General features: G+C 64.4%; 60 protein-coding genes and 3 pseudogenes (1 of these 63 only partly in view). 32 read left to right on the plus strand and 31 right to left on the minus strand.

Annotated elements, in window-relative coordinates; genetic code table 11:
- A protein-coding gene (gene rnk, locus MAA8898_RS20205; protein WP_094022842.1) for a nucleoside diphosphate kinase regulator crosses the window boundary here: on the minus strand, positions 1-8 show its 5' end (the start). The gene continues 439 nt to the left of window position 1, outside the view; only the first 8 of its 447 coding nucleotides appear in the window; it begins with the start codon at positions 6-8; the stop codon falls past the left edge of the window.
- A gap of 82 nt (positions 9-90) precedes the next feature.
- The gene (locus MAA8898_RS20210; protein WP_094022843.1) at positions 91-543 is read right to left on the minus strand and encodes a hypothetical protein; all 453 of its coding nucleotides are present in this window, start codon (positions 541-543) and stop codon (positions 91-93) included.
- Positions 544-1,120: 577 nt separating this feature from the next.
- On the opposite strand from MAA8898_RS20210, the gene MAA8898_RS20215 reads away from it, so the two are divergent.
- The 4 genes from MAA8898_RS20215 (at position 1,121) to MAA8898_RS20230 (ending at position 3,386) form a co-directional block, all read left to right on the plus strand.
- Positions 1,121-1,435 carry a YjiS-like domain-containing protein gene (locus MAA8898_RS20215; RefSeq protein ID WP_141194900.1) on the plus strand — a complete coding sequence of 105 codons (315 nt, stop codon included), beginning with the start codon at positions 1,121-1,123 and terminating at the stop codon, positions 1,433-1,435.
- A gap of 97 nt (positions 1,436-1,532) precedes the next feature.
- A complete protein-coding gene (locus MAA8898_RS20220) occupies positions 1,533-1,904 on the plus strand; it encodes a hypothetical protein (protein WP_094022845.1) in 372 nt (123 codons plus the stop codon).
- A 42-nt stretch (positions 1,905-1,946) separates the two neighbouring features.
- Entirely contained in the window at positions 1,947-2,897 is a 951-nt protein-coding gene (locus tag MAA8898_RS20225) for a universal stress protein (protein WP_094022846.1), read from the plus strand.
- A gap of 9 nt (positions 2,898-2,906) precedes the next feature.
- Positions 2,907-3,386: a Dps family protein gene (locus MAA8898_RS20230; RefSeq protein ID WP_094022847.1), complete on the plus strand. Its 480-nt coding sequence runs from the start codon at positions 2,907-2,909 to the stop codon at positions 3,384-3,386.
- A gap of 192 nt (positions 3,387-3,578) precedes the next feature.
- Here the strand turns inward: MAA8898_RS20230 and mgtE are convergent, their stop codons facing one another.
- Positions 3,579-4,904 carry a magnesium transporter gene (gene mgtE, locus MAA8898_RS20235; protein ID WP_094022848.1) on the minus strand — a complete coding sequence of 442 codons (1,326 nt, stop codon included), beginning with the start codon at positions 4,902-4,904 and terminating at the stop codon, positions 3,579-3,581.
- Positions 4,905-5,148: 244 nt separating this feature from the next.
- On the opposite strand from mgtE, the gene MAA8898_RS20240 reads away from it, so the two are divergent.
- Positions 5,149-6,693 (plus strand): phospholipase D family protein, encoded by a 1,545-nt coding sequence (locus tag MAA8898_RS20240; protein WP_094022849.1) that lies wholly within the window; start codon positions 5,149-5,151, stop codon positions 6,691-6,693.
- A 274-nt stretch (positions 6,694-6,967) separates the two neighbouring features.
- On the opposite strand, the gene MAA8898_RS20245 is transcribed toward MAA8898_RS20240, so the two are convergent.
- From MAA8898_RS20245 to MAA8898_RS20285, 10 genes are read right to left on the minus strand one after another with little or no spacing between them, the layout of a single operon-like run.
- Positions 6,968-7,219 carry a DUF6522 family protein gene (locus tag MAA8898_RS20245; protein WP_094022850.1) on the minus strand — a complete coding sequence of 84 codons (252 nt, stop codon included), beginning with the start codon at positions 7,217-7,219 and terminating at the stop codon, positions 6,968-6,970.
- Positions 7,220-7,262: 43 nt separating this feature from the next.
- The gene (locus MAA8898_RS20250) at positions 7,263-7,496 is read right to left on the minus strand and encodes a hexameric tyrosine-coordinated heme protein (RefSeq protein WP_094022851.1); all 234 of its coding nucleotides are present in this window, start codon (positions 7,494-7,496) and stop codon (positions 7,263-7,265) included.
- Positions 7,489-7,668 (minus strand): cbb3-type cytochrome oxidase assembly protein CcoS, encoded by a 180-nt coding sequence (ccoS, locus tag MAA8898_RS20255; protein ID WP_094022852.1) that lies wholly within the window; start codon positions 7,666-7,668, stop codon positions 7,489-7,491. The genes MAA8898_RS20250 and ccoS overlap by 8 nt, the downstream gene beginning before the upstream one ends.
- A complete protein-coding gene (locus tag MAA8898_RS20260; protein WP_094022853.1) occupies positions 7,665-8,489 on the minus strand; it encodes a DUF2189 domain-containing protein in 825 nt (274 codons plus the stop codon). The genes ccoS and MAA8898_RS20260 overlap by 4 nt, the downstream gene beginning before the upstream one ends.
- An 11-nt stretch (positions 8,490-8,500) precedes the next feature.
- Positions 8,501-8,665, minus strand: coding sequence for a hypothetical protein (locus tag MAA8898_RS26395; RefSeq protein WP_176445252.1), 165 nt, complete (start codon positions 8,663-8,665; stop codon positions 8,501-8,503).
- Positions 8,662-9,528: a cytochrome-c oxidase, cbb3-type subunit III gene (ccoP, locus tag MAA8898_RS20265; protein ID WP_094022854.1), complete on the minus strand. Its 867-nt coding sequence runs from the start codon at positions 9,526-9,528 to the stop codon at positions 8,662-8,664. Before ccoP ends, MAA8898_RS26395 begins: the two co-directional genes overlap by 4 nt.
- Positions 9,519-9,683: a cbb3-type cytochrome oxidase subunit 3 gene (locus MAA8898_RS20270; RefSeq protein ID WP_094022855.1), complete on the minus strand. Its 165-nt coding sequence runs from the start codon at positions 9,681-9,683 to the stop codon at positions 9,519-9,521. Before MAA8898_RS20270 ends, ccoP begins: the two co-directional genes overlap by 10 nt.
- Positions 9,680-10,414 (minus strand): cytochrome-c oxidase, cbb3-type subunit II, encoded by a 735-nt coding sequence (gene ccoO / locus MAA8898_RS20275; RefSeq protein ID WP_094022856.1) that lies wholly within the window; start codon positions 10,412-10,414, stop codon positions 9,680-9,682. Before ccoO ends, MAA8898_RS20270 begins: the two co-directional genes overlap by 4 nt.
- A gap of 4 nt (positions 10,415-10,418) precedes the next feature.
- Positions 10,419-12,044: a cytochrome-c oxidase, cbb3-type subunit I gene (gene ccoN / locus MAA8898_RS20280; RefSeq protein WP_094022857.1), complete on the minus strand. Its 1,626-nt coding sequence runs from the start codon at positions 12,042-12,044 to the stop codon at positions 10,419-10,421.
- Positions 12,041-12,463: an Rrf2 family transcriptional regulator gene (locus tag MAA8898_RS20285; protein ID WP_094022858.1), complete on the minus strand. Its 423-nt coding sequence runs from the start codon at positions 12,461-12,463 to the stop codon at positions 12,041-12,043. The genes ccoN and MAA8898_RS20285 overlap by 4 nt, the downstream gene beginning before the upstream one ends.
- Positions 12,464-12,550: 87 nt before the next feature.
- Here MAA8898_RS20285 and MAA8898_RS20290 point away from each other — a divergent pair, with 87 nt between their 5' ends.
- Positions 12,551-12,994 (plus strand): group III truncated hemoglobin, encoded by a 444-nt coding sequence (locus tag MAA8898_RS20290; protein ID WP_094022859.1) that lies wholly within the window; start codon positions 12,551-12,553, stop codon positions 12,992-12,994.
- A 183-nt stretch (positions 12,995-13,177) separates the two neighbouring features.
- Here the strand turns inward: MAA8898_RS20290 and MAA8898_RS20295 are convergent, their stop codons facing one another.
- The 3 genes from MAA8898_RS20295 to MAA8898_RS20305 form a co-directional block, all read right to left on the minus strand.
- Positions 13,178-13,537, minus strand: a complete 360-nt coding sequence (locus MAA8898_RS20295) for an MliC family protein (RefSeq protein WP_094022860.1) — start codon at positions 13,535-13,537, stop codon at positions 13,178-13,180.
- A 308-nt stretch (positions 13,538-13,845) separates the two neighbouring features.
- Positions 13,846-14,337 (minus strand): peroxiredoxin family protein, encoded by a 492-nt coding sequence (locus MAA8898_RS20300; protein ID WP_094022861.1) that lies wholly within the window; start codon positions 14,335-14,337, stop codon positions 13,846-13,848.
- Positions 14,338-14,397: 60 nt separating this feature from the next.
- Positions 14,398-15,162 carry a hypothetical protein gene (locus MAA8898_RS20305; RefSeq protein ID WP_094022862.1) on the minus strand — a complete coding sequence of 255 codons (765 nt, stop codon included), beginning with the start codon at positions 15,160-15,162 and terminating at the stop codon, positions 14,398-14,400.
- An 86-nt stretch (positions 15,163-15,248) separates the two neighbouring features.
- Here MAA8898_RS20305 and MAA8898_RS20310 point away from each other — a divergent pair, with 86 nt between their 5' ends.
- Complete coding sequence (locus MAA8898_RS20310; RefSeq protein WP_094022921.1) at positions 15,249-15,791, plus strand: MarR family winged helix-turn-helix transcriptional regulator; 543 nt, start codon at positions 15,249-15,251, stop codon at positions 15,789-15,791.
- A gap of 93 nt (positions 15,792-15,884) precedes the next feature.
- Here the strand turns inward: MAA8898_RS20310 and MAA8898_RS20315 are convergent, their stop codons facing one another.
- On the minus strand, positions 15,885-17,150 hold the full coding sequence (locus MAA8898_RS20315) for an MFS transporter (protein ID WP_245853504.1): 1,266 nt from the start codon (positions 17,148-17,150) through the stop codon (positions 15,885-15,887).
- 525 nt (positions 17,151-17,675) lie between these two features.
- On the opposite strand from MAA8898_RS20315, the gene MAA8898_RS20320 reads away from it, so the two are divergent.
- Complete coding sequence (locus MAA8898_RS20320; protein WP_094022863.1) at positions 17,676-17,933, plus strand: DUF6522 family protein; 258 nt, start codon at positions 17,676-17,678, stop codon at positions 17,931-17,933.
- A 118-nt stretch (positions 17,934-18,051) separates the two neighbouring features.
- Here the strand turns inward: MAA8898_RS20320 and MAA8898_RS20325 are convergent, their stop codons facing one another.
- The 6 genes from MAA8898_RS20325 to MAA8898_RS20350 all read right to left on the minus strand — a co-directional run bounded on the left by MAA8898_RS20325 (position 18,052) and on the right by MAA8898_RS20350 (position 22,157).
- Positions 18,052-19,332: a hemolysin family protein gene (locus tag MAA8898_RS20325; protein ID WP_094022864.1), complete on the minus strand. Its 1,281-nt coding sequence runs from the start codon at positions 19,330-19,332 to the stop codon at positions 18,052-18,054.
- 238 nt (positions 19,333-19,570) lie between these two features.
- Complete coding sequence (locus tag MAA8898_RS20330; RefSeq protein WP_217900524.1) at positions 19,571-20,014, minus strand: gamma-glutamyltransferase; 444 nt, start codon at positions 20,012-20,014, stop codon at positions 19,571-19,573.
- Positions 20,015-20,395: 381 nt separating this feature from the next.
- Positions 20,396-20,758 (minus strand): phasin family protein, encoded by a 363-nt coding sequence (locus tag MAA8898_RS20335; RefSeq protein WP_094022865.1) that lies wholly within the window; start codon positions 20,756-20,758, stop codon positions 20,396-20,398.
- Between the two features lie 88 nt (positions 20,759-20,846).
- The gene (locus MAA8898_RS20340; protein WP_094022866.1) at positions 20,847-21,242 is read right to left on the minus strand and encodes a cupin domain-containing protein; all 396 of its coding nucleotides are present in this window, start codon (positions 21,240-21,242) and stop codon (positions 20,847-20,849) included.
- 124 nt (positions 21,243-21,366) lie between these two features.
- On the minus strand, positions 21,367-21,798 hold the full coding sequence (locus tag MAA8898_RS20345) for a hypothetical protein (RefSeq protein WP_094022867.1): 432 nt from the start codon (positions 21,796-21,798) through the stop codon (positions 21,367-21,369).
- Positions 21,799-21,806: 8 nt separating this feature from the next.
- Positions 21,807-22,157: a hypothetical protein gene (locus MAA8898_RS20350; RefSeq protein WP_094022868.1), complete on the minus strand. Its 351-nt coding sequence runs from the start codon at positions 22,155-22,157 to the stop codon at positions 21,807-21,809.
- Between the two features lie 207 nt (positions 22,158-22,364).
- Between MAA8898_RS20350 and MAA8898_RS20355 the strand changes: the two genes are divergently transcribed.
- Together MAA8898_RS20355 and ftsH are read left to right on the plus strand one after the other, a co-directional pair.
- Entirely contained in the window at positions 22,365-23,948 is a 1,584-nt protein-coding gene (locus tag MAA8898_RS20355; RefSeq protein ID WP_094022869.1) for a bifunctional aminoglycoside phosphotransferase/ATP-binding protein, read from the plus strand.
- 216 nt (positions 23,949-24,164) lie between these two features.
- Positions 24,165-26,015, plus strand: a pseudogene (ftsH, locus tag MAA8898_RS20360) (ATP-dependent zinc metalloprotease FtsH).
- A 52-nt stretch (positions 26,016-26,067) separates the two neighbouring features.
- On the opposite strand, the gene MAA8898_RS20365 reads toward ftsH, so the two are convergent.
- A complete protein-coding gene (locus MAA8898_RS20365) occupies positions 26,068-26,355 on the minus strand; it encodes a sll1863 family stress response protein (protein ID WP_094022870.1) in 288 nt (95 codons plus the stop codon).
- Positions 26,356-26,379: 24 nt separating this feature from the next.
- Complete coding sequence (locus MAA8898_RS20370) at positions 26,380-26,811, minus strand: hypothetical protein (RefSeq protein WP_094022871.1); 432 nt, start codon at positions 26,809-26,811, stop codon at positions 26,380-26,382.
- Between the two features lie 229 nt (positions 26,812-27,040).
- On the opposite strand from MAA8898_RS20370, the gene MAA8898_RS20375 reads away from it, so the two are divergent.
- The 17 genes from MAA8898_RS20375 (at position 27,041) to MAA8898_RS20455 (ending at position 41,427) form a co-directional block, all read left to right on the plus strand.
- The gene (locus MAA8898_RS20375; protein WP_094022872.1) at positions 27,041-28,489 is read left to right on the plus strand and encodes a YfcC family protein; all 1,449 of its coding nucleotides are present in this window, start codon (positions 27,041-27,043) and stop codon (positions 28,487-28,489) included.
- Positions 28,490-28,501: 12 nt separating this feature from the next.
- Positions 28,502-29,731 carry an arginine deiminase gene (locus MAA8898_RS20380; RefSeq protein ID WP_094022873.1) on the plus strand — a complete coding sequence of 410 codons (1,230 nt, stop codon included), beginning with the start codon at positions 28,502-28,504 and terminating at the stop codon, positions 29,729-29,731.
- Between the two features lie 12 nt (positions 29,732-29,743).
- Positions 29,744-30,745: an ornithine carbamoyltransferase gene (gene argF / locus MAA8898_RS20385; protein ID WP_094022874.1), complete on the plus strand. Its 1,002-nt coding sequence runs from the start codon at positions 29,744-29,746 to the stop codon at positions 30,743-30,745.
- Between the two features lie 3 nt (positions 30,746-30,748).
- On the plus strand, positions 30,749-31,675 hold the full coding sequence (gene arcC / locus MAA8898_RS20390) for a carbamate kinase (protein WP_094022875.1): 927 nt from the start codon (positions 30,749-30,751) through the stop codon (positions 31,673-31,675).
- Between the two features lie 4 nt (positions 31,676-31,679).
- Positions 31,680-32,243 (plus strand): HdeD family acid-resistance protein, encoded by a 564-nt coding sequence (locus MAA8898_RS20395; protein WP_217900521.1) that lies wholly within the window; start codon positions 31,680-31,682, stop codon positions 32,241-32,243.
- A 48-nt stretch (positions 32,244-32,291) separates the two neighbouring features.
- Positions 32,292-33,062 (plus strand): SDR family NAD(P)-dependent oxidoreductase, encoded by a 771-nt coding sequence (locus MAA8898_RS20400; RefSeq protein WP_094022876.1) that lies wholly within the window; start codon positions 32,292-32,294, stop codon positions 33,060-33,062.
- Positions 33,063-33,087: 25 nt separating this feature from the next.
- Positions 33,088-34,482, plus strand: coding sequence for a F0F1 ATP synthase subunit beta (atpD, locus tag MAA8898_RS20405; RefSeq protein WP_094022877.1), 1,395 nt, complete (start codon positions 33,088-33,090; stop codon positions 34,480-34,482).
- Complete coding sequence (locus tag MAA8898_RS20410; RefSeq protein WP_094022878.1) at positions 34,479-34,889, plus strand: ATPase; 411 nt, start codon at positions 34,479-34,481, stop codon at positions 34,887-34,889. The genes atpD and MAA8898_RS20410 overlap by 4 nt, the downstream gene beginning before the upstream one ends.
- The gene (locus MAA8898_RS20415) at positions 34,886-35,173 is read left to right on the plus strand and encodes an AtpZ/AtpI family protein (RefSeq protein WP_094022879.1); all 288 of its coding nucleotides are present in this window, start codon (positions 34,886-34,888) and stop codon (positions 35,171-35,173) included. Before MAA8898_RS20410 ends, MAA8898_RS20415 begins: the two co-directional genes overlap by 4 nt.
- On the plus strand, positions 35,170-35,472 hold the full coding sequence (locus MAA8898_RS20420; RefSeq protein ID WP_217900522.1) for an ATP synthase subunit I: 303 nt from the start codon (positions 35,170-35,172) through the stop codon (positions 35,470-35,472). The genes MAA8898_RS20415 and MAA8898_RS20420 overlap by 4 nt, the downstream gene beginning before the upstream one ends.
- The gene (locus MAA8898_RS20425; RefSeq protein WP_094022880.1) at positions 35,463-36,164 is read left to right on the plus strand and encodes a F0F1 ATP synthase subunit A; all 702 of its coding nucleotides are present in this window, start codon (positions 35,463-35,465) and stop codon (positions 36,162-36,164) included. Before MAA8898_RS20420 ends, MAA8898_RS20425 begins: the two co-directional genes overlap by 10 nt.
- Positions 36,161-36,451 (plus strand): F0F1 ATP synthase subunit C, encoded by a 291-nt coding sequence (locus tag MAA8898_RS20430; protein ID WP_094022881.1) that lies wholly within the window; start codon positions 36,161-36,163, stop codon positions 36,449-36,451. The genes MAA8898_RS20425 and MAA8898_RS20430 overlap by 4 nt, the downstream gene beginning before the upstream one ends.
- Positions 36,452-36,455: 4 nt before the next feature.
- Positions 36,456-37,223 (plus strand): F0F1 ATP synthase subunit B family protein, encoded by a 768-nt coding sequence (locus tag MAA8898_RS20435; protein WP_094022882.1) that lies wholly within the window; start codon positions 36,456-36,458, stop codon positions 37,221-37,223.
- A 10-nt stretch (positions 37,224-37,233) separates the two neighbouring features.
- The gene (locus MAA8898_RS20440) at positions 37,234-38,742 is read left to right on the plus strand and encodes a F0F1 ATP synthase subunit alpha (RefSeq protein ID WP_245853509.1); all 1,509 of its coding nucleotides are present in this window, start codon (positions 37,234-37,236) and stop codon (positions 38,740-38,742) included.
- Positions 38,723-39,628, plus strand: a complete 906-nt coding sequence (locus MAA8898_RS20445) for a F0F1 ATP synthase subunit gamma (protein ID WP_245853511.1) — start codon at positions 38,723-38,725, stop codon at positions 39,626-39,628. Before MAA8898_RS20440 ends, MAA8898_RS20445 begins: the two co-directional genes overlap by 20 nt.
- A 122-nt stretch (positions 39,629-39,750) precedes the next feature.
- On the plus strand, positions 39,751-40,875 hold the full coding sequence (locus MAA8898_RS20450; protein WP_094022885.1) for a baeRF11 domain-containing protein: 1,125 nt from the start codon (positions 39,751-39,753) through the stop codon (positions 40,873-40,875).
- Between the two features lie 141 nt (positions 40,876-41,016).
- Positions 41,017-41,427 carry a CBS domain-containing protein gene (locus MAA8898_RS20455; RefSeq protein WP_094022886.1) on the plus strand — a complete coding sequence of 137 codons (411 nt, stop codon included), beginning with the start codon at positions 41,017-41,019 and terminating at the stop codon, positions 41,425-41,427.
- A 2-nt stretch (positions 41,428-41,429) separates the two neighbouring features.
- Here the strand turns inward: MAA8898_RS20455 and MAA8898_RS20460 are convergent, their stop codons facing one another.
- Positions 41,430-42,167, minus strand: a complete 738-nt coding sequence (locus tag MAA8898_RS20460; RefSeq protein ID WP_094022887.1) for a Crp/Fnr family transcriptional regulator — start codon at positions 42,165-42,167, stop codon at positions 41,430-41,432.
- A gap of 495 nt (positions 42,168-42,662) precedes the next feature.
- Between MAA8898_RS20460 and MAA8898_RS20465 the strand changes: the two genes are divergently transcribed.
- Both MAA8898_RS20465 and MAA8898_RS20470 read left to right on the plus strand, forming a co-directional pair.
- Positions 42,663-43,967 (plus strand): NAD(P)/FAD-dependent oxidoreductase, encoded by a 1,305-nt coding sequence (locus tag MAA8898_RS20465; RefSeq protein WP_217900523.1) that lies wholly within the window; start codon positions 42,663-42,665, stop codon positions 43,965-43,967.
- A gap of 13 nt (positions 43,968-43,980) precedes the next feature.
- Positions 43,981-44,334 carry a DUF5368 domain-containing protein gene (locus MAA8898_RS20470; RefSeq protein ID WP_094022889.1) on the plus strand — a complete coding sequence of 118 codons (354 nt, stop codon included), beginning with the start codon at positions 43,981-43,983 and terminating at the stop codon, positions 44,332-44,334.
- A 43-nt stretch (positions 44,335-44,377) separates the two neighbouring features.
- Here MAA8898_RS20470 and MAA8898_RS20475 read toward each other — a convergent pair whose 3' ends face one another.
- The 4 genes from MAA8898_RS20475 to MAA8898_RS20490 are packed head-to-tail and all read right to left on the minus strand — an operon-like array spanning position 44,378 to position 49,959.
- Positions 44,378-45,502 (minus strand): ABC transporter permease, encoded by a 1,125-nt coding sequence (locus MAA8898_RS20475; protein WP_094022890.1) that lies wholly within the window; start codon positions 45,500-45,502, stop codon positions 44,378-44,380.
- 3 nt (positions 45,503-45,505) lie between these two features.
- Positions 45,506-48,280 carry a ribosome-associated ATPase/putative transporter RbbA gene (gene rbbA / locus MAA8898_RS20480; RefSeq protein ID WP_094022891.1) on the minus strand — a complete coding sequence of 925 codons (2,775 nt, stop codon included), beginning with the start codon at positions 48,278-48,280 and terminating at the stop codon, positions 45,506-45,508.
- On the minus strand, positions 48,277-49,311 hold the full coding sequence (locus MAA8898_RS20485) for an HlyD family secretion protein (RefSeq protein ID WP_094022892.1): 1,035 nt from the start codon (positions 49,309-49,311) through the stop codon (positions 48,277-48,279). Before MAA8898_RS20485 ends, rbbA begins: the two co-directional genes overlap by 4 nt.
- Positions 49,312-49,335: 24 nt before the next feature.
- On the minus strand, positions 49,336-49,959 hold the full coding sequence (locus MAA8898_RS20490) for a TetR/AcrR family transcriptional regulator (protein WP_094022893.1): 624 nt from the start codon (positions 49,957-49,959) through the stop codon (positions 49,336-49,338).
- 167 nt (positions 49,960-50,126) lie between these two features.
- Here MAA8898_RS20490 and MAA8898_RS20495 point away from each other — a divergent pair, with 167 nt between their 5' ends.
- The 3 genes and pseudogenes from MAA8898_RS20495 to MAA8898_RS26860 form a co-directional block, all read left to right on the plus strand.
- Positions 50,127-52,055: a PHA/PHB synthase family protein gene (locus MAA8898_RS20495; RefSeq protein ID WP_245853515.1), complete on the plus strand. Its 1,929-nt coding sequence runs from the start codon at positions 50,127-50,129 to the stop codon at positions 52,053-52,055.
- Between the two features lie 43 nt (positions 52,056-52,098).
- Positions 52,099-52,506 carry a hypothetical protein gene (locus MAA8898_RS20500; protein WP_094022895.1) on the plus strand — a complete coding sequence of 136 codons (408 nt, stop codon included), beginning with the start codon at positions 52,099-52,101 and terminating at the stop codon, positions 52,504-52,506.
- A gap of 246 nt (positions 52,507-52,752) precedes the next feature.
- Positions 52,753-52,908: pseudogene (locus MAA8898_RS26860) on the plus strand (IS110 family transposase); the annotation flags it as partial.
- Between the two features lie 44 nt (positions 52,909-52,952).
- Here MAA8898_RS26860 and MAA8898_RS20505 read toward each other — a convergent pair.
- A pseudogene (locus MAA8898_RS20505) lies at positions 52,953-53,617 on the minus strand (ATPase, T2SS/T4P/T4SS family); the annotation flags it as partial.
- Positions 53,618-53,792: the final 175 nt, after the last annotated feature.

Here is a 53,792-nt window from a genome sequence, read left to right on the forward strand (position 1 = left end):
GTCATCATTTCATGGTCTCCTTCAAGTGATTTGGTAGCCATCGAACCTCGTGTTCGCCGTCGGCTGCCGGAATGGCATTGCGGCGACGCTTCAGTTCGGCGGCGTTACGTCCAGAACCGACAGCGACAATATCTCGCCATCCTCACGCAGTAGCGGGGCACGTTGCCCGACCCGCATGCCGATCAGCGTGGCACCCAGCAGCGAGGCGACCGGTATGACGCCGCCGCCAAACCCCGATCTCGTCCGATGCGACATCAGACCCTTCTGGCCGGGTCCGCCGTTCACCGAATAGGAAACCTCGCATCCGCCGGTCACGAGATCTCCGGCATGGAAGTCGGCGACAGGTTCCGTGTTCATGATCTTGTGGTGCAATACATAGGCAAGCAGCGTCCAACCGGGCAGCCGCAACTGTTCGCACTGTTCCAGATGCCGTTGCAGCAGCTGGTGATCGGTCTCGGGCAGAACCGCCCGGATGCGGGGCCTTGTCCGCGGGCCGGATTGGTTCAGGGTGGCGGCGGTATCGGTTTCGTGAATCCTGGTCATCACTTCTCCTCGGACGACAGTGTCGCCGCTCGCTAAACTTCTGGGTTACGATGAGGAGGCCCCGGGAGGCTGGGTAGGCGCGATAGCGCCTAGACCGCCCGGGGAGACGGGCGGTTCAGCAGAAGAAACCGGAAATGATCTGCATGTACCAACATGTCATCAGAGCTAGGCATCCGGTGTTGAATAGTCAATCGCCAGCCGCGGGTCCCTGACCATGGACGCGGCGCAAAGCCGCAAACAGCACGGCAATCGGCGCTTTCGTGCCGAAAGGTCGCACCCCGGGGCGACAGCATTGAAAGCCCGGTCAGCTATGGCCATATCACTACCATGATGATGTTCAGCTTCCATATGAGGTTCCTGCCCAAGGCAGGAAAGCTACTGAACCGCCGGTAACCCCGGGCGGGGCGGGCTGGTGCCTGTCTGACGCCTCGGGGATTTTCCTGATCTCTCAATGATCACATGAAACAGACGGCGGCGTATGCGCCGCCCGGGCAGGATTGCGGTTTGCCGCAGTCCGATCTCCGGGCAATGCGTCACCCGCGTCATGGCATCAGCAGCTTTGAACCAGGAGGATGACATGCATCCCTATCTCTCTCATCGCGACAACCTCTCGCAATCCCTGCCCTACGAGCGCGCCTTTCGCAAACGTGCCAAAGCGGGCGAAGTTCTCCGCCGGTGGCTCAGTGCCGCGACCCGCGATTGGCAGCGGCGCAAGATGATTGCGGCACTCAGCGCCATGGATGACCGGCTTCTGCGGGACATCGGCATCTACCGCAACGACATCGCGCGCGTCGTCGACGGATTCATCGATCGTGAACTCAGGATGACGCCTGTTGCCGAAAACGCACGTCGGAACGAGACGGCATACGAGCCATTCCGCAAAGCCGCCTGAGCGCCGTTCCAAGCAGACCGTCGCGTCACCGGGTTACGGTGGCGCGACCATGCCCGAGCCCGGGAGTCCAAACCGCCGATCAGAGGGAGTCAAAACGATGATGATTTGCAAAGCCGACTTCGAGGAACTGTTTCCTCACCTGTTCCAACCCGATCCCGCCCCGGCTCCGGCCCCGGCCCCGGCTCTGGCCCCCGCCTCGCGCAGGATGGCGCGGTCAGCGAGCGTGGAGTGCCTCGCCCGCTGGGAGAATGAAGGCGGCACCGTCCAGCCCGCCACCGGGCAGCCCCGAACGGCAGCCGGACGCAGACCGCAATACGGCTCCGACATGTCGGCGTTGGCGAGAATGCCGGCGCTGGCGAGGGCCAGCGCCATGGCCGCGACGATGCCCGGCGCAGCGTCCTATTCGGCCGCCCTGTCGATGCTTTCAGCCTACGGGCAGATGACCAGAGACCGGCACGAGACGCTTTGAACGTCAGGCCGAATTGCCCTGCTGCATGAAGGAGGAACGACCATGAACCCCATTCGCATCCTTGCGGCGGTCGACCGGTTTCCCGAAGACGACGCGGTTCTGCTGCGTGGAATGGAGATCGCGGCTCATCACGGTGTGGCGCTGAGCATCGTTCACATCGTCGACCTGCCCGACCATGCGGCGGGTGCGGCATTGAACGATCCCGCGCGTGGCCAGGCGGTGTTCGCCGCCCGCGACCGCATCGAGGCGGCGCTGCGCCGACATGAGATTGATCCGGCCGACACCGATATTCGGATCGAGGCCGGATCGCCCGCTCAGCGGCTTGTCGAGATCTGCGATTTGCTCAAACCGACGCTTGTCGTGATGCGCGCGCATCACAAGTCGGGGATCATCGAAAAGCTGCTTGGCTCGACGACGGACAAGGTGATCGCCGCAGGCATCGCCCCGGTTCTGGTTGTCAGGCAGGACATCGACAAACCTTATCGTCGTGTCCTGCTGGCGATTGATGGGCCCGACAATGCTCCCGCGGCGCTGTCCTTCGTGGCAGCGCTCTTGCCGAATGCCGCCTTGCATCTGGTTCAGGCCGTGCAGATGGCGCACCAGCTTGAAGAGGCGATGCTGCGCGTCGGATTGGCGCAGTCGGACCTGTCGGCGCATCATGATGTCCTTGCCAAGGACGCCGAAAACCGTCTGCGCTCTCTGGTCGCCGGGCTTGTGCCTCCCGTGACGTGGCAGGTGCTGCGCGGCGAACCGGCGGCAGAGCTTGTCCGCGCGACGCATAGCCCCGAGGTGGACCTGATCGCACTCGGCCCCAATCGTTCCAGCCTGATCCGGCGCGCCTTTGTCGGCAGTGTCGCGCGGCGACTGCTCCGCGATTGCGCCTGCGACGTCCTGATCAGCCGACCGGTTGAGGAGCGCCGCCCGGAGACGGTGGAGCGAGCCGAACGCGCTGACGAGCAACCGACCCCAAACCTGAAACAACTCTCGATATAGGAGGTATCCATGACCACCACCGCAATGAAAAACCCGACGACCGCAGCCGTGAAACCCGATGGGCGGAACACAACGCCCGTGGCCGAGGCGCTGGCCGAAGCTCTGACCGGCACCTACCGGCTTGTGATCAAATCCCACACCTACCACTGGAACGTGACCGGCCCGCTGTTCTACGCGATCCACAATCTTTCGGAAGAGCAGTACACTGACATGTTCGCCGCCGCCGACGTGATCGCCGAGCGCATCCGGGCCCTGGGCAAGCTCGCGTCAGTGACCCTGGCAGAACCGGTAGAAATGCCGGGCGGATCGCTGACGGCGGATGAAATGGTCAAGGACCTTCTGTCTGATCACGAACGCATGGCGCGCCAGTTTCACGCCCTCGTCGAAACCGCGGAGTCCCAGAAAGACCCCGCGACAGCCGACCTTGCGACCGAACGCGCCGCGTTCCATGAAAAAGCCGCTTGGATGTGGCGGGCGACAGCCGGGTAAATACCTGCTCCGCGAGAGCCGAAAACGGAGAAGCCCCGGTCAGAGCCGGGGCTTTTTCATGTCAGATCTTGCGAAGATGACCCCTGAAAAACAGCAATTCTGATTGTGCCCGAACCATATGCCGGAACGGCGATCCGGCCGATCATTGCAGGACAGGCAACCGGCTGGGCAATTCCTCGCCTTCGCGTTCGGTCACGGGCTCAGAACGGCCGTCGCGATGGTGAAATAGACCAGCACGCCCACCCCGTCCGAAATGGTCGTGACCAGCGGCCCGCTGGCCGTCGCCGGATCAAACCTGAGACGGCTGAGCAGGAAAGGCAGCGACATGCCGACAAGACTGCCGACGATTACGACAAGGAACATCGTCAGGCCCACGACCAGCGCAATTTCCGGCCCGCCGCGCCAGGCCCCGATCGGCAGTACGACCAGCGCCATGGTCGCGCCAAGCGCCGTGGCGATCAGCAGTTCGCGCAGGATCAGGTCGCGCCAATCCGACAGCGCCACGTCACCGGTGGCCAGGGCCCGCACCATCAGCGTGGCCGATTGCGATCCGGCATTGCCGCTGCTGTCGATCAGAAGCGGCAGGAAGAATACCAGCGCGACATAGGCCAGGATCATCTCTTCGGAATGCGCAATCCCCGCCCCGGAAAAGAGGTTGCCCAGTACCAGGAGCGCGAGCCAGACGATGCGTTTCGAATAGAGCACACCGATCCCGGCTTCGCGCAGGCTTTGCGTGAACGGCAGCACGGTCGAGATCTTCTGAAAGTCCTGGGTGGTTTCCGCCCTCATCGCATCGGCGGCGTCGTCATGGGTGACGATGCCGACCAGGCGCCCTGCCCCATCGACCACCGGGAGCGCCAGAAGGTCATAGCGTTCGATGGTCTTGGCCGCGTCTTCCTGACCTGCATCCACCGCAATCGAGATCGGCGCCGGGTCCATGATCTCACGGACCGGCATATCGTCCTCGGCGAGGATCAGTTCGTGTAGCCGGATCGATCCGATCAGGCGGTGGCCGCCGTCGAGGATATAGGAGCGATAGATCGTCTCCTTGCCCGGCGCGTCGCGTCGCAGCGAAGCGATCGCCTCGGCCGCCGTCATGCCTTCGCTCAGTGAGGCATAGTCGGTGGTCATGAGCGCGCCGACAGAGCCTTCATCATGGCTGGACAGCGCGCGAATATCGTCGCGGTCCTCCGGTGCCAGGTCCGCCAGCAGGTGTTGCTGTTCGTCCGCAGTCAATCGGTTGAACAGATCGGCGCGGTCGTCGGCATCCATCTCGGTAACGATCTCGGCCAGTTCTGCCTGCGTCATGGCCCGCGCCAGGCCGAGTTGCGTGTTCAGCGGCAGGTTTTCGAATGCTTCGGCGCGTCGCACCAGCGGCAATCTTGACAGATGCTGTTGCGCCGCAGACAGGGGAAGCTGATCCAGCCAGGCCGCCAGATCGATCACATGCGCCGATTTCGCGAATTCATCAATGGCGTCGACGGAAGCGTCGCCCGGCGGTAGGTTTATCAGTGCCATGTCGGAAACCCCTCGAACCTGGATCCAGCTTCAGGTGTTCCCTGCGGAACGTCAAACGGTCACTTGCCCGGTTCACCCGTTCCGGCCGGTCGGTGCCGGCTTGGGTTGGACAAAGCCGCGATGACCCGCGACACTGGCTGGCGGGCAGTTGCGTGCCGGGTGAATCCCGGGAAAAGACTGCATCAGACCGCCGGCCCATTCGCCCCGGTATCACCCGGCGCCGGCACTACCCAGAGTTGGCCCGATGCTACTGACCGCTATGAAATGTCTTCTTTTCACGATCGGTTTTCTGGCGGTCGCAGTCGTCGTTGCGCGGATGGTCTTTCCCGCCCCTGCCAGCACCGGCCGCAAGGCGACCACCGCAGTTCCGCCCGCCGAACACGGTGCCTTGGCGGAGGCGCTGATCCGGCTCGGCCGCGGGCATGAGGGACTGACCGGCGTCGCGTCCCTGCCGGATGGCCGGGGCGCCTTTGCAGCGCGCATCCTGCTTGCCAATGCCGCCGTGTCCTCCATCGACGTTCAATACTACATCTGGCGCGCCGACATGGTCGGGCATCTGCTGCTGAAGGCGCTCTATCGCGCCGCAGAGCGCGGCGTGCGGGTGCGCCTGTTGCTGGATGACAACGGGATTGAACGACTTGACGACGTTCTGGCGGCCCTGGATGCCCATCCCAACATCGAGGTTCGCCTCTACAATCCGTTCACCCTGCGTCGATTCAAAAGATTGTCTTTCGGCTTTGATTTCTTCCGGCTGAACCATCGGATGCACAACAAGGCCTTCACCGTCGATGGCCGCGCCAGCATTCTGGGCGGTCGCAACGTGGGGGGCGAATATTTCGGAACCGGCGTAACCCCGCTGCAAATCGACCTGGATGTTCTGGCGGTTGGCGACATCGTCCCCAAGATATCGGCGGATTTCGACCGCTATTGGAATTCGACGGCAGTTCATCCCGCCGAGCAGATTCTGGGCAAGTCCGACAACAGCGGTCTGATTGCGTCGGCGCTGGACAGGTTCGAGAATGATCCGGAGCTCAACAAGTACCGCCCCCTGCTTGAGGCCTCCGATATGGTTGGGTCGCTGGCGCGGGGCGAGCTGGCGCTGGAGTGGACCAGGGCCGTCCTGGTCAGCGACGATCCTGTCATCGGTTTTGGTTCGCTTCCTCACTCGGATCTGTTCATCACCCGGTTGCTTGACGCAGTCGGGCCGATCAAGAGCCGCTTTGACGGCGTGACCCCCTATTTCGTCCCTGGCGCCGCGGGGGTGAAGGCCTTTGCCGAGATGGGAAAAAACGGCGTTGCGGTGCGCATGCTCACCAACTCGCTTGAGGCGACAAACATGCTGCCGGTTCACGCAGGCTATGCCAAGCGCCGTCGCGATCTGTTGCTGGCGGGTGTCGGCCTCTTTGAATTGCGCGCTCTGCCCGGCGGTCCGTCGTCGCTGGATATCCTGGGACCACTGGGATCGTCGGGATCGCACCTTCACGCCAAGACGTTTGCCGTGGACGGCACACGCGTCTTCGTAGGCTCGTTCAATTTCGATCCCCGCTCGGCGACACTGAACACGGAGATGGGGCTGCTGATCGAAAGCACCGGGATGGCCCGAACAATGCACAAAGCCTTCGACGAGGGCCTGAGTGACCTCGCTTGGCGCGTGGAGCTGCTCAACGATCAACTGATTTGGCGCGGTCCATCCGGCGAAACGGAAACGCATAGGGAACCCGGGGCAACCCTGCCCAGACGTATCGCACTGAAGATCATCGGCTGGTTGCCGGTGGAATGGCTTTTGTGACCAGGCGTTGAAATCGTGCAAGAGACCCGTGGCGGACTCTCGTCTGGTCCGTGAGGTGCATGATCTGGCCAAACCCCGTGACATGCGGGGGCCAGGCCCCGCGTGGGCCATCCGGGGCATGGTATCGAGGCGGTCGGCGTCTGGTTCGTTTGATCGGTGAAGACCGAACGCCGTTTGCTGCGTCCTCGACGATGGCGCGTCGAGGGGACCGGAGGGCCAAAGAACCTTGCGCTGCACGGCCTCACCCGTGGAACCTGTTCCGCGAGCGCGGGCATCAACCGGCCGCCCCTGCCTTGCCATGCTGCCGGGTCAGAGATTGCGCCCGCACGAAGCCGATCCGCAGGGGTTCAACCATCCCGCCCGCCGCGTCCGCCGTCAGCCGCAGCTCCCGGTTGCCAATGCGAAGGTTCAGCCGCGTGCCGCCGGCATCTTCGCCTACGCCGGTTTCGCGGCCCGTGGTGAAGGTGCCTGCGCGCACCAGATCGCGCAAGCGCGGCTCATCAAGATCGAAACCCTGCGCGACCATGCGGCGTCGACCCGCACCCGGTCGTCGCCGATGGTCAAGACACTCATTTCACGGCGCGCCAGTGGTCATTGGCCGCCGCAATGGTGGCAAAATGGATGGCCACCACATGCGACACCGCGATCAGCGCGTCGGCGTCAGCCTCGTAATCCTTGCGCAGCTTGTCGCGGATGGCGGCATCGGGCTGGGTCTTTTTCACCGCAATCCGGGCCAGCTTGACCGCAAGGTCATAGCCTTCGCTGGGGGTCGGCGTGATCAGGCTGGGCAGCCAGTTATCCATGTGATGTCTCCTTTTGTGTCGGATTGGCAGGTGTGTCGGGGGCGGTCAGGATGCGCCGGGCATCGCCGTCGGGGTCGTCGTACTGGTCGTGGCGCAGGCTCCAGAAGAACGCGGCAAGACCGATCAGGCCCATACCGATGGCAACGGGGATGAGGAACAGCGCGCCGGTCATGGCGTTGCGGAGTCCTGCCGGGCGGGATCGGCGTCGGGGCGCAGCGCCTGCCAGGCGTGCCAGGTGCCATGACCCAGGAGCGGAAAGACCACGATCAGGCCCAGAAGGCCGGTGGCCACGGAAAACGCAAAGCCCGCAACGACGATCCCGCCCCAGGGCAGCACCGCCCGCAGGTTCTGCGTGGTCAGGGCGAAACTGGTGCCAAGTGCGGTCAGCGCATCGGTGCGTACCGACAGCAGCATCGGGATCGAGAACAGGCTGATCGCCATGGCGAAGGCCGCGAACAGCCCGCCGATCGCCGAGCCGGTCGCCACCAGCGCCCAACCGCGCGGTGTGGTCAGCAGTTGCGCCAGGATCTGATCGAAGCCCGGAAACGGCAGCAGCCCGAAAAACAGCGCATAGAGAAGATCGGCGGCCCTCAGCCACAAGACGACCAGAAGGCACAGGAGCAGTCCCGCGAACAGAACCTGCCCGCCCGAGGCCGGGCGCACCAGAACCATGTCGGACAATCGCACCGCCTTGCCCGCGGCATGGCGGCGGCTCTTTTCATAGAGGCCGATGGCAAGGATGGGGCCGACCACCAGAAACCCCGAAAGAGCCGGGAAGATCAGCCATGGCAGGCCCACCGCGACCATCGCCCAGATCACCAGCACCGAGGCCAGGAAAATGACCAGCCCATAGCCAAGGCTGGGCCATGGGGCGCGGCGCAGGTCACGCCAGCCGGCGGCAAGCCAGCTGAACGCTGCCCCGGTCGGCAGCTGGCGCGCATAGGGGCTGGCACGATGCTGAAGCGGCTCGACGGCGGGAAGGGGTTCAAGCATTCATGCCTCCTTCAGCAGCCTGGTTTCGCGGCGGCGTGTTCGGGATCGACCTGGACACAGCCGGGATGGGACGCCAGCGCGAGGGTCACGAACTGCCAGTTGGCAGCGATGACCAGCGCCAGGAAAGCGGCAACGCCCAGGCCTATCGGCAGTTTCGCGCCCCGCACCACGCTCATGGCGCAGCTCCCGACAGGTCCTGGACGTAGAGTGCCAGCATCCTGATCTCGGCCTCGCTCAGCCGGTCGGTCCAGGCGGGCATCACGCCTTGCCGGCCGTTCATCAGCGTTGTGTGGATTGCATCGGCGTCGCCGCCATACAGCCAATCGGCATCGGTCAGGTTCGGGGCGCCCTGATCCGTCATCCCGCGCGCATCCTCGCCGTGGCAACTGGCGCAATTGTCCTGGAACAGCACCGCGCCTTCCGACGTATCGCCCGCGCGCACTCCGCCTGACAGCGTCAGCACGTAGTCGGTCAGAGCCGCAATTTCGGGCCGGGTCAGCAGCCCGTCGCGGCCAAAGGTGGGCATCTGGGAAAAGCGGGTGTCGGGATGCGGGCTGTTGATGCCGAAGCGCAGCGTTTCCGCGATCTCTTCTGCCGTACCTCCCCAAAGCCAGATATCATCCGACAGTCGCGGAAAGCCCGGCCCGCCGATACCCTTGGTGCCGTGGCAGGCCTGGCAGTTCTGGCCAAAGAGCGGCGCTGCGGTTGCCATCGCCCGCGCCATCAGGTCGGGGTCGGCGCGGATCGCCTCGAAACTTTGCGTCTCCAGCGCCGTGGTCCAATCGGCACGCGCGGCTTCAGCCTGGGCAATATCGGCGGCAACGGCGGTTTTCTGGTCAACGCCCCAAAGCCCCTTGGTATAGGTCTGGCCCAGCGGCCATGTCGGCAGCAGCACCCAGGCGACCAGCGCATAAAGATGCGTCACCACGATAAAGGCGATCACCGCCTTCGGCACCGGATTGTTCAACTCCTTGATGCCGTTCCAGTCATGGCCGGTGGTGGCCTGGCCGGTGACAGGGTCACGTTCACCTACCGACATGGCCTGTCCTCCGCGGTCAGGATCGAACGGGCGGCCCGGTCTGCGGCCGCCTTGCGCGACGGGCGATAGGTCTGGAAGACGACGATCAGGAAGAACACCATCAGGTAGATCAGGCCGACCGACTTGGCGATGAGGACAAGGGTGTCATGGCTCATGGCTTGGCCTCCACTCCGGCCTGGTAGGGGGCCTGGGTCAACTGGCCCAGCACTTGCAGATAGGACACCAGCGCATCCATCTCGGTCAGCCGTGGATCGCCGTCGAAATTGCGGATGGTTGTGGCATCGCCATACCGCGCGACAACGCCGTCGGCCCGGTCGCCGTCGGGCGCTGCCTGGCCCAGGGCATCGCTATAGGCTTCGGCGATCATCTCGTCGGTATAGGGCACCCCCAGCCGCCGCAGCGTTGCCAGATGGGCGGCCATGTCGTCCACCTCCAGCGGGTTCTCGGCGAGCCAGGAATAGCCCGGCATGATCGACGAGGGCACCACGGCGCGCGGGTCGATCAGGTGGGCGACATGCCAGTCGTCGGAATACTTGCCGCCCAGGCGCGCCAGGTCCGGCCCGGTGCGTTTCGACCCCCAGAGCATCGGGTGATCGTATTGCGATTCCGCCGCCAGCGAATAGGGGCCATAGCGCTCCACCTCGTCGCGCAGGGTGCGCACCATCTGGCTGTGGCAGGCATAGCACCCCTCGCGGATGTAGATGTTGCGCCCGGCCAGCTCCAGCGGCGTATAGACCCGCATGTCGTCGGTGGTCTCGACGGTTTCGTCGATGGTGAACAGCGGCGCTATCTCGATGATGCCGCCGACGCTGGCGGCAAGGATGATGGCCACCACAAGGCCGATCGAGTGCTTTTCGAGATTGTAGTGCAGTTTCAAGAGGGGCATCGCGCTACTCCGCCGGTTGCGGGGCAAGCGGGCGATCCGCAGCCGCACCGCGTGGGCCGCGCACCGTCAGCCAGATGTTGACCGCACCGATCACCAGGCCCGCCAGGAACAACACACCGCCGATGAAGCGGGCGATGTAGTAGGGGCGCATCGCCTCCATGCTGTCGATGAAGGAGTAATGCAGCGTGCCCGCCGCGTTGTAGGTGCGCCACATCAGGCCCTGCGTCAGGCCAGCGTTCCACAGCGAAAAGACGTAAGTCAGCAGCCCCGCCAGGGCCAACCAGAAATGCCATTCCACCAGCCGGGATGAATACATGCCCGGTCGTCCCCAAAGTGACGGCACCACCGAATAGAACGCGCCGAAGGTGATCATCGCCAGCCAGCCAAGCGCGCCGGAATGCACGTGCCCGACGGTCCAGTCGGTATAATGCGACAGGGCGTTGACCGGGCGGATCGCCATGAACGACCCCTCGAACGTCGACAGCCCGTAAAACACCGCCGCCACGAACATGAACCGCAGCGTCGCGTCGTCGCGCACCCGGTGCCAGGCGCCGTTCAGCGTCATCAGCGCATTGCCCGCCGAGGCCCAGCTTGGCACCAGCAGCATGACCGAGAATGTCATGCCCAGCGTCTGCACCCAGTGGGGCAAGGCCGTGTAGTGCAGGTGGTGCGACCCCACCCACATGTAGAAGAACGTGATGCCCCAGAAACTGAGGATCGACAGCCGGTAGGAATAGATCGGCCGCTGTGCGCGCATCGGCAGGTAGTAATAGAGCATCCCCAGAAAGCCCGAGGTCATGAAGAAGGCCACGGCATTGTGGCCATACCACCATTGCACCATCGCATCCTGCACACCCGAGAATGCCGAATAGCTTTTGGCACCGGCAAGGCTGACCGGCAGGGCCAGGCTGTTGACGATGTGCAGCATGGCCACCACCAGGATGAAGGCGAGGTAGTACCAGTTGGCGACATAGATATGCGGCTCGGCCCGGCGCGCGAGGGTGCGCAGGTACAAGACGAAGTAGACGACCCAGACGACCACCAGCAGGATATCGGCATACCACTCGGCCTCGGCATACTCCTTGGACTGGGTAATGCCCATGAAATAGCCGGTGATCGCCCAGAGGCAGAACAGGTTGTAACCGATCAGCACGAACCAGGGGCTGATCTGGTCCGGCAGCCGGGCGCGCGAGGTGCGTTGCATGACGTGGAAGGAGGTGGCGATCAGCGCGTTGCCGCCGAAGGCAAAGATCACGCCGGTGGTATGGACCGGGCGAATGCGGCCATAGCTGGACCAGGCCTGGCCGAATGTCGCCTCTGGCCAGACCACCAGGGCGGCCACCCAAAGCCCCACCGCCATGGCAAACACGCCCCAAAGCAGGGCGATCAGGATGCCGGCCTTGATCGGGTCGTCGTAGTAGTGCGACAGACGCTGGGGGTCGGGGCCGGGATGTTCCAGCACGCCGCCCACCACAAAGACCAGCGCCACGCCCAGTGCCACCGCCATGAAGCCGTGCACCGCCATCGGGTCCTGCCGGGCGGTCGCCGCCATGAGCAGACCAACCAGCGCCAGCAACAGGGACAATCCCATCGCCAGGCGGCGTTCCGTATGGGTCAGCGCGGCGATCATGCCGCCACCGCCCCGTCGCCGCGCAGCGCCACATCGGCCAAGGTCGAGCGGTCAAGCTCGGCCAGAAACGCCGCCTCGGCCGCGCCCAGCCGCGCCCGGAGCCGACAGCAATCGGTGATCGTGCAATCGCCCCCCGAGGCCGCGAAACATGCGACCAGTGGCTGGCCCTCTTCAAGGATGCGCACCACCTGCCCCAGCCGTATTTCTGCCGGTGGCCTTGCCAGCATCGCCCCGCCGCCGCCGCCCCGCCGCGTGGACACGATGCCGGCCTGTGCCAGTGCCGCCATGATCTTTGTCAGGTGATGGCGCGACAACGCGAATTCCTCTGCCAGTTCCGCAGTGGAAAACGCCCGGTCCGGGGCCGAGGCCAGGCGCATCAGTGCCCGCAGGCCGAAATCGGTGAAGGAGGTAAGGCGCATCAGACCCAGCTTTCATTGGGCATTTACAAGTGCGATTATGCAGCTTTAATAGGCATTGTAAATACCAATTCACGGAGAGCCCCGGAAATGGCAGCAGCGCCGCAGACACCACCAATCAAATCCGCGCGGCCGCAGATCACCGCCGACCTGATGGCACGCACCGGTCTGGACGACGCGATCCTGGTGCGCCTCGTGCATGGATTCTACGACAAGGTGCGCGCCGACCCGCTGCTTGGCCCGATCTTTGCCGCGCGCATCACGGATTGGGGTCCGCACCTCGACAAGCTGGTCGACTTCTGGTCATCGGTCGCGCTGATGACGGGGCGTTACCACGGCGCGCCGATGCCCAAACACCTGCCGCTGCCCGTCGAGCAGGCCCATTTCGACCGCTGGCTGGCGCTGTTCCGGCAAACCGCGACCGAGGTCTGTCCTCCCGAAGGTGCGGCCTGGGTGATCGAGCGGGCCGAACGCATCGCCGCATCAATCCACATGAACATCCAGGTTGCGCGACGCCGCAGCCTTGAAACGTAAAGACCGGCCTGCACGCAGGCCTGACTGCCCTCCGGGCAATCGGCTGCTTGACGGTCCGCAGCGAGAACCACCCCCATGGGGCCCGATGCGAACCAACTCGAACAACGGGAGTTTGGCCAGCAGGTCAGCCCAACCACGCCTTCCTGCAAGGGAAATCCATGGCCGGGCTGGGATTTGTCGCACTTATGGCAGGGCTTCCGGCGATCGGCAGTCCTGAAGGCTGCCTTCCGACAACTCGTTCTCCAGCGTCGCGGTATCCCCCTTGGTCCACCAGACATAGGCGCCGGAAACGTATCGGGCGCCCGACGCCGAAACCACGTTCACGAAAATGCGGTCTTCTCCGTCGATCGGAAGGATCGCGAGCGCATTGGCACCGGCGTTCACATATTGAACGGAAAAGGCGCCCCCATCCCCGCAGGCATAGATCTGCGACAGGACGCTGTCGGATGTGCCGCGTTCAAGCGGGATGGACAACGTTGCCTGGGCTGACGCGGCGCCGGCAGTTGCCAAAACGGTGAAAGCGACTGGACCGACGCGCATCATGAATTCTCCTTGGGTCAGAGGGCGATATAGCCCGTGAACCAGTCGCTTCACAAGCGCGGCAAGAGGTCACTTTCACGCGACCACGGGCTGACCCGGACCGTCGCCGGGCCGATCTGTCGCAGGGCGTGGCCAGGCCGGAGAAGAGCCGTGCGGCGCCGCTGTCCGCCAGCAAACCGGGATGGTGGCAGCGGTGGATCGTTTTCAGAGACGCCGGCATTTCCGCCTGCGACACGTGGTCAAACGCCCCCCCCCGATCGTCGCATCAGACAGCCGGAGATGCGCCGAAATTCCCGATTGCGAGCAGCCTCTCAGCCGATTTCCATTGCCGCACCCGGTGCCGGATCCGCGTCCTCGCAAAGCAGCGTTGCGATCTCGGCGCCCAGCAACAGTTCGGGGACAGCCCCGAAATGATGCGCGCGCAGGGCGCCGGACTTGTCGAAAATCAACATGCTGGGCGTGCCGCGCATCTGGAACGCTTCCATGGTCTTTGGCAACGGTCCCACCCCCGGCGTGTCGACGCCAACCGGAAAGGTGATCCGATACTCGTGCAGGAACGCCTTCAGCGATACCGGGGTCATCGCGGCATGGTGTTCAAACACCGTGTGCAACCCAAGAACCGCCACAACCTCTCTCGGGAAGGACTGATGCACTTTCTGCGCCAGGGGCAGGCCCTGCGAAACGCAGCCCGGACACAGCATCTGAAACGCCTCGACAACAACGACCTTGCCACGAAGGGAGGCGAGGGTGATGTCCCGGTCCGTGTTGAACCATTGGGATACGTGAAGCTCTGGCGCGGCCATGGGTCTGGATCCTGTTTGCCGGATGAGGGAGGCTGCGCATCGCACCGCCTCCTTTCCTGATCAGTCTATTCTACCCGGCAGGCTGAGGTCACCAGACGCCACATCAAAGACGTCGATCACGCAAAACAGCGGCGCGTGGATGTTCGCGTTCACGCGCAGGGCGGACGTGACGCCATCATAGGCCACGCCTGCAATCTCCACACCGCTGCGGAACGCAACATTCACAGTGATCTCGGGCCCATCGAAGAGCGGCGTGAACCCGGGACTGTCCAGGAAGATCGGCAAGCCTGGCCATGTGGCGGGAAGCTTCGGCGTCTCGCCCGCCGGGATGTCGCGCACCGCCAGCGCGCCTGGCCCGCAAGCGTCGGTCGGTGTGAGAACCACCCAATGGCTGTGCCAGACATTGCCGTCATTGGTCGGATCACCGTCGCTGTTTTCATCGTATAGCGGCGTGTCGTCGAAATCCGGGTGGCTGGTGGCAGCCAGGGCCAGAATGCCGGTTCCGCCCTCGAACTCTACAGCCGACGGATCAAGCGAGGTTGGCCAGACGTAGGACAGCACGTCCGACCCACCCACTTTGCCCGTCGGCACCGGCACTTCCGACCCGGCGATCCCGTTTGTCGTCATGTGGAACGTCACGAGATTTCCATCGCGGTGTGCATGTGCGCCCAGGATGTCGAAGGCCGCGACCCTGGTTTGATCCGCCGCCGACAGGATGGCGCCGTCGTGGTGCACCGCATGGCCATGGTCGCCGTCACCGTCCGCCCATGCGGCGCCGCCGATCAGCGCCAGGCTTGTCGTGACCAGGAAAAGTGGGTGTCTCATGGTTCGTCCTTTCATGTAACTGCCACCCCTGTTAGTAGCGACTCGAAACTATTGCAATAATTATTTCGAGTCGCTACTGGATGGGCATGAAAGGCCATCTGCACATTCGCGAGCTGATCAACCGGCTGGCACGCCTCGATGCGGCGTCCGCGTGGGAAGGCGATTTCAACCCCACGCAGCGGGCGGTCCTGGTCTACCTTGACCGGGCCAATCGGTTTTCGAGAAGTCCGTCGCATGTTGCCGAGTACCTGGGAACGACGCGGGGAACGATTTCGCAGACCTTCAAATCGCTGCTGCAGAAGGGATATGTGACCGAGCACCGCTCGACGCGTGACAAGCGGGCAATCCATTTCGAACTGACAGCCAAGGGCAAAGAGATCGCTCGGGGCTATGGCGGCCTCGAGCAAAGCCTGTCAAATCTGGATGCGCGGGAACAACAGGCCCTTCACGCCGCTCTCACGGCAATTCTCAAGGGCGTGCTGGACCAGAACGGCGGTCGCGCCTTTGGCGTGTGCAACACCTGCATGCACTACGAACCCTCGGGTTCCGGGGGTTTTTGCACGTTGCTGTCGGAACCGCTTTCTGCAGCGGAAACCACCCTGATCTGCCATGAACAGGTCAGTGCCTGACGCACCGCCCCCGCAGGCCCACGATCGACGGGATTTCCTTCTGCCAGGATCGGCACATAGGCACTCTGCGCGGCGGCGGTCTCGTCGTGAAAATCACCGGTCCATGCCTCGGCTGCCGGCCTCGGTGCGTGGGTCGAGCGACATTGCGATCGGCGTCACGTCGGGGAGCGGCACGTATTTCTCCCGCTGGTCCGCAGGCAGCGATGGCCGCAGCGCGACCTGGACGAGCACGAACAAGGCGTAAAGCACCGCGACCGTGGATTCGAACACGAAAAAGCTGGATGGGCCGTGGATCGACATCAGCGCTGCGGCGATCAGCGGGCCGAGTGTCGCACCGATGGAATAGACCATCAGCAAACGCCCGGCTGCGGCAATATAGTATCTGCGTTCCAGCCGGTCGAAGGTTTGGGCGACGCAGAGCGGATAGACGCTGCTCATCGCCCCTCCGAACGCCGGCGCCACGATCAGCAAGGCCGTGAACGGCAGGCCAGAGGCAACGAAGCCCGCCAGCGTGCCCCAGGCGGTGCCGACCGCCAGCAATGCGCCCGACATGACGATGCGCCGGTCAAACCGATCTGCCAGCATGCCCATGGGGATCTGGGCTGCCAGTCCGCCCAGCACCACGACGCTCATGAACAGGGCGGCCTCGGAAACTCCCAGCCCGATCCTGCGGGCAAAGACGACCCCCAGCGCGTAGAAGGACCCGACCATCAGACCCGCGACCGCGGCGCCGACCACGCCCACCTTCGAGGCTGCGTAGAGGTCCCTGACGTTCAGCACCCGGCTTTCGCTCAGATTGGGCTCGCCCAGGGTGGTCATTGCGACCGGGATCAGCGACAGCCCGATCAGCGATGCCGCCAGCATGAAAAGATCGGGCGTCGCAACATCGGCGAGATTGACCATCGTCTGACCCGATGCAATCGCGAGGTAGAAGGTCAGCATGTAGAAACCAAGGACCCGCCCCCGCGTTTCGTTGCTGCTTCGGGTGTTCAGCCAGCTTTCGATCGTGGCCGTCAGGCCGGCGATGCAGAACCCGTTGACGACCCTAAGGACCAGCCATGCAGCCGGATGAAAGAACGCCGCATAGGCCAGCGTGGTCGCGGCCGTCAGCGCCGCGAACACAGCGAAGGCGCGGATATGCCCGATCCGGAAGATCACGCGCTTGCCGCGCAGCCCGCCAAGCGCCAGGCCGAGGTAATAGGCCGCCATGATTGCGCCGGTCAGCGCCACCGGATAGCCCGCCGCCTCCATGCGAAGCGGCAGGACAACGCCGAGCAGCGAGTTGCCGATCATGAAGGCGGCGGTGCCGCCCAGAAGGGCTTTCACCGAGACGAGGATGTCGCGCACGCTTTGTGTCATCGGCAGGATCACAACTCATTGGCACGGAATATGCAACGAGCAATGGCCTGCCGGGATCTGCCGAAGGTGAAACGGGAGGCGGATTGCAATCGCCTGTTCGGTTTCTCTCAGGCTGCTTGCTGCGCAGGATAGTGCACGCCCGATCACCGGACAGTCATCGCACCGGCGGACTGAATCGTCTTGGCCAAAGCCCATGCCGGGTCGAAATCGTGCAGGCATCAAGCCGCTGCTGGCAAATGGCGCCGCCGCATAGGAAGGCCTGACAAGACATTGAAAAACCACACGACAGCAATTGCTTGAGGTACAGGTAAAGTGGCACGCGCCGTCGCGCGGATGGCAGGCATTTCCCGCTGAACACGCGATGTCGTTCGACGCCTCAACGCTTCGCTGGCCGGACGTCGCCCATTTCTGAACTCGAGCAGGCAACCCGATCGGCCTGTCCCGCGGAAACGGTCCACGAAACAGGGCTGGTCGCGGCTGAAACCCGTCTTTTCGATGTAACCGGGGCTTGTGGAGTGAACACCGATGATCAGGATCATGCTTTCAAATGACCGGACAGACGTCGACCTGGATCGGCTTGCAGAGGCATTCGCCACAAGCCGCAACGAATTCGAGGACTGCATGCGTGTGGGCACAGTCACATATTGGTTCGAGTTGGGCGCCGGCAACCGCGCCACGCCGCGCCTGATCGTTCACTCGGCCAAGTCCGGAGTTCGTGTCACACTCGACAGTGTCGGGAACATCATCTCACGACGTAACGAGGATACGGAAAGCCGACCTTAGCCCGATCTTGCCTGATCGCTTCATGTTCCTGCCCTCCAGGCATTCGCCATGCGAAACAATGAGCTTGGAAATGCGGCCGGTAGGGTCCTTCACTCCCCGCAAAGGCGAACCTGATCCTTCACTCTGCGTCGGAAATGCGGCTCACCAGCACCTTGTCGATCCGTAGGCCATCCATGTCCACGACCTCCATTCGCCAATCGTTCATGGTGACGCTCTGGCCTGTTCTCGGCAGTTCCCCCATCTGGTGAAACACGAAACCTGCGACGGTGTCGAACCCCTCATCATCCGGCATTGCAAGACCAAGGTGTTCGGCGAGCTCGACCGTCGGCATCCCGCCCTCCACCAGGAAAGACCCGTCGTTGCGCCTCACGAGTTTTGGTTGGTCGTCTTCGGTCTCATCGAATCCGCCGGCAATCGCGCTCAGGACATCCATCGGTGTGATGATGCCTTCGAAATGTCCATACTCGTCGTGGACAATCAGGAACTTGCCGGGCGAAGCGCGGAGCCGGTCGACCACGGCAAGGGCAGGCAGAGTGTCGGGCACCAGCGGCGCAGGACGCACGAGCGCCAGCGGGTCAAAGGTCGCGGTCGTTGCCACCAGCAGATCCCGGCCACGCAGAACGCCGACAATATCATCCTCTCCCCCGTCCCGCAGCGGCAGTATGGAGTGGCCCGAGGAGGCAAAGCGGGCGAGAATCTGCATCCGCGTCTCGTCCGCCCTGACAACCTCGACCTTGTGGCGCGGGGTCATCAGGCTGCGCGCGCGGCGATCGGAAAAGCGCATCACACCGCCGATGAGATCCTTTTCCGCCCTGTGGATGACCCCCGCCCCTGCCGCCTCCGACAACAACATGTGGATGTCCTCGTCGCTGACCGACGCATCGCGCCGGCCCGACTGACCGATGAGCCGCAGCACCAACTTGCCCGAACGGTCCAACAGCCACACGACCGGCGCCGCGAGGCGTGACAACGCCTGCATCGCAGGTGCCACGCGCACGGCAACGCGTTCCGGCGCCGAAAGCGCGATCTGCTTGGGGACAAGTTCGCCGATGACCAGCGTCAGATAGGTGATCCCCATCACGACGATGCCCACGCCGGCTTCATAGGCAATCACACCGGGCACGCCGAGACCCGGCAGGACGGCCGCCAGCCGCCCACCGATCGTAGCGCCTGAAAAGGCACCGGCACCGACTCCGACCAGGGTGATCCCGATCTGGATCGTCGCCAGGAATTTGCCGGGATCCTCTGCCAGAGAAATCGCGGCGCGCGCGCCCCGGCTGCCGTTCCTGGCCAGCGCTTCAAGGCGGCCGGGTCGTGCCGAAACGATTGCCAGCTCCGAAAGCGCCAGCACTCCGTTCAGGCAGATCAGAAACAGCACCAGCGCGATTTCAAAAAACATGGGACATGATCCCTATGACACCGGTTCTCTCTTCCCTCACGATCGGCTGGATCACAATGCGCTCCTTCCTGGGCCCGCCGCAAAGCGTGTGTACGGCGGGGTTGGCGACATACTGGAACGGCTCCAGAACCCGATCAACACCGGAGGCAAACCGCCCTTCAGCGTCGCGCCGGATGTGCGAAGCAACTGCGCCCCCGTTCATGAAACCCGGAGGCAACCTGGGCGCTGCGGATCCTGGTCAAAAGCCAAGCGCCGCGCCATCGCCACCCGGATCGGCCCCACCTATCATGAAACCGGTTTCTCGGATGATCCGGATTGCCTGTGCGTGGCCGACGATACCGCTCCAACCCGCCAGCATCTGCACCGGCTGGCCTCTCAGGGTGAGTTCACGCGCGACCTGATCCGGAATTCCCGATTCAAGCCACAGATCGCGCGAGTCCATTTCCCAAGTGCGACCGATGAGCCAACGCGGTGCTTCGATCGCCTGCAGAACGTCATAGCCGAAATCGGCCATGCCGGTGACCATCGCCGCCTGTGTTTGCGGCTGGCCTGCACCGCCCATTGGTCCACAGGCCATGACCGGTTTCCCGTCCTTCGCCATCATGACGGGAATGATCGTGCGGAATGTCCGCTTTCCGGGGTCAAGCCGGTTGGGATGATTGTCATCGAGCGGTAGAACGATCCACGGTTGTGCAGGCGCACCTTGGCACGGCGATACCGTCGGGGGGCGGTTTCATCTTCAGAGCCTCCGAAACGGCAAAAGGGCAACCGCTGCGACGGTGAACATGCCCACCATGCCGGCCTGCGGCGCAGTCCAACGACGTGGAACCATCAGCACGAGGATCGGCAGCAGCGCGAAAGGCGATTGCAGGAAACCAACGGAAACCTGGACAGTTTCCGGCCGTTCAAATCTCCGGCTCTGTCATCCGCAGATGTCGCCGTTTGCCTGTGGCACTCCGGGCCTGCCTCTGCGGTTCAATTGTCCCAGAGGGTATCCGCGGCAGGGCACCCTCAGCGGGGCAAGCATGAACCCGAACCGGCCCCCGGGGCAGCAACGTGTCCGCTACAGAGGCACATCATCATAGCTGCGCTTGGTCACCGGCAGGAGGGCGTCCAGCACGGTCTTCGGCGCGGCCATCATCTCGGCGATCAGGGCAGCCTCGGCGCGATAATCCGCAAGCGCCTTTTCGTAGAACTCGGTCTGTACTTTCAGAACCTCCCCGGGCCCGGTACACGCCATCATCGCCATTTGGGCTTCGACAGCCTGCTGCCAGCGAGACAGCGAGAACCGCAGCACCTCGGCGCCCGTTTCGGTCCACGCCTTCAGCGCCGTGCCGCTCATCGCGTCGAGCGTCATCATGCCATGAGGGGCCGAAGCTGCGGCCTCGGTTGCAGAGCTCGCGGTTCTCATTGACGGCTTGGTCATCTCGGTTCCTTTCGGTCATTTTGGGGCGGATGGGTCTGTCGTGAGGGTGCCAGGCGCAGCGCAGGACAGAGCGCTGCTGGCCGCAGGCTCACTCGGTCGTGCCGCCGTCGAAATGGTCATGCGACGCACCTGCATCGGCCTTTGTCCTGTGGACGATGCCGTCCAGATGCTCAGGGGGCCCGTAGATCGTGTAAAGCCGCAGCGGTTCTTGCCCGGTGTTGATCACATTGTGCCTGGCCCCGGCGGGAACGATGATCGCATCATCCGCTTTGACCTTCGTGGAAACGCCGTCGATCTGAACTTCACCTGCACCGGCTTCGATGCGGAAGAACTGGTCGTGCGTGTCATGCACTTCGGCGCCGATATCCTCGCCCGGCTGCAATGCCATGAGCACGAGTTGCAGTTTCTGCCCGGTATAGAGAACCCGCCGGAAATCGTTGTTGTCTTCGGTCAGCTTCTCGATGTCATCGACAAAACCCTTCATGATGGATGCTCCTTTGTGTTTTCTTGCGCACGCGTTGACGCAGGCTAGACCGGCGCCCCGATCCGCACCTTAACCTGTGTCAACGCCGGGCCGGATGGACCGCGAAACCTGCGGTGAATTCTGCCTAGGGATCGTCTTCTGCCTGCAGGGCGCCGACGATCATCGCGCCCAACACAAGGCCCGAAACCACGACCACTGCGCCGGATCGCTGGCGCAGCAAGGCCGGCAGTGCGGCAAGCAGCGCCGCCTGGCCCTTGCTGCGGGTCTCGGCCTGGCGGCGTGCGGCGCGTGCCTGTTGCAGCCGGGACCGCCGCTGCAACACGACCAGCAGGACAAGCGCCACGACAAGGTTCAGCAGGGCTACAGAGAAGATCGCCGCCGCCATGCCCCACGGCGGGGCAAGCACGGCAACCAGCCCTGCGATGCAGGCCACCCAGGCGGTCAGGCCGAGCAGCACGACACCCCCGAGGATTGCCGCATTGCCGGCCACGTCGCGCAGCCGCTCGCGAATGCCCGCAGTCAGCGGGGCCGGGATACCGTCGGTCCGCTTTGGCATGGCCGGGCTCAGTCTCGGTTCCGCTGGATCAGCATGGTCAACACCATGCCGATCCCCATCGCCCCGAGAAACCACTGCAGCGGGTGCTCGCGGACACTGGACTCCATGCCCTTCTCAAGGCGCGAAACCTGCTTGCGGAGTTTCTTGACGGCGCGGCGCGACTCGGCCAGCACCTCGTCGGACCATTCGGCGGCGAGATCTTGCGCGTCGTCTGCGCGGGCCTTGCCAAATCCGGCAAGGGATTTGGTCAGCGCCGCCAGATCGGACCGGATCTCGGCCAATTCGGAGCGGATTTGCCTTTCGTAGTCGCCAGGTTCGGGATCACCAGTCGATCTGGTCTGTGCTTCAGCCGTGGCCATGCTCGCTCTCCTTCTGTCGGTTTTCCGGGCCGCAGCGAGCCGGGTGCTGCCGTCTCGCCCGCCATCGCAATCCAGCAGGTGTCGGGGCAGTCAGCATTAACCGCCGTCAATGCCGCCGCGGTCGATCCGCCCTAGGCTGAACGCCGATCAGCGTGGCGCACCCGGCACCAGTCCCGGAGGGTTTGCGCGATATTGCAAGGTGTTTGGATGGGCGAGCAATCCCAGGCGGAAGTCATCGCGTTCCTGTCGGAAAGGTCGAACCTCCCCGGTCATGCGCCTGTCGAGGTCATTCGCACCCACGCAGCGGTCGTGTTCCTGAGCGGCAAGGACGCCTACAAGATCAAGCGCGACGTGCGCTATGACTATCTCGATTTCTCGACCCTGCAAAAGCGCCACGACATGCTGTTGCGCGAGCTGGAACTGAATGTCCCCATGGCGCCGGCGATCTACCGCGATGTCATTGCCGTGACGCGGGACAGCGCGGGCGACCTGCATCTGGGGGGCTCGGGCGAGGTTGTGGAATGGGTGCTGCGGATGCACCGTTTCGATGCCGAGGATGAACTGGAACAGATCGCCGCACGGGGCGCGCTGGATGATCCGATGGCAATGCTGCTGGGTCGGGGCGTCGCCGAATATCATGCGACAAACACACCCCGGTCGGACATCGCCGGTTCGGATCTGATCAATGCGATTCTGGACGAGCTGAATACCGTCTTTGCGACCATCGCTGCCGATCTGGGCGCGCATCGGGTTGCGCGGTTTCGGGCGGCCTCTGACCGCGTCTTTCGCACTGTCCAAACGACACTGGACACACGCGGCCAGTCCGGCCACGTGCGTCGTTGCCACGGCGATCTGCACCTGCGCAACATCGTGCTGGTGGATGGCGTGCCCACGCCATTCGACGCGCTGGAGTTCGACGAAACTCTCGGCACTTGCGACGTGCTGTACGATCTGGCGTTCCTGTTGATGGATCTGTGCCACATGGGGCTGAAGCGGGCGGCAAACATCGTCCTCAACAGCTATCTGCATCATGCCCGCAGCATGGATCACCACGCCGCCCTGTCGCTGCTGCCGCTGTTTCTGAGCATTCGCGCCGCGATCCGGGCAATGGTTGTGGCGCAGACGGCAAGCTTCAACCCGGATGATGACACGTTGACAGATGAGGCGCGCAGCTATCTGTCGAGCGCCCTGGCCTATCTTGGCCCCGAGCCCGCGCAGCTGATCGCCATCGGCGGTTTGTCTGGCACCGGCAAGACGGTGCTGGCGACCTCGCTTGCGCATCACATCGGGGCCGCACCGGGGGCGGTGCACCTGCGCAGTGATCTCGAGCGCAAGGCGCTTTTTGACGTCTCCCCCCAAACCCGCCTGCCCGCATCGGCCTATCAACCGCAGGTCAGCGCGCGGGTCCATGCGATCCTGCTCGAAAAGGCGCGGCTTGTCCTGTCGGGCGGACATTCCGTCATCCTCGATGCCACCTGGATGGATGAGGATGCCCGCGCCATGCTTCCCGCCCTCGCCGGGAAGTTTGGCGCGCGTTTCACCGGTGTCTGGCTGACCGCTGAACTGGGGGGGCTTGAGTCACGGGTCAGCACGCGGCGCGGAGATGCGTCCGACGCCGATGTCGCCGTCGTACGGGGTCAAGCCGCAAGGATCACCGCGCCGATATCCTGGCCGCGGATCGATGCCTCGGGCAGTCCGGAGGATACATTCCTGAAGGTGCAGACATTGCTGTTCGGGCCGGAGCGACAGGACCCTCCTGGCCAGGAAAGCCGAGGTCCCCGCCATGCATAGCGCCGCCCACGACAAGCCGGTGGTTTCGGCGGCCATCTCGCGGTTTTGGAAATCCTCGTCCCGAAATCCCGGCGGCAGCGCACACGATGCACGATCCGGCGGTCGGGCCCACCGTTGCCGGATGGCAACGCATTGTCATGGCTGCCGTCAATCGAAACGGACCTTGCCGAGCCAAGGACAAGGCAAAGCATCTGCCGAACAGACAGGAGATCACCCATGAACCGCAAGAACCAGATCAACCTGTGGTATATCTTGCTGGCCGTGATGGGCGTCGTTTTCATCCGCGATCTCTGGATCCAGAGCCAGACGATCGAGGCGATCCCCTACAGCCAGTTCGAGGCATATCTGGATCAGGGGGCGATCAAGGAAGTCGTCATCGGCAGCACGAAGATCAGCGGCACCTTCGCCATCGCGCAGGATGGCAAGACCGGGTTTGTCACGACGCCGGTGACGCCGGAACTGGCCAGCCGGCTGAGCGAGACCGGCGTGACCTACTCCGGTGCGGTCGAGAACACATGGTTTTCCACGCTTCTGTCCTGGGTCCTGCCAGCGCTTTTCTTCGTAGGCATCTGGATGTTCGCGCTGCGCCGGATGGGCGGCGGCCAGGGTGCGGGCGGGCTCATGTCGATCGGCAAGAGCAAGGCCAGGGTCTATGTCGAAAGCGACACCAAGGTCACCTTTGCCGATGTCGCCGGCGTGGACGAGGCCAAGGCCGAGTTGCAGGAGGTGATAGATTTCCTGAAGAACCCCAGGGAATATGGCAGCCTGGGCGCGCGGATGCCGAAGGGGATCCTGCTGGTCGGCCCGCCGGGCACCGGCAAGACCCTGCTGGCGCGCGCCGTGGCCGGCGAGGCGGGCGTGCCGTTCTACTCGATCTCGGGGTCCGAGTTTGTCGAGATGTTCGTCGGCGTCGGCGCGGCGCGCGTGCGCGACCTGTTCGAGCAGGCACGGCAGGCGGCCCCGGCGATCATATTCATCGACTAACTGGATGCGCTAGGCCGGGCGCGCGGGGCAGGCACGATCCAGGGCGGCAACGACGAGCGCGAACAAACGCTGAACCAGCTTCTGTCCGAGCTGGACGGATTCGACCCCAGCGTCGGCGTGGTTCTGCTGTCGGCGACCAACCGTCCGGAAATCCTCGATCCGGCGCTGCTGCGCGCCGGTCGGTTCGACCGCCAGGTGCTGGTGGATCGCCCCGACCGTGCCGGGCGGGTGCAAATCCTGAAGGTGCACATGAAGAAGATCGTTCTGGCACCCGATATCGGGCTGGACGACATCGCCGCGCTGACCACCGGGTTCAGCGGCGCCGATCTGGCCAATCTGGTGAACGAGGCCGCCCTGCTGGCGACACGGCGGCGCGGCAAGGTCGTGACCATGGATGATTTCACCCATGCGGTCGAACGCATCGTCGCCGGGCTGGAAAAGCGCAACCGCCTGATCAACCCGCGCGAACGCGAGATCGTGGCCTATCACGAGATGGGACATGCGCTGGTCTCGATGGCATTGCCCGGGGTGGATACGGTGCACAAGGTGTCGATCATTCCGCGCGGCATCGGCGCGCTTGGCTATACGATCCAGCGCCCGACCGAGGACCGGTTCCTGATGACCGAGGCCGAGTTGCGCGACAAGATCGCGGTGCTGATGGGCGGGCGTGCGGCGGAAGAGCTGGTGTTCGGCCATCTGTCCACCGGGGCGGCCGACGATCTGGCCCGCGCCACCGATATCGCCCGCTCGATGGTGGCGCGCTACGGCATGGATGCCGACCTGGGCAATGTCAGCTACGAGACCGACAGGGGCACCTTCCTGGGCGGCAGCACGCCTGGATACTTCGAGCGCAGCTACAGCGAGGCGACAGCCGAGGCACTGGACCGGGCCGTGCGCGAGGTGCTGCGCGGCGTTTCAGCGCGGGCAATGGAGATCCTGACCGATAACCGCGCCATTCTGGAACGCGCCGCCAACCGTCTGCTGGAAGTGGAAACGCTGGACGAAGCCGCGTTGCAGGACCTCACCAGGGACCTGCGTCCCCATGCGCCGAAACGAGAAAAGGTCGCCAGCCCCGAGCGATGATCCCTGCAAGATCCGTGTCGCTCATGGATCCCCCAAGAACGGGGGCGCGCAATCAGGAGAAGCGTTTCCAGGCGCGCTTCATGGCGTCGCCCATCTCTTCCCACGCCGTTTCAACGCCTGACCTCATGTCCTTCCAGGCCTCGCCCCGGGCATGCTGGAATTCCTTCAGCCGGGTCTCGGCTGTCTTCTGGTGCGCGCGCAGTTCGTCGATCTCGTCCATGTATGTCAGCCGGGCATCGGCCTGAGCCTTTTCGGCCTTCGCGCGCAGCTTGGCTATCTCGGCTTTCCATGCGTCGAGTTGGGCTTGCAGCTTGTCCTGATAGGCTTGCTTGCGGTCCATTCCGTTTACTCCGGTCATTGGATGTCAGGCCGGTTCCGACGCGCCGGATTTCGCCACCTGTTTCATGGTGTCGGGATTTTCCTGCTTGGCCCGCGTCTCGGTGGCGACAAGGGCATTTGCACAGCGGTTCAGCATCTCGGAGCAGTCTTTTGCATCGGCCGCGAGGCGTTCCATCGAATGGGTCTGCCAATCGACCATCTCTTTCAACGCATTTGCGGGATCGACACTGCCCTGCATGGCGATACGCCTGCCGGCGTCGATCATGGTCTGTGCCGCTTCCTGCCTGCGCTGGAGCCAGGCGGTCGAGAATTTTCCGACCTCATCAAGGATGCGTACCTGCGCGTGAAGGACATGCTTCATCTGCGGCGCAAGAAAAACCGGGTTCGCGGTAAAGAGAACCTGTGCGGCATTCAGGGCGGTGTCTTCGGCGGCGGTCATGCTTTCGTGGCGTGTCATCTTGCTGTCCTTTCGACTGAAATCCGCAACGCGTTCTCAAGATGATCCGTCATGGCGGACGCCGCATTAACAGGCGTCAATACCGGGTGCCGCCGTGACGCGGACAGCGGTGATCCTCTTGACGGGCGCGCGACGGGCCGCTTTCGGCGCAGTTAACGACGGTTAATGCGCCGCCGGCATGCGCGGTTAGACACATGGCCAGTCATCCTCATTGCCAAAGAGGCCAGCCATGAACGACGAAGCACGCGCCGCGTCCGATCCCGCGCTAGACCTGTCGTCGCGGTTTCCCACGGCCTATACGATCTTGTTCCTGCTCATCGTGCTGGTCGCGGCGCTGACCTGGATCATCCCGGCCGGGCAATACGACCGGGTGATGAACGAAGAGGTCGGGCGCGAGATTGCCGTTGCCGGGACCTACACGAAAGTGGATCCGAATCCGCAGGGCTTTCTCGATGTCATGCTGGCCCCGACCGCCGGGTTCTATGACCCCGACAGCTATGCCGCCAATGCCATCGACGTGGCGCTGTTCGTGCTGTTCCTGGGCGGGTTTCTGGGCGTCGTGAACGCCACCGGGTCCATCGATACCGGCATCCGGTCGGCCATGACCCGGATGAAGGGCCGCGAGATCTGGATGATCCCGATCATGATGACCCTCTTTGCGCTTGGCGGCACCACCTATGGCATGGCCGAGGAAACCCTGGCCTTCTATGCGATCCTGATCCCGGTGATGATTGCGGCCGGCTATGACGCGGTGACCGGCGTTGCGATCATCCTGATCGGCGCGGGCATCGGTGTGCTGGGCTCGACGATCAACCCCTTTGCCACCGTCATCGCCGCCAATGCTTCGGGGATTCCGTTCACCGATGGCATCTGGCTGCGGCTGGTGATCCTGCTGGGCGGGCTGGTGATCTGCGCGGCCTATGTCATGCGCTATGCGCAGCGGGTAAAGGACGATCCGGCGCGGTCCGTCGTTGCCCGGCAGGCGCAGGCGCACAAAAAGCTGTTCCTGCAGGCCGCAGGCACCGCCGCGCAGTCGTCAACGCTGACCAAGACGCAAGGCGTGATCCTGCTGATCTTTGCCGCCTCCTTCGCGGTGATGATCTGGGGTGTCGCCAGTCAGGGCTGGTGGATGGCGCAGATGGGCGCGCTGTTTCTGGGGGCGGCCATTGTCATCGGTCTGGTCGGACGGCTGGGCGAGAAAAAGCTGACCGGCAGTTTTGTCGATGGCGCCCGCGATCTCTTGGGCGTCGCGCTGGTGGTCGGCCTTGCCCGGGGCATCGTTGTCATCATGGAGCAGGGCCTGATCGCCGACACCATCCTGCACAGCGCCGAGCAATCGCTGGGCGGGCTGGGCGACCTGGCCTTCATCAACCTGATGTTCTGGATCGAGATCGGGATGAGCTTCTTCGTGCCGTCGTCGTCGGGTCTTGCCGTGCTGTCGATGCCGATTCTTGCCCCGCTGGCCGATTTCGCGGGTGTGGGCCGCGACCTGGTGGTGACGGCCTATCAATCGGCCAATGGCCTCGTGAACCTGATCAACCCGACCTTTGCGGTGGTGATCGGCGGGCTGGCGATCGGGCGGGTGTCCTATGACCGCTGGATCGTCTTCATCTGGCCGCTGATGTTGATCCTCTTGGTGTTCATCTCGGCCGCGCTCAGCATCGCCGCGCTTGTGTGAAGGGGAAGACCCATGTCCGACCATGAACTCGGCGTCCATTCCGAAACCGGCAAGCTGCGGCAGGTCATCATCTGCCGTCCCGGATTGGCGCATCGCCGCCTGACGCCGGACAATCGCCACGAGTTGCTGTTTGACGATGTGTTCTGGGTCAAGCAGGCGCAGAAGGATCACGATGCCTTTGCCGGCGCGATGCGCGGCGAAGGGGTCGAGGTGCTGGAAACCGGCGCGATGCTGGCCGAGGTTCTGGACATCGCGGCGGCGCGCAAATGGGTGCTGGATGCGCGGATTGCGGCCATTCATGTCGGCGTCGGCATGCGGCGCGAGCTGCGCGACTGGATGGATGAGCTCCCGGGCGCGGAATTGTCGGAATACCTGATCGGCGGGCTGACGGTCAGCGACCTGCCGTTCGACGCGGGCAGCATGTTCGGCGCCTATCTGGGCCATCACGGGTTCATCCTGCCGCCCTTGCCGAACTTTCTGTTCACCCGCGACAACTCGGCCTGGATCCATGGCGGGGTCACGCTGAACCCGATGTACTGGCAGGCGCGGCGGCCCGAGACGCTGCTGACCGCGGCGATCTACAAGTTCCATCCGAAGTTCGCGGGCAAGGTCGAGGTGATCTGGGGCGACCCCTTTGCCAACTACGGGCTGGCGACGCTGGAGGGCGGCGACGTGATGCCGGTCGGCAATGGTCTGGTGCTGATCGGCATGGGCGAGCGGACATCGCCGCAGGGCGTCGGCCTGTTGGCCGAGGCGCTGTTCAACGAGGGCCGCGCCAACCGGGTCATCGCCTGCGAGATGCCCAAATCCCGCGCCGCCATGCATCTGGACACCGTGTTCACCTTTTGCGGCGGCGACGTGGTGACCAGCTTCAAAGAGGTCGCCGACGAGATGACCTGCTATGACCTGCACCCCGCCGAAGGGGCCAAGCCATTGGACATGCGCCACGACAGGCGGCCGATGTTCGATGTCGTGGCGGACGCGATGGGCTTCAAGCGCCTGAACGTGGTGCCCACCGGCGGCTCGGACCCGTTCGAACAGGCGCGCGAACAGTGGAACGATGGCAACAACGTGCTGGCGCTGCGCCCCGGTCTGGTCATGGGATACGACCGCAACGACGACACCAACGCCGCCCTGCGGGCGATGGGGATCGAGGTGATCGAGATGCCGGGCGCCGAACTGGGCCGGGGTCGCGGCGGCAGCCGCTGCATGTCCTGCCCCACCATCCGCGACGCATTGTGAGGAGAGAGCCAGATGGCCTTTAACCTGAAGAACCGCCACTTCCTGACCCTGCGCGATTTCACCCCGACGGAAATCGGCTTTTTGCTGAAGCTTTCGGCGGATCTCAAGGCCGCGAAATATGCCGGGACCGAGGTGCCGCTGCTGCGCGGCAAGGAGATCGCGCTGATCTTTGAAAAGGACAGCACCCGCACCCGCGTGGGATTCGAGGTGGCGGCGCATGACCAGGGCGCGACCGTCACCTATCTGGGGCCATCAGGCACCCATATCGGCCACAAGGAAACCGTCAAGGACACCGCCCGCGTGCTGGGCCGCGTCTATGACGCCATCGAGTATCGCGGCTTTGGCCAAAAGATCGTGCAGGAGCTGGCCGACTGGGCCGGCGTGCCGGTCTATAACGGGCTGACGGATGAATTTCACCCGACCCAGATCCTCGCCGATTTCCTGACCATGCAGGAACACTCCGAGAAACCGCTGCGCGAGGTTGCCTATTGTTTCATGGGCGATGCGGCCAACAACATGGGCTTCAGCCTGCTGCTGGGTGGCGCCAAGATGGGCATGGACGTGCGGCTGTGCGCGCCCCGGTCCCTTTGGCCGAACCAGGCCATTCAGGACGAAGCTGCCGTGACCGCCAGGGAAACCGGCGCGCGGATCATGCTGACCGAAGATGTGGCCAAGGCCGTCAGCGGTGTCGATTTCATCTATACCGACGTCTGGGTGTCGATGGGCGAGCCAAAGGAGAAATGGGCCGAGCGGATCAAGCTCTTGCTGCCCTATCAGGTCAATGCCGACGTGATGGCCAGAACCGGCAATCCGCGCGTGAAGTTCATGCATTGCCTGCCGGCCTTCCGCAACACCGATACAACCGTCGGCAAGGACATCCACGACCAGTTCGGCATCGACGCGATGGAAGTGACCGACGAGGTGTTCGAAAGCCCCGCCTCGATCGTCTTCGATCAGGCGGAAAACCGGATGCACACGATCAAGGCGGTTCTTGTCGCCACATTGGGAGGTTGAGCCATGCTTGTCGTCGCTGCAATCGGGGGCAATGCCCTGCTCCAACGCGGTCAGGCTCTGACCGCTGAAAACCAGCGCGTCAACGTGACCGTTGCCGCACATGCGCTGGCCAGGATCGTGCAGGCCGGGCACCAGTTGGTGATCACCCATGGCAACGGGCCGCAGATCGGCCTGCTGGCGCTGGAAGGGGCGGCCTACGATCCGACGCAGATCTATCCTCTGGACGTTCTGGGGGCCAAGACCGACGGCATGATCGGCTACATCATCGAGCAGGAGCTGGAAAACGCCCTGGATCACGAAAGGGCGGTCGCCACCTTGCTGACCCAGATCGTGGTCGATGCCGAGGATCCGGCGTTCCAGAACCCGACCAAGTTCATCGGCCCGGTCTATGACCGTGAAGAGGCCGAGACGCTTGCGCGCGCGGCGGGCTGGTCCATCGCGCAGGACGGCGACAAGTGGCGCCGCGTGGTGCCTTCGCCCGCGCCGCAGGAAATCCCCGATATCCGGGTCATCAAGCTGTTGCTGGATCAGGACGTGATCGTGATCTGCGGCGGCGGTGGCGGCATTCCGGTGCTGCGGCGGCCTGACGGCAGCCTGATCGGCATCGAAGCGGTGATCGACAAGGACGCGGCCAGCGGCCTGTTGGCCAGAGAACTGGGCGCGGACGCGCTTCTCCTGCTTACGGATGTGGATGCGGTCTATCGCGACTTCGGCACCGAAAATCAGACACGCATCGCCAGCCTGACACCGGACGAGGCGTTTGCGCTTGATCTGCCTGCGGGCTCCATGGGGCCAAAGATGCTCGCCGCGGCAATGTTCGCCGCATACGGCGGCCTCGCGGGCATCGGCCGGCTGGATCAGGCCACCGACATTCTGGACGGGCACGCGGGAACCCTCGTGAACCCGATCGCGCAAGACGCGGAAGGATAGGGAAATGAACGAAATGCTGGAGTATCTGCAACGCAGCTGGTGGATCTTCCTGTTGCGCGGCGTGGCTGCCATCGTGTTCGGCATCATGGCCATTGCCTGGCCTGCGCTGACGCTTGCGGTTCTGGTCATGCTGTTTGGCGCCTATGTGCTGGTTGACGGTGTCTTTGGATTGATCGACGCCATCCGCCTTCGGGGCCGACTGATCCGGGTCTGGCCCCTGGTGCTGGATGCCGTTCTGGGAATTGCCGTCGGCCTGCTGACGTTGCTCTGGCCCGGCGCCACCGCGCTGGTGTTGCTGATGTTCATCGCCGCATGGGTCGTGGTCGGCGGCCTGCTGCGGATCGTGCTCGCGTATCAGATCCGCCACGAAATCAAGGGCGAATGGATCCTGATCATGGGCGGTGTCCTGTCGATCCTGTTCGGCGGCCTTCTGGTCGCGCTGCCGCAGGCGGGGCTGGTCACGCTGGTGTGGTTGATCGGGTTCTATGCGGTGGCGTTCGGGGTCTTGTTCGTGCTGCTGGCCTTGCGGCTGCGCAAGCTGCGCAAGCTGGGCGAAAACCTCGCGTGATGCTTCCGTCCGCCGCCCCCGATTACTCCATTCAGAAAGGTGAAACCGATGAAACGTCTGCAAGACAAGATTGCCCTGATAACCGGCGGTGCCGCGGGCATCGGCCTTGAAACCGCCCGGCGGTTCCTGAGCGAGGGCGCGCGCGTGGCGCTCGTTGATCTGAAGGACGACGATCTGGCCGCTGCCGCCCGGGAACTGGGCGCGGGCGAGGCGGTGCTGTGCGTGGCCGCAGACGTGTCCTCGGACGTGGATTCGGCGCGCTATGTCAAGGAAACGCTCGACTGGGGCGGCCGGATCGACGTGTTCTTCAACAATGCCGGGATCGAGGGCAAGGTCGCGCCGCTGATCGAACAGAAGATCGAGGATTTCGACCGCGTGATGGCGGTGAACGTGCGCGGCGCGTTCCTGGGGCTGCAACATGTCCTGCGCGTGATGATCGGACAGAAATCGGGCAGCATCATCAACATGTCCTCGATCGCCGGGTTGCAGGGCAGCCCGAACGTCGCCCCCTACATCACCTCGAAACACGCGGTTGTCGGCCTGACCCGGGCTGCGGCGATCGAGGCGGGGCCAAGCAATGTGCGGGTCAATTCGGTCCACCCATCGCCGATCAACACCCGCATGATGCGCGCGCTGGAGGAGGGGTTCAGCCCGGGGCATGGCGAGGCGGTGAAAGCGCAGCTTGCCGCGTCGATCCCGCTTGGCAGGTATGGCGAAAGCACCGATGTCGCGGCGCTGGTCCTGTTTCTGGCCTCCGACGAGGCGGCGTTCATCACCGGCGCGCAGTATCCCGTCGATGGCGGCCTGGCGGCAGGCTAGGCACCGCGTGAAGGAGGCCCGACAGATGACCGCAGACGCAGATGGCACCACCATCACCGCCAAGGGAACGGTTGTCGCCATCCGCGGCGGTGTCGTGGACGCGGCGTTTCCGGCCAGTGCCCCGCGCATCCATACGCTGGTGCACGCAGGCGGCATCGCCCTCGAGGTGGCGTCGCTGGTGGGCGATGGCGTGGTGCGCTGCATCGCCCTTGGCCCGGTGCGGGGGTTGGGCCTGGGCGCGCCTGTCACATCGACTGGCGCGGCGCTTTCCGTCCCGGTGGGCGAGGCGGTTCTGGGCCGGATGCTGAACGTCTTTGGCGCGCCCCTTGACGGCTTGCCGCCGCCCCGGACGGCCATGCGCCGTGGCATCCACCAGCCGCCGCCACCGCTGTCGGACCGCGTGCTGCGGGCGGAGGTGCTTGAAACCGGAATCAAGGCAATCGACCTTTTGTCGCCCATCGAGCGCGGCGGCAAGACCGGCCTGTTCGGCGGCGCCGGTGTCGGCAAGACGGTGCTGCTGAGCGAGCTGATCCACAACACGGTCGAGCATCACCACGGCGTGAGCCTGTTCTGCGGCATCGGCGAACGCTCGCGCGAGGCCGAAGAGCTGTGGCGCGAGATGGGCGAGGCGGGCGTGCGCGACAAGATGGTCATGGTGTTCGGCCAGATGAACGAGGCCCCCGGCGTGCGGTTCCTGGTCGGCAAATCGGCGCTGACGATGGCCGAATACTTCCGCGATGAGCGGGGTCAGGACGTTCTGCTGTTGATCGACAACATCTTTCGATTCGTGCAGGCGGGGTCCGAGGTGTCCGGCCTGCTGGGGCGGATGCCGTCACGCGTGGGATATCAGCCGACGCTGGCGACGGAACTGGCCGCGCTGGAAGAGCGCATCGCCTCGACACGCAAGGGGTCGATTACCTCGATCCAGGCCGTCTATGTGCCTGCCGACGATTTCACCGATCCGGCGGCCGCGCATATCTTTTCGCATCTGTCGGCCTCGGTCGTCCTGTCGCGCAAGCGCGCCAGCGAAGGGCTTTACCCGGCTGTCGATCCGCTGGCTTCGGCGTCCGTCATGCTGACGCCCGGGGTTGTCGGGCAACGCCACTACGACATTGCCCGCGCCGTCCGCCGCACCCTGGCGGAGTACGAGGAGTTGCGCGACATCATCGCCATGCTGGGGATCGAGGAACTGTCGGCCCATGATCGTGCCGTCGTCGCGCGGGCCCGCAGGCTGGAGCGGTTTCTGACCCAGCCCTTTTTCACCGTCGGCGCGGCGGCGGGAACGACGGGCAAGCTGGTGCCGATTTCCGAGACGCTGGACGGATGCGCGGCGATCCTGTCCCAGACCAGCTTCGAGCACCCCGAAAGCGCCTATTACATGATCGGTGCCCTGTCCGATCTGAAGGAGGATGCGGCATGAGCATAGCCACCGAGATGCATGTCTATCTGCGATTGCCGTCGAAAGTGCTGTTCGACGGGCCCGCAACCCGGCTGCGGGGCGAGGCGGCGGATGGCGGCTTTTGCCTCTTGCCCAACCATGTCGATTTCGTCACGGCCCTGGTGCCCTCGGTCCTGCTGATCACCGAAGCGGGCGGGCGCGAACGGGTTTTCGGCATCGACGAGGGGCTTCTGGTCAAGAAGGGCCACAAGGTCGAGGTGGCCATCCGGCGCGGCGTGGAAAGCGACGGTCTCGATGCCCTGCGCGAAACCGTCGGAAGCAGTTTTGCCGGCCTCGAAGACGAAGAGCGCGTCGCCCGCGCCGCGCTGTCGCGCCTGGAGGCCGACATGGTGCGCCGGTTCGCGACACTGAGGGAGCCCCACCGATGACGGAAGAAGACGACAGGTCCGCCGATGACATCGGCCGACGCGCCCGGCGCATGAAGGAGGCGCGCGACAATCCCGGGCCAAGCCCGCTGCGCGGCATCGGCACGTTCGGAATGATCGGCTGGTCGGTCACGGTGCCGACGGTGGGCGGCGCATTTTTGGGGATGTGGCTGGATCGCGTGGCGCCGCAGGATTTTTCATGGACCATCGCGCTGCTTCTGGGCGGGGTCGTGCTGGGCGCATTCATCGCCTGGGGCTGGATCGGCAAGGAAGGAGGCGGGAAATGATTGCCGTTGACTGGATGGGCCTCGGGTTCGGCGCTCTGGCGGGCGCGGTTGCGAGCGGGCTGTTCTTTGCGGGCCTGGCCTGGGGCATGCGGCTGGCCTTGCGTTCGGCCCGCCCGACGCAAGTATTGCTGATCAGCGGCGCGCTGCGGATCGCGGCACTTCTGGGTGCCGGCTGGCTGGTGGCGGAGTTGGGGGCGTGGGAACTGGCGGGCTTTGCGCTGGCCTTCCTGCCGATCCGCTTTGCGGCCCTGAGCATCGCGCGCCGCCCCGCACCCCGGAAGGCCGAACCATGCAGCTGACCCCGGACGACAGCGTCCTTTTCGTGATCCTTGGCATCCCGATCAATGCCACGATCTTCAACACATGGGTCATCATGGCCCTTTTGGCAGGCCTGTCGGCCCTGATCACCCGCAATCTGCGCGCCGACGTGCCGCCCAACCGATGGCGCACCGCGCTTGAGGTGATCGTCAACGGGATTGCCGGGCAGATATCCGAGATCACCGGGCGGCACGATCCGCGCATTCTCTATTTCACCGGCACCCTGTTCCTGTTCATCGTCACCGCCAACCTTCTGACGGTCGTGCCCGGCTTTGATACGCCCACGGCCTCGCTTTCCACGACGGCGGCGCTGGCGTTGTCGGTTCTGATCGCGGTGCCGCTGTTCGGGATCGGCAGCCGGGGGCTGGGCGGCTATCTGAAAACCTATGTTCAGCCCTCGTTCATCATGCTGCCCTTCAACATCATCAGCGAGTTTTCGCGCGGCATATCGCTGGCCATCCGCCTTTACGGCAACATCATGAGCGGCGCGGTGATCGCGGCGATCCTGCTGGGCGTGGCGCCGTTCTTCTTTCCCGTGGTGATGGACATGCTGGGTCTGCTGACCGGCATCATCCAGGCCTACATCTTCGCCATCCTCGCCACCGTCTACATCTCGACCGCGACGGCCCCGCCGCCCGCGGACGGGGCTGAAACCGCAAAGGACACTCCATGACAGATCTCGCGATAATTGCCGCCATCTCGATCTTCACGGCCGGGCTCACCGTGGCTTTCGGTTCGCTCGGGCCGGCTCTGGGCGAAGGGCGGGCCGCGTCAACCGCGCTGAACGCCATCGCCCAGCAGCCCGACGCGGCGCCAACCCTGTCGCGCACCTTGTTCGTCAGCCTTGCGATGATCGAATCCACCGCGATCTACTGTTTCGTCGTCGCGATGATCCTGATCTTTGCCAACCCGTTCTGGGACGCAGCCCTGGAGGCTGCGGCGCAAGGGGCCGGGGGCTGACGCGATGTCGATAGACTGGATCACGGTCGGGGCGCAGATCGCCAACTTCCTGGTGCTGATCTGGCTGCTCAAGCGGTTTCTCTATCGCCCCATCCTTGACGGGATCGACACGCGCGAGGCCGAGATTGCCGCGCGCATGGGCGAGTCCGCAGCCGTTCGCCAGCGCGCAGAGGCCAGGGAGGCCGAATACAAGGCTCAGATCGCGAACCTGTCCGCCAGCAGGGCCGAGTTGCTGGAAAAGGCCCGGCACGATGCGCAAGCCGAGCGGGATGCAATTCTGGCGCAGGCGCGGCACCGCTTGGCAAGCGAGCAGTCCGAACGCGAGGACCTGCGCGCCGAAGAAGCCCGCCAATATACCGCCGATCTGCATCGCAGCGGCGCAAGGGCGTTGCTGGCACTGACGCGCAAGGCCTTGTCGGACCTGGCGGATGAGACACTGGAACAACGGATTGCCCTGCACGCAGCGGTGCGCCTGAAGGGCATGGTGGACGATCTGCGCGATGCCGCCGGTGACAGCCGCGAGGCGGTCGCGCTGACCCGCGATCCACTGCCCGAGGAGGTGAAGGCGCGCCTGCGCGAGGAACTTGCCACGATCCTTCCGGGCTTCAGCTTGCGGTTCGACACCGATCCGGCCCTGTCGCCCGGTCTCAATCTGCGGCTGGGCGGTGCGCAGGTCGGCTGGACAACGGACAGTTATCTGGATGGCCTGGATGCCGTGCTGGAAGATCGGTCCGGGGAGCTCTTGCGCAAGGGTCTGACCGATGCGGCCTGATCTGGAACCGATGCAAACGACGCGTGATCTGCTGCAGGCGCTGCTGGACAGCCCGCCGCCCGCGCCCGAGATCGGCGAGGTCGGTCGTGTCGCCGAAGTGGGCGATGGGATCGCCATCGTGACCGGTCTGGCCCGCGCGCTGGCGGACGAGATGCTGGACTTTGCCTCGGGGGTGCGGGGGATCGTCTTTGACCTCGAACCCGGGCGTCTGGGCGTCGTTCTGCTTGGTCCCTCCGAGAATGTCACGATGGGCGAGGACGTGCGCCGGACCAAGCGGGTGGTCAGTGTGCCGGTCGGGCCGGCATTGCTGGGCCGGGTTGTCGATGCCCTGGGTCGCCCCCGCGATGGTGGCGGGCCGGTGGATGCGGCCATCCACGCGCCGGTTGAGGCCGAGGCCCCCGATATCCTGCACCGACGCGCCGTGGCGCGGCCGCTTGCGACCGGGCTGAAGGCGGTGGATGCGGCCGTGCCCGTGGGGCTGGGCCAGCGCGAACTGATCATCGGCGACCGGCAGACCGGCAAGACCTCGATCGCGGTCGATACCATCCTGAACCAGAAGAGGACCGGTGTGATCTGCATCTATTGCGCCATCGGCCAGCGCGGCGATGCGGTGGCCAAGGTGATCGGCGCGATCCGCGACGGCGGCATGATGGCACAATCGGTCATCATCGCGGCGGGCGACGAGGATGCGCCGGGGCTGGCCTATATCGCGCCCTATGCGTCAATGTCGATGGCCGAGAGCTTTGCCGCCACGGGCAGGGATGTGCTGGTGGTCATGGACGATCTGACCCATCACGCCCATGCCTACCGCGAATTGTCGCTGCTGTTGCGCCGCCCGCCGGGACGCGAGGCATTTCCGGGCGATATCTTCTATGTCCATGCCCGCCTCCTGGAACGTGCCGGGCAATTCGCCGAAGGGGCAGGCTCGATCACCGCCCTGCCCGTTGTCGAAACCCAGGCCGAGAACCTGTCGGCCTATATCCCGACGAACCTGATTTCGATCACCGACGGGCAGATCTACCTGTCGCCCCGTCTGGTGCGCACCAACCAGTTTCCCGCCGTCGATCTGGGCGTGTCGGTCAGCCGTGTCGGCGGCAAGGCGCAGGCCCGCGCATTCCGCGAGGTCGCCGGAAACCTGCGTGTGACCCTGTCACAATTCGAGGAACTGGAGGAGTTCGCCCGTTTCGGCACCCGGCTGGATGACGCCACGCGCGCGCGGCTGGCGCGCGGGGCCGCCGTGCGTGCGGCCCTGCGCCAGGCCGAGCGGGATCCGATGTCGGCCAATGAGCAACTGGCGGTGCTGGTGGCCGCGATGGAAGGCATGCTGGACGGTATGGACGAAGGCCGGACCCGGGCCGCAATCCATGCCATCCGGACCGCAATTCGGGCGGATGACGGGGGTTTGGCAAGGACGATCGCGGAAAACGACAGGCTGACCGACGCGGCGCGCGGTCGGATCCTGGACACGGCACGGGCGGCCATATCGGCGCAGGCAGGGGATGATGGCCCAGACGCTTGAACGCCTCACCCACAGGACAAAGACGATGCAGAGCATTCGCGGCATCGTCAGCACGATGAAAACCATGTCGGCGATCAATGCGCTGCCCTATGAACAGGCGGCGCAGGCGATCGAGGCCTATCAGGACACCGTGATGGCGGGGTTTCATGCCTTCGTGCGCTGCCACGGACCACTGCCGGAAGATGCCGATCCCGCAGCCGCGGCGATTGCCATTGTCTTCGGCTCCGACCACGGGCTTTGCGGCAACTACAACGAGATCGTTGCAACGGAAGCCATGCGGATCAAGCACCTTGCCCCCTCCACGGGGGTGATCTGCGTTGGCGCCCAGATGGAGGATGCCCTGGTCGGGCTGGGCATCGTGCCGAAGACCACATTGCTGACGCCTGCCACGGCGGATGGGCTGGGGCGGCTGTCCGGCCGCCTGATAACCCTGCTCGACAAGTTGCGCCTGTCCGGCGCGTCGGGCGCGATCGGCGTTTCGCTGGTTCACATGCAGCGCGGCGCGCACGGTGAACAGCACCCGGTGTCTCTGCGTCTGTTGCCGCTGGACCCCGGGATGACCAGACAGCTGGCGCAAAGACCCTGGGACTCGCGCAGCCTGCCGCAATTCCGGATGCCTCCGGACCGGCTTCTGGCTTCGCTGATCCGCAGCTATCTCTTTGCCAGATTGTTCCGTTCGGCAGCAGAGGCCATGGTGACCGAAAACGCGGCCCGACTGGCGCGGATGCAGCAGGCCGAACAGTCCATTGACGGCCAGATCGAAACGCTGGCCGCCGAGATGCGTTTGGCCCGCCAGAGCGAGATCACCACAGAGCTTCTGGATGTCATCATCGGGTTCGAGGCATTGAAGGGGCGAGAAAAGCGGTCGCGTGACAGGCAGCCCTGAACGCGGATTCTCGAGGCGTTTAACCCCGATCAATCCACCCCCGCCGACGATAGCCTATCTTTGGATTCGTTCCGCCCGGTTGAGCATAGCCCGCTCAAGCCCCATAATCTGAAAGAAAAAACATGCTCTATGTTGACCTGCCGACAGCGCGCGAAATCGGTGAACTTGATCTGGTGCGTTCGGATGCCTGCGTCTCGATCTACCTCGCGACGACGCCGCTGACCCAGGAAACCGGCAAAAGCCGCACAACCCTGCGGCAACTGATCAAGACCGCCATCGACAGGCTGGAGGCCGCTGGCGTCGAAAAGCGCCGTATCTGGCCGTTGCAGGAACACTTCGACACCGTGCTGGAGGATGACGGATTCTGGGAGCATCAGGCCCACAGCCTGGCCATCCTTGCGACGCCGGAAAAGCTGCTGACCTATCGGCTGGCCAACAACCTGTCGGATATGGTCGCGGTATCGGACCGCTTCCATCTCAAGCCTCTGCTCAGGGCCATCACCTTTCCCAATGCGGCCCATGTTCTGGCGGTTTCGGAAAACGCGGTGCGGCTGATCGAGGTTTCCAGCGACTTGCCCGCAACCGAGATCAAGGTGCCGAACATGCCAAGGAGCGCCGCCAGCGCCGTCGGCAAGGCCTCGATCAATGACAGCGGCGCCGGTCGGCGCATTCAGGGAAAGGAAGGGCAGAAGGTTCGCCTGGGGCAGTATATCCGCAAGATCGATACGGCGCTGCGCCCTGTGCTGGCACATTCCGAGATCCCCTTGATCCTGGCCTCGACACTGCCGGTTGCCGGGCTGTTCCGCTCACTCAGCCGATTTGACCTGCTGGAGGACATGATCGAAACCGCGCCTGACAACATGACGGAAGCCGAACTGGCCAAGGCCGCCCGGCCTGTCCTGGATGCCCATTACGCCAGGCGGATGGCGGAGTTCCGTACCCATTATGACACGCGCGCAGGTCAGAGCAGAACCACCACCGATATCTCGGATGCCGCGCGGGCGGCAACGTTCGGGGGCATCGAGACGCTGCTCGTCGATATCGACGCGGTCATTCCGGGCTCGGTTGATGAAGCCAGCGGAGCAGTCAGTTTTGTTCCCAAGGAAGCCCCCGGCGCTGGCAGCTACGGGGTGGTCGACGAGATCGCGGGCCGGGCGCTGCGCACGGGCGCACGTGTTCTGGCCGTCCGCAAGCCGGATATTCCCGGCGAAACGCCGCTTGCGGCGATCCTGCGTCACCCGCTTTGAACAATCGCGGGCCCGGAGGGGCACGCCCGGCCCCTTCGACCCCTGGCGCGGCTGTCGGGTTTAACCCGCGATAATTCGGATAACGTTCTTGCGGGTTATCCTTTTCGAACAAGATGTTGTCTTCGTCTCGGAGATACAGGGATGCTGGTAAGCCGCATCATGCGCACCCCGGTCACGACCATCACGCCAGACACCTCGGTTCGGGCCGCGGCGGCGCTGATGGCCGAGCTTGACCTGGGTGTATTGCCGGTTTGCGTCCACGGTCGCCCGATCGGCATCCTGACTGACAGGGACATCGTGATCCGATGGGTCCCCAATGCGGTTGCCGACAGCAGTATCGGGCCGATCATGACACCCGGCATCGTGACCTGCTGTGCCGACCAGACAGTCGAGCAGGCGGCCTACCTCATGTCCGACAGGCGGCTCCGCCGGCTTGTCGTTGTGGACATCGCCGGCAAGATCGTGGGGATCGTCACATTGGGCGATATCGCCAATGATGCGAGCGAGGAGTTGGCAGGTCAGACCCTGGGTGAGATTGTCGAAGAACCGTAACGCTACTGGGCCTGCCGGAGAAGGATCTCGCGCTTGAAAACCTCCAGGTCAATTCCGGCGATCTCACACAACCTGTCGAGATCGTTGAGAACGATTTCGCCGTGGGCCGGATAGGATATGACACCGTCCCGCTCGAACCGCCGCATCGTCCGGCAGACATGGACGTTGCTCAGCCCGGTGAATTCACCGATCTTTTGCTGTGTCATCGGAAACAGGAATCGGGCATCCTTGACCAGTCCGACAACATCAAGCCGGACGTAGAATTCCAGCAGGGCATAGGCGACGCGATTTGCTGCGGCCCCCTTGCCCATTCGCAGCAGGATTTCGGAGGTGCGGGCCTGCGTCCTGACAATCTCTGCGGCCATCATTTCGCGCAGCCTTGCCATGTCCGGGGATGGGCCATTCGCATGCGAGGGTCGAATGATAATGTATCGCGCATCGCTCAGAGCTTCGACCGAGCAGGCGGATACAGGTGCGCCAGCCGCCCCGATCAAGGCGAAATCCCCCGGCAGCATAACATCTATGATCTGGGTTTCGCCACCAGGCAGCATCTTTGAAAAACCGATCCAGCCTTCGAGCAGAAGCATGGAATGGTCTGCGAAATCTTCCTCGCGGACGATGGTTTTTCCCTTGTTGGCGGTTTCGACGGTTGCCTGCGGCTGAATACGCAAGAACAGATCGACAAGTGCCGGCTGGCTTCGGCCAACGGGAAGCGCAATGACATTGCTCAGAAGTTGCATCGAAGTCGCTCTTCCCGATCAGGCCCTGAGGCACAAAAAAACTGCGCGACATCGAAGCGCCTGGTGCGGAGGTGGGGTTGATCACGAGTCCGTGCAAGGCGGCCGCGGCGTTTTGCCTCTGGGGGCATCGTCCAAGGGTGCCACACCATCGAAAGCGGCGTGGCGGCGGCCGAGCCCCAGGCTCTTCGACGCAGATGCGGGCGTTGTTGCCGACCCCGGACACCTGCCGCAACTATCGTGGCGCAATGCCGCAAGGTGGCGGTTTGGCCTCGGATTAACCGGGATCAATGAATTCCATTTCCTGAGCGTGTAAACGAAAAAAAAGGAGGGTGCTGATCCCATCTGCATCGAAGCGCATGCAGGGTCGCGGCTGTCCGGATCGCTGCTGGGCAGCACGGCCGAGAAGCTGCCCGTTGATCCGCCCTGCGATGTGCCTGTCACGCCACCATGAGTTTTTTTCCCGACCAGCGACGTTCAATGAAAAGGAGCGACACCATGTTCCACCGCAGACAATTCCTCTCGCTCGCTGTCCTTGGCGGCGCGGGTGCCTTGGCGGTCTCGCCAACTTCCGCAGCTGGGCCGGCGCCGGTCTCGACCAATGCCAGGATCGTCATCGTCGGGGCCGGTGCGGCCGGTGCGGCGCTGTCCAACCGGCTGGTGCGCAGGTTCGACGGGGCGACGATCACGATTGTCGACCCGAGCCAGGCCCATATCTATCAGCCCGGACTGTCCCTGGTCGCGTCCGGCCTGAAACCGGCCAACTATGTCGTGTCCCGGACAGCCGAATGGCTTCCCGACGGGGTGACGCTGGTTCCCGAGGCCGTCGCCGCCGTCGACCCGGAAAACAGGACCGTCTCGACCTCGGGCGGGCAAACCCTGGCCTACGACTTCCTTGTTCTGGCGCCGGGCCTGGTTCTCGACCACGGCGCAATCGAGGGCTTTTCGCTCGACATGGTGGGCCAGAACGGAATCGGCGCGCTCTATGCCGGGCCGGAATATGCCGCAAAGACCTGGGCCGCGGCGGATGAATTCACCCAGACCGGCGGGCGCGGCATCTTTACCCGCCCCGCGACCGAAATGAAGTGCGCCGGCGCGCCGCTGAAACATGCCTTCCTGATCGACGATATCGCGCGGCGGGCGGGCAATGCGGGCAAGGTCGACATGGTCTATGCGGCCCATAACGACACCCTGTTCGGCGTTCCCATCGTTTCCGAAAAGGTGCGGATGCTGTTTCAGGATCGCGGCATCGCACCCGTCTATCATCATGTGCTGAAGGCGGTCGACGCGGGGCGCAAGGTTGCAACCTTCACCACGCCCGACGGCGATCAGGAAATGGACTTCGATTATCTGCATGTCATTCCGCCGCAGCGCGCGCCCGATTTCATCCGCCAGTCCGGGCTGAGCTGGGGCGACAAATGGACCGATCAGGGCTGGGTCGAGGTGGACAGGCACAGCCTGCGCCACCTGCGCTATCCTGAAATCTTCGCGCTGGGCGACGTGGCGGGTGTGCCCAAGGGCAAGACCGCGGCCAGCGTCAAGTTCCAGGTTCCGGTTGTCGAAGACCACCTTGTCGCGGCGGTTGAGGGTCGCGACGGCGATGCCGCCTACAACGGCTATACCTCCTGCCCGCTGATCACCCGGATCGGGAGGGCGATGCTGGTCGAGTTTGACTACAACAACAACCTGACCCCGTCCTTTCCGGGGATCATTGCGCCGCTCGAAGAGCTGTGGATCACCTGGCTGATGAAGGAAATCGCGCTGAAGGCGACCTACAACGCCATGCTGCGCGGCCGTGCCTGAGGAGGCTGAAACAATGAACGACATGACATTCGGAACCATTGTCGCGGTGCTGGAAGAGATTTTCGGCCGCGGGCTTTTCTGGACGATGGTGGTGGCGGCCGCGCTGGTCACCCTCGCCTATCTCTATGTCCTGATCCGCGACCGGTCGGTGAACTGGCGCAAGTTCCTGCTGGCCCAGCTGTCGATGCCTTTGGGCGCGATCGGCGCGGTGATCTTTGTGCTGGCCGTGACCGATTCAGGGCTTGGCGATATCGGCGGGCCCATCGACGTGATCATGTTGCTGGCCATCGCCGCCGCAGGCGCCATCGGGATCGCGATCCTGGTCTATACCGCGCAATCGCTGATCCGGGGCAAGCAATCCCGTTGACGCGCACGCAAATGGCGCCGATCGGTTCAGGTCATCGTGGCTGTCAGCCGGACAGGCTCATAGACCGGCGGAACAGGGCCAAGCTGGCCAGGAAAAAGGCCAGGCCCAATCCCGCCATCAGCGACAGTTCGAACCAGACCGCACTGACGCCTGCGCCGCGAAACACCACCGCCTTGGCGAAGGCCAGGAAATGCCGCGACGGCAGCACGGTGGTCAGGCGCTGCACGATGTCGGGTTGGCTTTCGATGGCCCCCATGCCGCCCGACAGCATGATGATGGGGATGATCACCATGATGACCAGCAGCGCAAACTGCGCCATGCTGCGCGCCATCGTGCCGAGGAACATGCCGATGGCCGCCGCCGCTGCCAGGTAGACCGCCGTTCCGGCCAGAAGCAGCGGCACCGATCCCGCCACCGGCACCTGCAACACCCCTTGCACGATGAAGATCAGCGACAGGGTAAAGGCGGCCAGAACGACGACGACATTGGCCAGGACCTTGGACAGCGCGATTTCAAACGGCGTGAGCGGCATCACCATCAGATGCTCGATGGTGCCCTGTTCACGCTCGCGCAGCATCGCCGCACCGGTCAGGGCGATGGTCAGCAGGGAGAGCTGGTTGAGCAGCGACGACATCGCCTTGAACCAGACCGGGTTGCCGTTCGGGTTGAAGGCGCGGCGCAATTCCAGCCGCAGCGCGGGCTCGGACGCGTCAGGGCTGCCCGAGAGAAACGCGCGGGTCTCTGAGGTGAGGATATTGGCGATGTAGTCGGTGCCAAGCTGCGCCTGGCTGACCGCGGTGGCGTCCACGTCAAGCTGGGCGGCGGGCATGAGACCGGCGATCACGTCGGCCTCGAACCCGGGCGGAAAGCTGAGGATGAACATGATTCGGCCGGCATCCATTTCCGCGGTCATCCGCTCGGGCGATATCATCACCGGCGGCTGAAACCAGGGCGGGCCAAGCGCGTCGGTCAGTTGCCGGGTCAGCGCCGAGGCGTCCTCGTCAAGAATGGCTATCGCGGCGTTATGGACGGTGTCGCCGGCGCCGTTGGCCTCCAGCATGACGGCGACGACAAAGGACCACAGGATCAGGATCACCATCACCGGATCGCCCAGCACGCTTTTCAGCTCTTTGCCCGCCAGCCAGTAGATGTTGGTCAGCCGCCGCATTGCCTAACGCTCCTGCTTGCGCAGGGCCAGCACCGCCAGCAGGGTCAGGACCGGCCCGAAGGCCGCCAGTCGCAGCAGGTGGCCCGACAGTTCGGACAGGCCCAGCCCCTTGGTGAAGGTGCCGACACTCAGCCCCATGTACCAGGTGGTGGGCCAGAAGGTGCCCATGATCCGCGCGCCGCCTTCCAGCGACGAGACCGGCGTGATCATGCCCGAGAATTGCAGCGTCGGCATCACCGACAGGATCGCCGCGGCAAAGACCGCCGTCACCTGGGTTTTCGTCAGCATCGAGACGACAAGCCCGTAGCCCGTCGCCGCCACCGCATAGAGCAGCGCGCCCAGCACCAGCACCAAAGGATCGCCCTTCAGCGGCACATCCAGCACCGTCACCACCAGCGCCGTCAGGATCGCAAAGTTCAACAGCGTGATGACGATATAGACCAGCTGCTTGCCGATCAGGAATTCGGCGCGGCTGGTGGGGGTGACATAGAAATTTGTGATCGTGCCGATCTCCTTCTCGCGGGCCACGCTGACCGCCATCAGGATCGCCGGGAACAGCAAGAGCAGCAAGGGCGGGATCGACGGGCCGATCGCCGGCAGGCTTTCCATCGCCGGGTTGTAGTGAAAGCGCGGGATTAGCTGCGCGGGCGGGGCCGCATCGGGCGCGCGCGGTGTCGCCAGATCGGCCAGCGCCAGCGCCGATTGCGCGCCCGTCGACAGGACATGCGCATGGGCGCCCTCGACATAGCTTTCCACCGTGCCCGCGCGGTTCGTGTCAGAGCCGTCAATCAGCCCGGCGATCTCGGCGGTTTCACCACGACGCACGGATTTGCCGAACCCCGGCGGTATTTGCAGCGCCAGGGCCAGTTCGCCGCTCGCCATCCGGTGTTCCAGTTCCTCGGCGCCGGAAATCGGCGGCGCCTGCCGGAACCAGGCCGAATCCTCGAACCCCGACAGATAGGCGCGGCTTTCGGGGCTGCGGTCGAGATCAAAGGCCGCGAAGGGGATGTTGCGGACCTCTTGCGAGATGCCGAACGACATGATCAGCAGCAAAAGCGCAGAGCCGACAAAGGAAAACACCAACCGCACCGGATCGCGGCGCACCTGCATCGCCTCGCGCGAGGTGAAGGCCAGAAGCCGTTGCAGGCTGAAGCGCGGCGCGGCGGTATCCGCCTCTGGCGCGTCAGCGCCGGTCAGCAGGCCCTCTTGCATCGGTGCCTCTGGCGGCGAGGCATCGGTCATATAGGCAACAAAGGCGTCTTCGAGCGTCTCGACCCCGCGCGCCGCGATCAGCGCCTCGGGCGCATCCGACACAAGAACCTTGCCCGCATGCATCAGCGAAATCCGGTCGCAGCGCATGCCCTCGTCCATGAAATGGGTCGAGATGAAGATCGTCACCCCGTCGCGCCGCGCCAGTTCCAGCAGCATGACCCAGAACGCATCGCGCGCCTGCGGATCGACGCCCGAGGTCGGCTCGTCGAGGATCAGGATGTCCGGCCCGTGGATCACCGCGACCGCCAGCGACAGGCGCTGGCGCACCCCCAGCGGCAGCGAGGCCGCGCCCTGTTCCAGATAGGGGTCAAGGCCAAAGCGCGGCACAAGTTCGGCCATGCGTTGGGCCGTCAGCTGTCGGCCCAGGTGAAACAGCCGCGCATGCAGCAGCAGGTTTTCCCGCACCGTCAACTCGCCGTACAGCGAGAAGGATTGCGACATGAACCCGACCCGCCGCCGCGTGTCCAGGTTCTGCGCATCGACCGGCTTGCCCAGGATCCAGGCCTCGCCCTCGGTCGCGGGCAGAAGCCCGGTCAGCATCTTCATGGTCGTGGTCTTGCCGCAGCCGTTCGAGCCCAGAAAGCCGAAAATCTCGCCGCGCGCGATCTCGAAGCTGACGGCATCGACGGCGGTGAAATCGCCGAACCGCTTGGTCAAGTTCTCAGCGCGAATGGCCGGCGGTCCCGGTTCCATATCGGCCCCGGCCGCTGGTACGGCGGGCGCCGGTGTATCGGCGCTGTCGCCGCCCAGCAGCGCCACATAGGCGGCCTCGACCGTGACCATGCCGGTCCGCGCCATCAGATCGGCGGGGCTGCCGGTCGCCAGCACGCGCCCACCCTCTATCGCCACCAGGTGACCGAACCGCGCCGCCTCCTGCATGTAGGCGGTGGAGACCAGCACGCTCATCCCCGGCCGATCGGCGCGGATCGCATCTATCAGGTCCCAGAACTGGCGCCGCGACAGCGGATCGACCCCGGTTGTCGGCTCGTCCAGCAACAGGAAATCCGGGTCATGGATCAGCGCCGCGCAGAGCCCCAGCTTCTGTTTCATCCCGCCCGAGAGCTTGCCTGCCGGGCGGTCCATGAACGGCGCAAGCCCGGTGGCGCGGGTCAGCCGGGCGATGCGTGCGTCGCGCTCCGCCCGGTCGAGCCCGAACAGCTTGCCGAAGAAATCCAGGTTCTCCTGCAGGCTGAGATCGTGGTAGAGATTGCGCCCCAGCCCCTGCGGCATGAAGGCGATCCGCCGCCCCGCGTTGGCCCGGTGGCGCGCAGAGGCCATGTCGCCGCCAAGCGTTTCGACCTGCCCCGACTGCAGCTTCTTGGCCCCGGCGATCAGCGCCATCAGCGTCGACTTGCCCACGCCGTCCGGACCGATCAGCCCGACCATCCGCCCGGCGGGCAGGTCCAGCGTGACATCGTTCAGCGCCAGAACCTTGCCATAGCGGTGGCTGACCCGGTCCAGCCGCGCCACCGGCGGCAATTCGGCATTGCCCGGGCTGCGGTTCATTGCGAGGCGGTGCCGTCAGGCGGCGCGGGCAGGACCTTGGCGAGCGGCGGCGTCAGGCCCTCGGGCCAGTCGGGCACGCTGCCGTCCGGTCCCGCCAGTCGCACCCAGGCCACGCCGCGCACGCCGGTCTTGACCTGTGCGAGCCGCGCCGCGATCAATTCGGACGGGATACGCACCCGGATGCGGAACATCAGGCTTTCGCGCTCTTCTAGGGTCTCGACCTGTTTGGGCGTGAACTGCGCCTGCGGCGCGACAAAGCTGACCACGGCAGGCACCGCCACATCGGGCATGATGTCGACCACGATCCGCGCCTCATCCCCCAACCTGACCCTCGGCGCGGCGCTGGCGGGCAGAAAGAACTCCATATAGACCTCGTCGAGGCTGACCAGGGTCAGCACCTTGCCGCCGCTTCCCAGAACCTCTCCGGGCTGCGCCAGCCGGTAGAGGACACGCCCCGCGGCAAGCGCATGAAGCGCGCTGTCGGCAATCCGCGCCTCGATCTCGCGGAGGGCGGCATTCTCGGCGTCCACCGCGCGCTGCTGCGCAACGACACCTGCGCGCGCGGCGGAAAGGCCGGCCTCGGCCAGTTGCGCCTCGGTGCGTTTAATGTCCAGCTCTTCACCCGAGACGATACCGCGCGCGCTCAGCGTTTCGGCGCGGGCCAGTTCGCTCTGCGACAGAGCCAGTTTCGCCTCGGCCTGGGTCACGCTCGCCTCGGCGACCGTCACCGCCGCTTCCGCGCTCGCCACGGCGGCCTGCGCCCGCATCCGCTGTGCCTGCAATTCGCTCGTGTCCATCACCGCCAGAAGGTCGCCGGGCTGCACCAGGTCGCCCTCGCGCACCGCAATTTCGGCAACACGTCCGGTCAGGCGGGTTGAGACGTCGATGAGGTCCGCCTCGATCCGTCCATTGCCACGGGCGAACCCTTCGGGCGGCAGGTCGCCGGGTGCCAGAAGCACCTTCCAGGCGGCATAGCCCAGAAACGCGGCAAGCACCGCCAGCACAAGGAAGATGGACAGTTTACGTGACATGGCGAGCGAACTCCTTCTGCGGCGCTAGCCGTCAACCCCGGCCGATGCGATGCCGCGCCGGTAGATGGCGAACACGCTCGGGGCGGCGGCAACCATTGGCCTCATGTCGCCGATGATCAGCGACTGCCCGACCAGCCCCTGAATTGTCCCGATGAACAGGGTGGCGGCGGCCTCGCTGTCCAATTCCGGATGCACTTCGCCCTGCGCCTTTCCGGTCTCGATGAGGTGACGCACCCGTGCCGCGTACTGTTGCATCATCTGGCCAGCAAGCCGCTTGGCCGGAGATGCCCTTCCCCCCTGCAGTTCGCTGTACAGCATCCGGGGCGCGCCGGGATGCTCGGACACAAAGGCAACATGGGCAAGAAACATGGCCTGCAGCGCCGCCAGCGGCGAAGCGATCCCTTCGGCGGCCTTGTCGACCCGCGCCATGAGGTGTTCGGCCACCCATTGCATCACTGCCAGCCAGATGGCCTCCTTGTTGGGGAAATGACGGAACACCGCGCCTTGCGTCAGGTTCATGTGCCGGGCAATGGCAGCGGTCGTGATCTCGGCGGGGTTCATGGTGGCGGCAAGCTCTACCACCGCCGCGACCGTGACGTCACGCCGTTCCCGGGCAGGAAGGTTTCGGGATCGGACACTCTCGGTCATGCAGGGCGACCGGCATTTCCATCGAACATGGTTGTCCTCCGTTTCTGGCCGATAGGTGGGCCTTTGCGTCGGGACATACACTGCCTTGTAAAAAGATAGTAAGCAATTACTATCTTGGTGTCGAGACAGGTCAGTTCGATGCGCGGCGAATTCAGGAGGCCCGAGTGATGGACAGGACAAGCAAGGATCCGGTGGTAGCGCTGCACATGGGGCGTGGCGGAAATGCGTCTGGAAAGGCGGCGACCCGTCGCGGGGCAGGCCAGACGCCGCCCCCGGCGAACGACACTTCCGGTCAAGGGATGAAAGCGCCAGCATCGCCCAGGGCCGAGCCGATCGCACCGGCGTCACAAGCCGAGCCCTGCCCCGATGCCGCATCGACCGTCTATGATACGCTTGATCACGCCATGCATGCGTCCATTGCCCGCTATTCACATGGGCTTTCACCGGCAGCCCTGATGGGGGCGTGGTTCGATTGGGCCATGCATATCGCCGCCGCACCGGGCAAACGCCTGCAACTTGCCGAGAAGGCCGCCGACAAGGCACGGCGGCATGCCCGCTTCGTGGCCCATTGCGCCGGTTCTGCCGAGAAACAATCGCCCTGCATCGAGCCATTGCCGCAGGATGACCGGTTCCGCGGGGACGCCTGGCAGGCCATGCCGTTCAACGTGATCTATCAGGGTTTCTTGCTGCAGCAGCAATGGTGGCACAATGCGGTGACCGGCGTTCCGGGCGTCACGGCCGAACACGAGCGGCAATTGCAATTCCTGACGCGGCAGTTGCTTGACACGGTTTCGCCGTCGAACTTCCTGCCGACCAACCCCGAGGTACTGCAGAAGACCCGCGACGAGGCCGGCATGAACCTGGTTCGGGGGGCGCAGAACTTCCTCCAAGACTTGCAGGCAACGGCAAACAATGCGCCGCCTGCGGACACGGCGGATTTCCAGCCGGGCCGGAACGTCGCGGTGACTCCGGGCAAGGTCGTCTATCGCAACCGGTTGATTGAACTGATCCAGTATGCTCCGCTCACGAAAACCGTGCGCCCGGAGCCGATCCTGATCGTCCCGGCCTGGATCATGAAATACTACATCCTCGATCTGTCGCCGCAGAACTCGCTGGTGAAATACCTCGTGGGACAGGGATACACGGTCTTCATGATCTCGTGGAAAAACCCCGGCGCCGGGGACCGCGACCTGACGATGGAGGATTACCGCCAACTGGGCGTGATGGCTGCGCTCGACGCGATCAAGACGATCGTCCCGGACCGCAAGATCCATGCTGCGGGCTATTGTCTGGGCGGCACCCTGCTGGCCATCGCCGCGGCCGAAATTGCCCGGGGCGTGGATGAGCCGTTCGCATCGCTGTCGCTCTTGGCCAGCCAGGTGGATTTCACCGAGCCTGGCGAGATGCAGCTTTTCATCAACGAAAGCCAGCTTTCGTTCCTGGACAGCGTCATGTGGAAGCAAGGCTTTCTCGACACCACCCAGATGGCCGGCGCCTTCCAGATGCTGCGATCGAACGACCTGATCTGGTCCCGCGCGATCCGGAACTACCTGATGGGCGAACGGCGGCCGATGAACGACCTGATGGCCTGGAACGCGGACGGAACACGGATGCCCCATGCCATGCATTCGGAATACCTGCGCAAGCTTTACCTCGATAACGATCTGGCCGAAGGCCGTTTCGACATCGACGGTCGCCCTGTCGCCTTGTCCGACATCCGTGCCCCGATTTTCGCTGTCGGCACGATGAAGGACCACGTCGCACCCTGGCCTTCCGTCTTCAAGATACAGGCGCTGACCGACACCGACGTGACCTTTGCGTTGACCAGCGGCGGGCACAATGCGGGCATCGTCAGCGAGCCCGGCCGCCCGCGCCGGTTCTACCGGGTCCGCACGAAGGCCGCGGCCGATCGCCATGTCGATCCGCAAACCTGGGTGGCAGAGACCGAGGCCAAGGATGGATCGTGGTGGGAGGCATGGCTGGCATGGCTGGACGCGCGGTCGGGCGCGTCAGCCGCCCCGCCCGACACCGGCAATCCGCAGGGCGGTTATCCGGTCCTCGGCGACGCTCCGGGAACCTACGTGTTTCAGAAATGAGGCCCCTCACCAGCGGGGCGATGCACAGCAAGGGACCAAACGAATGATCGCCAATCGAAATACCAGCCTGACGATCGCCGCGCTCGTGGCGCTTGTGTTCGGGGCGCTGACAATTGTCTCGGGCGGACGCGCCCTGTTCGGTGGGCCCGAGGCGGCGGCCGCGGTGGGCAATGCCGTGCCGTTCGTGCTGTGGTTCAATTTTCTTGCCGGGTTTGCCTATGTCGTGGCCGGGATCGGGCTGTTCTTGGGGCATCGTCCGGCAGTCTGGCTTTCGATCGCCATCATGGCGAGCACGATTGTGGTGTCGCTCGCCTTCGGCGTCCATGTCCTGCAAGGCGGCGCCTATGAAACGCGCACGGTCGGTGCGATGATCCTGCGGGTCCTGGTGTGGGCCGGGATATCGGCGGTGGCTGTGCGGAACCTTGGCCCAGGCCGACCCTCCGCAGGCTGAGAGGCGCCGGGGAAAACCGTGCAGTGGCTGGCGGCTCTCGCAAAGCGTCCGGTCGTCTGACGGCCGCATCGTCGAGTCCTGGCGGTTCGGCCGGGGTCCAACGGAGCGTTTCCCGACCCTGGCAAGGATACCCCGCCTGGCACCTTGGCCGAAAGAGATGCCTTGGCGCGGTCGGTTACCTTCCCGATTTCCTCGCGCGTTCTGTCATCCTGACCAATTTTTTCGCAGGTTCTCGCCGTCTCGACCCGCGATCCGCTCTCGCGCGCCTTCTACGACCGCAAACGAGGGCAAGGATATCACCACACCCAGGCCCTCATCGTCCTCGCCCGCCTGCGGGTCACGGTGCTCCGGACCATGTTCCAGCGCCGTGAAACCTTTGACAAAGGCACAACGGCGGCTTGATACGTGCCTGACTCTGCGGCGACCGCGCGACGCTCTGCGCCCCCGGCCGTGTCCGCGTTCTGCCTGGCCCGTCCCGGCAGGAAGACCTCGGTGATGCCGCGGGCACCGTTGCGCCGGCCGGCCTGGTTGATCACGTCGATGGAACCCTCGACATAATCGACCAAGTCAGCATAGGTCATGGGCACATCGGTCTTCAGGATGGCGATGGCCAGCCGGCGGAAGGCGCGTTGCGGGGGCTCGGCATGCCGCGTCGTCAGCCACCGGCGGTGGCAGGGGTTGATCGTTTCGAGGAAGGTCATGGCCTCATGCCCGCGGACTTCGCCCGGCACGATGCGGTCGGGCCGCATGCGCAGCGTGGAATCCAGTGGCACATCGGCGCTGCGGGCCTCGCTGTCGCGGTCGGCGATCAGCGTCACGGTGTTCGACTGCTCGGGGCGCAGGTCGGCCGGCTCCTCGATCGTGATGATCCGCTCCTCGGGCGGGATCAGCGACAGGATCTTGCGCGCCGCGACCGTCCTGCCGGTAGAGGTGCCGCCCGAGATATTCATGTTGAACGTGTTCTAGACGCAGAAGCCCCGCAATATGGAAAACCCGTCTTCCACAGCCGGGGCTGCATCACCTGTCCCCGGATTGAGCGGTCGCGATAGAGGGTCGAGACCGAGACGATGGGCTTCTTGGGACTGAGCCCGGTCGACGCGGCCGAAGAGATGATTGCCGAGGCTCGTTGGACTGGCCCTGAAAATGGGGAGAGCACCAACCGAGGAACCGGGAGGTGCCCCATGGGAACCGGAAACAGGCCGACGCCGGAGGTTCGCCGTGACGCAGTTCGGCTGGCGCGGACGAACGGCGGGACGCGGTGGGAGATTGTCCATCAAGGGTTTGGC

It is taken from the genome of Antarctobacter aquimaris (assembly GCF_900184945.1).
GTDB classification, from domain to species: Bacteria; Pseudomonadota; Alphaproteobacteria; order Rhodobacterales; family Rhodobacteraceae; genus Maliponia; species Maliponia aquimaris.

Excerpts from the sequence above, each read along its gene's own strand:
- ccoO (WP_094022856.1), bottom strand. The coding sequence starts at position 10,414 with ATGCCCCTCTTGAAACTGCACTACAATCTCGAAAAGCACTCGATCGGC.
- MAA8898_RS20410 (WP_094022878.1), top strand. The coding sequence starts at position 34,479 with ATGAGCATAGCCACCGAGATGCATGTCTATCTGCGATTGCCGTCGAAA.
- MAA8898_RS20370 (WP_094022871.1), bottom strand. The coding sequence starts at position 26,811 with ATGACACGCCACGAAAGCATGACCGCCGCCGAAGACACCGCCCTGAAT.
- MAA8898_RS20315 (WP_245853504.1), bottom strand. The coding sequence starts at position 17,150 with ATGACACAAAGCGTGCGCGACATCCTCGTCTCGGTGAAAGCCCTTCTG.
- MAA8898_RS20325 (WP_094022864.1), bottom strand. The coding sequence starts at position 19,332 with ATGTTTTTTGAAATCGCGCTGGTGCTGTTTCTGATCTGCCTGAACGGA.
- MAA8898_RS20430 (WP_094022881.1), top strand. The coding sequence starts at position 36,161 with ATGACAGATCTCGCGATAATTGCCGCCATCTCGATCTTCACGGCCGGG.
- MAA8898_RS20395 (WP_217900521.1), top strand. The coding sequence starts at position 31,680 with ATGAACGAAATGCTGGAGTATCTGCAACGCAGCTGGTGGATCTTCCTG.
- MAA8898_RS20440 (WP_245853509.1), top strand. The coding sequence starts at position 37,234 with ATGCAAACGACGCGTGATCTGCTGCAGGCGCTGCTGGACAGCCCGCCG.
- MAA8898_RS20260 (WP_094022853.1), bottom strand. The coding sequence starts at position 8,489 with ATGCTTGAACCCCTTCCCGCCGTCGAGCCGCTTCAGCATCGTGCCAGC.
- MAA8898_RS20475 (WP_094022890.1), bottom strand. The coding sequence starts at position 45,502 with ATGCGGCGGCTGACCAACATCTACTGGCTGGCGGGCAAAGAGCTGAAA.
- MAA8898_RS20340 (WP_094022866.1), bottom strand. The coding sequence starts at position 21,242 with ATGAAGGGTTTTGTCGATGACATCGAGAAGCTGACCGAAGACAACAAC.
- atpD (WP_094022877.1), top strand. The coding sequence starts at position 33,088 with ATGACCGCAGACGCAGATGGCACCACCATCACCGCCAAGGGAACGGTT.
- mgtE (WP_094022848.1), bottom strand. The coding sequence starts at position 4,904 with ATGGCACTGATAAACCTACCGCCGGGCGACGCTTCCGTCGACGCCATT.
- MAA8898_RS20485 (WP_094022892.1), bottom strand. The coding sequence starts at position 49,311 with ATGTCACGTAAACTGTCCATCTTCCTTGTGCTGGCGGTGCTTGCCGCG.
- MAA8898_RS20435 (WP_094022882.1), top strand. The coding sequence starts at position 36,456 with ATGTCGATAGACTGGATCACGGTCGGGGCGCAGATCGCCAACTTCCTG.
- MAA8898_RS20320 (WP_094022863.1), top strand. The coding sequence starts at position 17,676 with ATGATCAGGATCATGCTTTCAAATGACCGGACAGACGTCGACCTGGAT.
- ccoS (WP_094022852.1), bottom strand. The coding sequence starts at position 7,668 with ATGACCGGCGCGCTGTTCCTCATCCCCGTTGCCATCGGTATGGGCCTG.
- MAA8898_RS20220 (WP_094022845.1), top strand. The coding sequence starts at position 1,533 with ATGATGATTTGCAAAGCCGACTTCGAGGAACTGTTTCCTCACCTGTTC.
- MAA8898_RS20415 (WP_094022879.1), top strand. The coding sequence starts at position 34,886 with ATGACGGAAGAAGACGACAGGTCCGCCGATGACATCGGCCGACGCGCC.
- MAA8898_RS20210 (WP_094022843.1), bottom strand. The coding sequence starts at position 543 with ATGACCAGGATTCACGAAACCGATACCGCCGCCACCCTGAACCAATCC.
- MAA8898_RS20365 (WP_094022870.1), bottom strand. The coding sequence starts at position 26,355 with ATGGACCGCAAGCAAGCCTATCAGGACAAGCTGCAAGCCCAACTCGAC.
- MAA8898_RS20240 (WP_094022849.1), top strand. The coding sequence starts at position 5,149 with ATGCTACTGACCGCTATGAAATGTCTTCTTTTCACGATCGGTTTTCTG.
- MAA8898_RS20350 (WP_094022868.1), bottom strand. The coding sequence starts at position 22,157 with ATGGCCACGGCTGAAGCACAGACCAGATCGACTGGTGATCCCGAACCT.
- argF (WP_094022874.1), top strand. The coding sequence starts at position 29,744 with ATGGCCTTTAACCTGAAGAACCGCCACTTCCTGACCCTGCGCGATTTC.
- MAA8898_RS20450 (WP_094022885.1), top strand. The coding sequence starts at position 39,751 with ATGCTCTATGTTGACCTGCCGACAGCGCGCGAAATCGGTGAACTTGAT.
- MAA8898_RS20215 (WP_141194900.1), top strand. The coding sequence starts at position 1,121 with ATGCATCCCTATCTCTCTCATCGCGACAACCTCTCGCAATCCCTGCCC.
- MAA8898_RS20345 (WP_094022867.1), bottom strand. The coding sequence starts at position 21,798 with ATGCCAAAGCGGACCGACGGTATCCCGGCCCCGCTGACTGCGGGCATT.
- MAA8898_RS20270 (WP_094022855.1), bottom strand. The coding sequence starts at position 9,683 with ATGAGCCATGACACCCTTGTCCTCATCGCCAAGTCGGTCGGCCTGATC.
- MAA8898_RS20305 (WP_094022862.1), bottom strand. The coding sequence starts at position 15,162 with ATGAGACACCCACTTTTCCTGGTCACGACAAGCCTGGCGCTGATCGGC.
- MAA8898_RS20465 (WP_217900523.1), top strand. The coding sequence starts at position 42,663 with ATGTTCCACCGCAGACAATTCCTCTCGCTCGCTGTCCTTGGCGGCGCG.
- ccoP (WP_094022854.1), bottom strand. The coding sequence starts at position 9,528 with ATGTCGGTAGGTGAACGTGACCCTGTCACCGGCCAGGCCACCACCGGC.
- MAA8898_RS20460 (WP_094022887.1), bottom strand. The coding sequence starts at position 42,167 with ATGCAACTTCTGAGCAATGTCATTGCGCTTCCCGTTGGCCGAAGCCAG.
- MAA8898_RS20495 (WP_245853515.1), top strand. The coding sequence starts at position 50,127 with ATGGACAGGACAAGCAAGGATCCGGTGGTAGCGCTGCACATGGGGCGT.
- MAA8898_RS20250 (WP_094022851.1), bottom strand. The coding sequence starts at position 7,496 with ATGGATAACTGGCTGCCCAGCCTGATCACGCCGACCCCCAGCGAAGGC.
- MAA8898_RS20285 (WP_094022858.1), bottom strand. The coding sequence starts at position 12,463 with ATGCGCCTTACCTCCTTCACCGATTTCGGCCTGCGGGCACTGATGCGC.
- MAA8898_RS20290 (WP_094022859.1), top strand. The coding sequence starts at position 12,551 with ATGGCAGCAGCGCCGCAGACACCACCAATCAAATCCGCGCGGCCGCAG.
- MAA8898_RS20380 (WP_094022873.1), top strand. The coding sequence starts at position 28,502 with ATGTCCGACCATGAACTCGGCGTCCATTCCGAAACCGGCAAGCTGCGG.
- MAA8898_RS20420 (WP_217900522.1), top strand. The coding sequence starts at position 35,170 with ATGATTGCCGTTGACTGGATGGGCCTCGGGTTCGGCGCTCTGGCGGGC.
- MAA8898_RS20225 (WP_094022846.1), top strand. The coding sequence starts at position 1,947 with ATGAACCCCATTCGCATCCTTGCGGCGGTCGACCGGTTTCCCGAAGAC.
- MAA8898_RS20335 (WP_094022865.1), bottom strand. The coding sequence starts at position 20,758 with ATGACCAAGCCGTCAATGAGAACCGCGAGCTCTGCAACCGAGGCCGCA.
- MAA8898_RS20310 (WP_094022921.1), top strand. The coding sequence starts at position 15,249 with ATGAAAGGCCATCTGCACATTCGCGAGCTGATCAACCGGCTGGCACGC.
- MAA8898_RS26395 (WP_176445252.1), bottom strand. The coding sequence starts at position 8,665 with ATGAGCGTGGTGCGGGGCGCGAAACTGCCGATAGGCCTGGGCGTTGCC.
- MAA8898_RS20245 (WP_094022850.1), bottom strand. The coding sequence starts at position 7,219 with ATGGTCGCGCAGGGTTTCGATCTTGATGAGCCGCGCTTGCGCGATCTG.
- MAA8898_RS20470 (WP_094022889.1), top strand. The coding sequence starts at position 43,981 with ATGAACGACATGACATTCGGAACCATTGTCGCGGTGCTGGAAGAGATT.
- arcC (WP_094022875.1), top strand. The coding sequence starts at position 30,749 with ATGCTTGTCGTCGCTGCAATCGGGGGCAATGCCCTGCTCCAACGCGGT.
- MAA8898_RS20300 (WP_094022861.1), bottom strand. The coding sequence starts at position 14,337 with ATGGCCGCGCCAGAGCTTCACGTATCCCAATGGTTCAACACGGACCGG.
- MAA8898_RS20400 (WP_094022876.1), top strand. The coding sequence starts at position 32,292 with ATGAAACGTCTGCAAGACAAGATTGCCCTGATAACCGGCGGTGCCGCG.
- MAA8898_RS20230 (WP_094022847.1), top strand. The coding sequence starts at position 2,907 with ATGACCACCACCGCAATGAAAAACCCGACGACCGCAGCCGTGAAACCC.
- MAA8898_RS20490 (WP_094022893.1), bottom strand. The coding sequence starts at position 49,959 with ATGACCGAGAGTGTCCGATCCCGAAACCTTCCTGCCCGGGAACGGCGT.
- rbbA (WP_094022891.1), bottom strand. The coding sequence starts at position 48,280 with ATGAACCGCAGCCCGGGCAATGCCGAATTGCCGCCGGTGGCGCGGCTG.
- MAA8898_RS20425 (WP_094022880.1), top strand. The coding sequence starts at position 35,463 with ATGCAGCTGACCCCGGACGACAGCGTCCTTTTCGTGATCCTTGGCATC.
- MAA8898_RS20455 (WP_094022886.1), top strand. The coding sequence starts at position 41,017 with ATGCTGGTAAGCCGCATCATGCGCACCCCGGTCACGACCATCACGCCA.
- MAA8898_RS20375 (WP_094022872.1), top strand. The coding sequence starts at position 27,041 with ATGAACGACGAAGCACGCGCCGCGTCCGATCCCGCGCTAGACCTGTCG.
- MAA8898_RS20355 (WP_094022869.1), top strand. The coding sequence starts at position 22,365 with ATGGGCGAGCAATCCCAGGCGGAAGTCATCGCGTTCCTGTCGGAAAGG.
- MAA8898_RS20500 (WP_094022895.1), top strand. The coding sequence starts at position 52,099 with ATGATCGCCAATCGAAATACCAGCCTGACGATCGCCGCGCTCGTGGCG.
- MAA8898_RS20295 (WP_094022860.1), bottom strand. The coding sequence starts at position 13,537 with ATGATGCGCGTCGGTCCAGTCGCTTTCACCGTTTTGGCAACTGCCGGC.
- ccoN (WP_094022857.1), bottom strand. The coding sequence starts at position 12,044 with ATGATCGCCGCGCTGACCCATACGGAACGCCGCCTGGCGATGGGATTG.
- MAA8898_RS20445 (WP_245853511.1), top strand. The coding sequence starts at position 38,723 with ATGATGGCCCAGACGCTTGAACGCCTCACCCACAGGACAAAGACGATG.